Annotated in this window: 54 protein-coding genes (2 of these 54 cut by a window edge); 33 read left to right on the top strand and 21 right to left on the bottom strand. The window is 65.4% G+C overall.

Features of this window, described 5'->3' with window-relative positions:
• From MJ8_RS22380 to MJ8_RS22335, 10 genes are all read left to right on the top strand, one after another.
• Positions 1-858: the 3' portion of a 2-aminoethylphosphonate--pyruvate transaminase gene (locus MJ8_RS22380; protein WP_201410899.1), read on the top strand. The gene continues 345 nt to the left of window position 1, outside the view; the window shows 858 of its 1,203 coding nt (coding positions 346-1,203); its start codon lies off the left edge, out of view; the stop codon is at positions 856-858.
• 11 nt (positions 859-869) lie between these two features.
• Positions 870-2,126 (top strand): phosphonoacetate hydrolase, encoded by a 1,257-nt coding sequence (gene phnA / locus MJ8_RS22375; protein WP_201410898.1) that lies wholly within the window; start codon positions 870-872, stop codon positions 2,124-2,126.
• Between the two features lie 223 nt (positions 2,127-2,349).
• Positions 2,350-3,804, top strand: a complete 1,455-nt coding sequence (phnY, locus tag MJ8_RS22370; protein ID WP_201410897.1) for a phosphonoacetaldehyde dehydrogenase — start codon at positions 2,350-2,352, stop codon at positions 3,802-3,804.
• Between the two features lie 5 nt (positions 3,805-3,809).
• Positions 3,810-4,928 (top strand): TIGR03364 family FAD-dependent oxidoreductase, encoded by a 1,119-nt coding sequence (locus tag MJ8_RS22365; RefSeq protein ID WP_201410896.1) that lies wholly within the window; start codon positions 3,810-3,812, stop codon positions 4,926-4,928.
• Complete coding sequence (locus MJ8_RS22360; RefSeq protein ID WP_201410895.1) at positions 4,925-6,271, top strand: aspartate aminotransferase family protein; 1,347 nt, start codon at positions 4,925-4,927, stop codon at positions 6,269-6,271. The genes MJ8_RS22365 and MJ8_RS22360 overlap by 4 nt, the downstream gene beginning before the upstream one ends.
• A 5-nt stretch (positions 6,272-6,276) precedes the next feature.
• Entirely contained in the window at positions 6,277-7,287 is a 1,011-nt protein-coding gene (locus MJ8_RS22355) for a 2-hydroxyacid dehydrogenase (protein ID WP_201410894.1), read from the top strand.
• Between the two features lie 255 nt (positions 7,288-7,542).
• The gene (locus tag MJ8_RS22350) at positions 7,543-8,574 is read left to right on the top strand and encodes a 2-aminoethylphosphonate ABC transporter substrate-binding protein (RefSeq protein ID WP_201410893.1); all 1,032 of its coding nucleotides are present in this window, start codon (positions 7,543-7,545) and stop codon (positions 8,572-8,574) included.
• A gap of 31 nt (positions 8,575-8,605) precedes the next feature.
• Positions 8,606-9,754, top strand: coding sequence for an ABC transporter ATP-binding protein (locus tag MJ8_RS22345; RefSeq protein ID WP_201410892.1), 1,149 nt, complete (start codon positions 8,606-8,608; stop codon positions 9,752-9,754).
• Positions 9,747-10,604 carry a 2-aminoethylphosphonate ABC transporter permease subunit gene (locus MJ8_RS22340; RefSeq protein WP_201410891.1) on the top strand — a complete coding sequence of 286 codons (858 nt, stop codon included), beginning with the start codon at positions 9,747-9,749 and terminating at the stop codon, positions 10,602-10,604. The genes MJ8_RS22345 and MJ8_RS22340 overlap by 8 nt, the downstream gene beginning before the upstream one ends.
• Before the next feature lie 2 nt (positions 10,605-10,606).
• The gene (locus tag MJ8_RS22335) at positions 10,607-11,404 is read left to right on the top strand and encodes an ABC transporter permease subunit (RefSeq protein WP_201410890.1); all 798 of its coding nucleotides are present in this window, start codon (positions 10,607-10,609) and stop codon (positions 11,402-11,404) included.
• Positions 11,405-11,420: 16 nt separating this feature from the next.
• On the opposite strand, the gene MJ8_RS22330 is transcribed toward MJ8_RS22335, so the two are convergent.
• Together MJ8_RS22330 and MJ8_RS22325 are read right to left on the bottom strand one after the other, a co-directional pair.
• Positions 11,421-11,918, bottom strand: coding sequence for a peptide deformylase (locus MJ8_RS22330; RefSeq protein WP_201410889.1), 498 nt, complete (start codon positions 11,916-11,918; stop codon positions 11,421-11,423).
• A 3-nt stretch (positions 11,919-11,921) separates the two neighbouring features.
• The gene (locus MJ8_RS22325) at positions 11,922-13,127 is read right to left on the bottom strand and encodes an ROK family transcriptional regulator (protein ID WP_201410888.1); all 1,206 of its coding nucleotides are present in this window, start codon (positions 13,125-13,127) and stop codon (positions 11,922-11,924) included.
• A 222-nt stretch (positions 13,128-13,349) separates the two neighbouring features.
• On the opposite strand from MJ8_RS22325, the gene MJ8_RS22320 reads away from it, so the two are divergent.
• The 4 genes from MJ8_RS22320 to otsB all read left to right on the top strand — a co-directional run bounded on the left by MJ8_RS22320 (position 13,350) and on the right by otsB (position 19,441).
• A complete protein-coding gene (locus MJ8_RS22320; protein ID WP_201410887.1) occupies positions 13,350-14,408 on the top strand; it encodes a glycosyltransferase family 4 protein in 1,059 nt (352 codons plus the stop codon).
• 149 nt (positions 14,409-14,557) lie between these two features.
• Positions 14,558-16,720: an amylo-alpha-1,6-glucosidase gene (locus MJ8_RS22315; RefSeq protein ID WP_201410886.1), complete on the top strand. Its 2,163-nt coding sequence runs from the start codon at positions 14,558-14,560 to the stop codon at positions 16,718-16,720.
• Positions 16,721-16,868: 148 nt separating this feature from the next.
• The gene (locus MJ8_RS22310; RefSeq protein WP_201410885.1) at positions 16,869-18,662 is read left to right on the top strand and encodes an alpha,alpha-trehalose-phosphate synthase (UDP-forming); all 1,794 of its coding nucleotides are present in this window, start codon (positions 16,869-16,871) and stop codon (positions 18,660-18,662) included.
• Positions 18,659-19,441, top strand: a complete 783-nt coding sequence (otsB, locus tag MJ8_RS22305; protein WP_201410884.1) for a trehalose-phosphatase — start codon at positions 18,659-18,661, stop codon at positions 19,439-19,441. The genes MJ8_RS22310 and otsB overlap by 4 nt, the downstream gene beginning before the upstream one ends.
• Positions 19,442-19,520: 79 nt before the next feature.
• Here the strand turns inward: otsB and MJ8_RS22300 are convergent, their stop codons facing one another.
• From MJ8_RS22300 to MJ8_RS22265, 8 genes are all read right to left on the bottom strand, one after another.
• Positions 19,521-20,258 (bottom strand): ATP-binding cassette domain-containing protein, encoded by a 738-nt coding sequence (locus MJ8_RS22300; RefSeq protein WP_201410883.1) that lies wholly within the window; start codon positions 20,256-20,258, stop codon positions 19,521-19,523.
• 9 nt (positions 20,259-20,267) lie between these two features.
• On the bottom strand, positions 20,268-21,467 hold the full coding sequence (locus tag MJ8_RS22295; protein WP_201410882.1) for an alanine racemase: 1,200 nt from the start codon (positions 21,465-21,467) through the stop codon (positions 20,268-20,270).
• 13 nt (positions 21,468-21,480) lie between these two features.
• Positions 21,481-22,452 carry an ABC transporter permease gene (locus MJ8_RS22290; RefSeq protein ID WP_201410881.1) on the bottom strand — a complete coding sequence of 324 codons (972 nt, stop codon included), beginning with the start codon at positions 22,450-22,452 and terminating at the stop codon, positions 21,481-21,483.
• A gap of 43 nt (positions 22,453-22,495) precedes the next feature.
• Positions 22,496-23,557 (bottom strand): substrate-binding domain-containing protein, encoded by a 1,062-nt coding sequence (locus MJ8_RS22285; RefSeq protein WP_225247990.1) that lies wholly within the window; start codon positions 23,555-23,557, stop codon positions 22,496-22,498.
• 64 nt (positions 23,558-23,621) lie between these two features.
• Entirely contained in the window at positions 23,622-24,680 is a 1,059-nt protein-coding gene (locus MJ8_RS22280; RefSeq protein ID WP_201410880.1) for a substrate-binding domain-containing protein, read from the bottom strand.
• A gap of 35 nt (positions 24,681-24,715) precedes the next feature.
• Entirely contained in the window at positions 24,716-25,969 is a 1,254-nt protein-coding gene (locus MJ8_RS22275) for a M20 family metallopeptidase (protein ID WP_201410879.1), read from the bottom strand.
• Positions 25,966-27,180: an ROK family transcriptional regulator gene (locus MJ8_RS22270; protein ID WP_201410878.1), complete on the bottom strand. Its 1,215-nt coding sequence runs from the start codon at positions 27,178-27,180 to the stop codon at positions 25,966-25,968. Before MJ8_RS22270 ends, MJ8_RS22275 begins: the two co-directional genes overlap by 4 nt.
• A 178-nt stretch (positions 27,181-27,358) precedes the next feature.
• On the bottom strand, positions 27,359-28,390 hold the full coding sequence (locus MJ8_RS22265) for a hydroxyacid dehydrogenase (protein ID WP_201410877.1): 1,032 nt from the start codon (positions 28,388-28,390) through the stop codon (positions 27,359-27,361).
• Positions 28,391-28,537: 147 nt separating this feature from the next.
• Between MJ8_RS22265 and MJ8_RS22260 the strand changes: the two genes are divergently transcribed.
• The 5 genes from MJ8_RS22260 (at position 28,538) to MJ8_RS22240 (ending at position 33,402) form a co-directional block, all read left to right on the top strand.
• Positions 28,538-29,614, top strand: coding sequence for a LacI family DNA-binding transcriptional regulator (locus MJ8_RS22260; protein ID WP_201410876.1), 1,077 nt, complete (start codon positions 28,538-28,540; stop codon positions 29,612-29,614).
• Positions 29,615-29,674: 60 nt separating this feature from the next.
• The gene (locus MJ8_RS22255; RefSeq protein WP_225247989.1) at positions 29,675-30,661 is read left to right on the top strand and encodes a substrate-binding domain-containing protein; all 987 of its coding nucleotides are present in this window, start codon (positions 29,675-29,677) and stop codon (positions 30,659-30,661) included.
• 125 nt (positions 30,662-30,786) lie between these two features.
• Positions 30,787-31,773 carry an ABC transporter permease gene (locus MJ8_RS22250; RefSeq protein ID WP_201410875.1) on the top strand — a complete coding sequence of 329 codons (987 nt, stop codon included), beginning with the start codon at positions 30,787-30,789 and terminating at the stop codon, positions 31,771-31,773.
• Complete coding sequence (locus tag MJ8_RS22245) at positions 31,770-32,546, top strand: ATP-binding cassette domain-containing protein (protein ID WP_201410874.1); 777 nt, start codon at positions 31,770-31,772, stop codon at positions 32,544-32,546. The genes MJ8_RS22250 and MJ8_RS22245 overlap by 4 nt, the downstream gene beginning before the upstream one ends.
• Before the next feature lies 1 nt (position 32,547).
• The gene (locus tag MJ8_RS22240; RefSeq protein WP_201410873.1) at positions 32,548-33,402 is read left to right on the top strand and encodes a sugar phosphate isomerase/epimerase family protein; all 855 of its coding nucleotides are present in this window, start codon (positions 32,548-32,550) and stop codon (positions 33,400-33,402) included.
• Between the two features lie 167 nt (positions 33,403-33,569).
• Here MJ8_RS22240 and MJ8_RS22235 read toward each other — a convergent pair whose 3' ends face one another.
• The 8 genes from MJ8_RS22235 to pcaQ form a co-directional block, all read right to left on the bottom strand.
• Positions 33,570-35,015, bottom strand: a complete 1,446-nt coding sequence (locus MJ8_RS22235) for an aldehyde dehydrogenase (protein WP_201410872.1) — start codon at positions 35,013-35,015, stop codon at positions 33,570-33,572.
• A 36-nt stretch (positions 35,016-35,051) separates the two neighbouring features.
• Entirely contained in the window at positions 35,052-35,837 is a 786-nt protein-coding gene (locus MJ8_RS22230) for a coniferyl-alcohol dehydrogenase (protein WP_201415530.1), read from the bottom strand.
• 2 nt (positions 35,838-35,839) lie between these two features.
• A complete protein-coding gene (locus MJ8_RS22225; RefSeq protein ID WP_225247988.1) occupies positions 35,840-36,901 on the bottom strand; it encodes a branched-chain amino acid ABC transporter permease in 1,062 nt (353 codons plus the stop codon).
• Complete coding sequence (locus tag MJ8_RS22220) at positions 36,898-37,794, bottom strand: branched-chain amino acid ABC transporter permease (protein WP_201410871.1); 897 nt, start codon at positions 37,792-37,794, stop codon at positions 36,898-36,900. Before MJ8_RS22220 ends, MJ8_RS22225 begins: the two co-directional genes overlap by 4 nt.
• Complete coding sequence (locus tag MJ8_RS22215; RefSeq protein WP_201410870.1) at positions 37,791-38,519, bottom strand: ABC transporter ATP-binding protein; 729 nt, start codon at positions 38,517-38,519, stop codon at positions 37,791-37,793. Before MJ8_RS22215 ends, MJ8_RS22220 begins: the two co-directional genes overlap by 4 nt.
• A complete protein-coding gene (locus MJ8_RS22210) occupies positions 38,516-39,163 on the bottom strand; it encodes an ABC transporter ATP-binding protein (RefSeq protein WP_263649706.1) in 648 nt (215 codons plus the stop codon). The genes MJ8_RS22215 and MJ8_RS22210 overlap by 4 nt, the downstream gene beginning before the upstream one ends.
• 112 nt (positions 39,164-39,275) lie before the next feature.
• Positions 39,276-40,592 (bottom strand): ABC transporter substrate-binding protein, encoded by a 1,317-nt coding sequence (locus tag MJ8_RS22205; protein WP_201410869.1) that lies wholly within the window; start codon positions 40,590-40,592, stop codon positions 39,276-39,278.
• A gap of 181 nt (positions 40,593-40,773) precedes the next feature.
• A complete protein-coding gene (gene pcaQ, locus MJ8_RS22200) occupies positions 40,774-41,691 on the bottom strand; it encodes a pca operon transcription factor PcaQ (RefSeq protein ID WP_201410868.1) in 918 nt (305 codons plus the stop codon).
• Positions 41,692-41,783: 92 nt separating this feature from the next.
• Here pcaQ and pcaD point away from each other — a divergent pair, with 92 nt between their 5' ends.
• The 6 genes from pcaD to pobA are packed head-to-tail and all read left to right on the top strand — an operon-like array spanning position 41,784 to position 46,581.
• On the top strand, positions 41,784-42,596 hold the full coding sequence (gene pcaD, locus MJ8_RS22195; RefSeq protein WP_201410867.1) for a 3-oxoadipate enol-lactonase: 813 nt from the start codon (positions 41,784-41,786) through the stop codon (positions 42,594-42,596).
• Positions 42,589-42,987, top strand: a complete 399-nt coding sequence (gene pcaC / locus MJ8_RS22190; RefSeq protein WP_140838939.1) for a 4-carboxymuconolactone decarboxylase — start codon at positions 42,589-42,591, stop codon at positions 42,985-42,987. Before pcaD ends, pcaC begins: the two co-directional genes overlap by 8 nt.
• A complete protein-coding gene (pcaH, locus tag MJ8_RS22185) occupies positions 42,980-43,732 on the top strand; it encodes a protocatechuate 3,4-dioxygenase subunit beta (protein ID WP_201410866.1) in 753 nt (250 codons plus the stop codon). Before pcaC ends, pcaH begins: the two co-directional genes overlap by 8 nt.
• On the top strand, positions 43,732-44,346 hold the full coding sequence (gene pcaG, locus MJ8_RS22180; protein WP_201410865.1) for a protocatechuate 3,4-dioxygenase subunit alpha: 615 nt from the start codon (positions 43,732-43,734) through the stop codon (positions 44,344-44,346). The genes pcaH and pcaG overlap by 1 nt, the downstream gene beginning before the upstream one ends.
• Before the next feature lie 10 nt (positions 44,347-44,356).
• On the top strand, positions 44,357-45,409 hold the full coding sequence (locus MJ8_RS22175; RefSeq protein WP_201410864.1) for a 3-carboxy-cis,cis-muconate cycloisomerase: 1,053 nt from the start codon (positions 44,357-44,359) through the stop codon (positions 45,407-45,409).
• The gene (gene pobA / locus MJ8_RS22170; RefSeq protein ID WP_201410863.1) at positions 45,409-46,581 is read left to right on the top strand and encodes a 4-hydroxybenzoate 3-monooxygenase; all 1,173 of its coding nucleotides are present in this window, start codon (positions 45,409-45,411) and stop codon (positions 46,579-46,581) included. Before MJ8_RS22175 ends, pobA begins: the two co-directional genes overlap by 1 nt.
• Positions 46,582-46,590: 9 nt before the next feature.
• On the opposite strand, the gene pcaF is transcribed toward pobA, so the two are convergent.
• From pcaF to MJ8_RS22155, 3 genes are read right to left on the bottom strand one after another with little or no spacing between them, the layout of a single operon-like run.
• Positions 46,591-47,796: a 3-oxoadipyl-CoA thiolase gene (gene pcaF / locus MJ8_RS22165; protein WP_201410862.1), complete on the bottom strand. Its 1,206-nt coding sequence runs from the start codon at positions 47,794-47,796 to the stop codon at positions 46,591-46,593.
• The gene (locus MJ8_RS22160) at positions 47,797-48,600 is read right to left on the bottom strand and encodes a CoA-transferase subunit beta (protein WP_201410861.1); all 804 of its coding nucleotides are present in this window, start codon (positions 48,598-48,600) and stop codon (positions 47,797-47,799) included.
• The gene (locus tag MJ8_RS22155; RefSeq protein ID WP_201410860.1) at positions 48,597-49,454 is read right to left on the bottom strand and encodes a CoA transferase subunit A; all 858 of its coding nucleotides are present in this window, start codon (positions 49,452-49,454) and stop codon (positions 48,597-48,599) included. The genes MJ8_RS22160 and MJ8_RS22155 overlap by 4 nt, the downstream gene beginning before the upstream one ends.
• 102 nt (positions 49,455-49,556) lie before the next feature.
• On the opposite strand from MJ8_RS22155, the gene MJ8_RS22150 reads away from it, so the two are divergent.
• The 8 genes from MJ8_RS22150 to MJ8_RS22115 all read left to right on the top strand — a co-directional run.
• A complete protein-coding gene (locus MJ8_RS22150; RefSeq protein ID WP_201410859.1) occupies positions 49,557-50,327 on the top strand; it encodes an IclR family transcriptional regulator C-terminal domain-containing protein in 771 nt (256 codons plus the stop codon).
• Between the two features lie 167 nt (positions 50,328-50,494).
• A complete protein-coding gene (locus MJ8_RS22145; RefSeq protein WP_201410858.1) occupies positions 50,495-51,220 on the top strand; it encodes a GntR family transcriptional regulator in 726 nt (241 codons plus the stop codon).
• A 2-nt stretch (positions 51,221-51,222) separates the two neighbouring features.
• The gene (locus tag MJ8_RS22140; RefSeq protein WP_201410857.1) at positions 51,223-52,254 is read left to right on the top strand and encodes an ADP-ribosylglycohydrolase family protein; all 1,032 of its coding nucleotides are present in this window, start codon (positions 51,223-51,225) and stop codon (positions 52,252-52,254) included.
• Positions 52,251-53,225 carry a PfkB family carbohydrate kinase gene (locus MJ8_RS22135; RefSeq protein WP_201410856.1) on the top strand — a complete coding sequence of 325 codons (975 nt, stop codon included), beginning with the start codon at positions 52,251-52,253 and terminating at the stop codon, positions 53,223-53,225. The genes MJ8_RS22140 and MJ8_RS22135 overlap by 4 nt, the downstream gene beginning before the upstream one ends.
• 38 nt (positions 53,226-53,263) lie before the next feature.
• On the top strand, positions 53,264-54,343 hold the full coding sequence (locus MJ8_RS22130; protein WP_201410855.1) for an ABC transporter substrate-binding protein: 1,080 nt from the start codon (positions 53,264-53,266) through the stop codon (positions 54,341-54,343).
• A 28-nt stretch (positions 54,344-54,371) separates the two neighbouring features.
• Positions 54,372-55,241: an ABC transporter permease gene (locus MJ8_RS22125; protein ID WP_201410854.1), complete on the top strand. Its 870-nt coding sequence runs from the start codon at positions 54,372-54,374 to the stop codon at positions 55,239-55,241.
• Positions 55,241-56,029, top strand: a complete 789-nt coding sequence (locus MJ8_RS22120) for an ABC transporter permease (RefSeq protein WP_201410853.1) — start codon at positions 55,241-55,243, stop codon at positions 56,027-56,029. The genes MJ8_RS22125 and MJ8_RS22120 overlap by 1 nt, the downstream gene beginning before the upstream one ends.
• Positions 56,029-56,524 carry the start of an ABC transporter ATP-binding protein gene (locus MJ8_RS22115; RefSeq protein WP_201410852.1) on the top strand. 569 nt of this gene lie beyond the right edge of the window, so only the first 496 of its 1,065 coding nucleotides appear in the window; the start codon lies at positions 56,029-56,031; its stop codon lies beyond the right edge, outside the window. Before MJ8_RS22120 ends, MJ8_RS22115 begins: the two co-directional genes overlap by 1 nt.

Here is a 56,524-nt window from a genome sequence, read left to right as displayed (position 1 = left end):
GAATATATCGGTCGCGCCTACACGCTGATCGACAAGGGGGACTACCTGCCGCCGCGCGGCGAGGAGGTGGCGACGGCGCTGAGGGCCGACCCCGCGATCACGCATGTGATCGCCATCCACTGCGAGACCAGCTCTGGCATCCTCAATCCGGTCGCCGAGATATCGGAAGCCGTCTATGCCAATGGCCGCAAGCTTCTGGTCGATTCCATGAGCGCGTTCGGCGCCATCCCGCTCGACGTCAACGACATCCGCTATGAGGCGATGGTTTCGTCCGCCAACAAATGCATCGAGGGCGTGCCGGGCTTCGGCTTCGTCATCGCCCGCAAGAGCGAGCTCGAAGCCGCCAAGGGACGCAGCCACTCGCTGTCGCTCGACGTCCATGCGCAATGGACGAACATGAACAAGACCGGGCAATGGCGCTATACGCCGCCGACGCATGTCGTCGCGGCCTTCCTGGAGGCGTTACGTCTGCACGAGGCCGAGGGCGGCGTTGCCGGACGCGGCGCGCGCTACACGCGAAACCGCGACGTCATGGTGGCCGGCATGCGCGAGCTCGGTTTCGAGACGCTGCTCAAGGATCGCTGGCTGTCGCCGATCATCGTCACCTTCTTCAACCCGGCGCATGAGAATTTCGCCTTCGACCGCTTCTACGAACTGATGAAGGAAAAGGGCTTCATCATCTATCCGGGCAAGCTCACGGTGGTGGACTCCTTCCGCATCGGCTGCATCGGCCAGATGGACGAGCATGTCATGCGCCGCGTGGTCGAAGCGGCAGCGCAGTCGCTGAACGAAATGGGCGTCGACACCGCCGCCCCATCCCCCGCCGCTATCGCCGAGCGCGCCAAGCTCGCCGCCTGAGAGGTTTTCGAATGAACCAGATGTCTCCCGTCAACGTCGCGGCCAATGGCCGTTCCTATGCCTGGCCGCGCGTGCCGGCCATCGCCATCTGCCTCGACGGCTGCGAGCCGGCCTATCTCGATGAAGCGATCAAAGCCGGGCTGATGCCGGCACTGGAAAGGATCAAGAAGACGGGCACGGTGCGCTTCGCCCATTCGGTGATCCCGAGCTTCACCAACCCCAACAATCTGTCGATCGCCACCGGCCGGCCGCCGGCGGTGCATGGCATCTGCGGCAACTACCTCTACAACCCGGAGACGGGCGAGGAGGTGATGATGAACGATCCGAAGTTCCTGCGCGCGCCGACGGTGTTCCAAGCCTTTTACGACGCCGGCGCCAAGGTGGCGGTGGTGACGGCCAAGGACAAGCTCAGGGCGCTGCTCGGCAAGGGGCTGAAGTTCGACGACGGTCGGGCGATGTGCTTCTCGGCCGAGAGGTCCGACATCACGACAAAAGCCGAGCACGGCATCGACAATGCTTCGAAGCATTTCGGCCTGCCGGTGCCCGAGGTCTATTCGGCCGAGCTGTCGGAATTCGTCTTCGCCGCCGGCGTGCAACTCCTGAAGGAATTCCGGCCGGACGTGATGTATCTCACCACCACCGATTATGTGCAGCACAAATACGCCCCGGGCGTGCCCCAGGCCAACGCCTTCTACGAGATGTTCGACAAGTATCTGGCGCAGCTGGATGCGCTGGGTGCGGCGATCGTCGTCACCGCCGACCATGGCATGAAGCCGAAGCACCATGCCGACGGCTCGCCCAACGTGGTCTACGTCCAGGACCTGCTCGACGAATGGCTGGGCAAGGACGCCGCCCGTGTCATCCTGCCGATCACCGACCCCTATGTCGTGCATCACGGGGCGCTGGGTTCCTTCGCCACCGCTTACCTTCCCAAGGGCGTGGACCGCGAGGCGGTGATGGCAAAGCTGCGCAAGGTCGAGGACATCATCCTGGTGCTCGGTCGCGAGGAAGGCTGCGCGCGCTTCGAGCTGCCCGAGGACCGCATGGGCGACATCATCCTGATCTCCGGCGAGAACAAGACGATCGGCACCTCCGAGCACCGGCACAATCTGGCGGCGCTCGACGAGCCGCTGCGCTCGCATGGCGGGCTGACGGAGCAGGAAGTGCCGTTCATCGTCAACCGCGTGCTGCCGGATCTGCCGAACGAGCCGGTGCTGCGGAATTTCGATGCGTTCTACTACGCGACGATGGCGGCGGCGCAGGCTTAGGTTGGGCGCTGTCGACCCCCACTCCGCCGGACTTCCCCCGGCACCTCTCCCACGATCGACGGGAGAGGAAAGGCGCCCGGTCGATTACCCAGCGCTTTGGACTGCGAAGGAACAAGGGCCGACGCCGACTGATTTCCTCTCCCCCGTCGATCGGGGGAGAGGTGGCCCGAAGGGCCGGAGTGGGGGTCGACCCCGCGACATATCCACGACTGGAACCACCCACATGACCCAACTCGATCCCGCCATCAAAGTCCGCCACGAGCCGATGCGCATCGCCGGGGAAAAGGTCGATGCTGAGCGCAGGCTGGAAGTGCGCTTCCCCTGGAACGACACCGTCATCGGCACAGTGCCGGCGGGCGGTGCGGAGCATGCGCGGCGCGCCTTCGAGATCGCGGCCGCCTATCAGCCCAAGTTGACGCGCTACGAGCGGCAGAAGATCCTGCTCAAGACCGCCGAGCTGCTCAATGCGCGCAAGGACGAGCTGTCGGATCTCATCACGCTGGAGCTAGGCATCTCCAAGCAGGATTCGCTCTACGAGGTCGGACGCGCCTTCGACGTTTTTACCTTGAGCGGTCAGCTGGCCATCCAGGACGACGGGCAGATCTTTTCCTGCGATCTCACCCCACATGGCAAGCAGCGCAAGATCTTCACCATCCGCGAGCCGCTCAACGCGATCTCGGCCATCACACCCTTCAACCATCCGCTCAACATGGTGTCGCACAAGGTGGCGCCGGCGATCGCCACCAACAATTGCGTCGTGGTTAAGCCGACGGAGCTGACGCCGATCACGGCGCTGATGCTGGCCGATATCCTCTACGAGGCCGGCCTGCCGCCGGAAATGCTGTCGGTCGTCACCGGATGGCCTGCCGATATCGGCGACGAGATGATCACCAATCCCAATATCGACCTCATCACCTTCACCGGCGGCGTGCCGGTCGGCAAGATGATCGCGTCGAAGGCCGGCTACAAGCGCCAGGTGCTGGAGCTCGGCGGCAACGATCCGCTGATCATCCTCAACGATCTTTCGGATGGCGATCTTGCCAAGGCGGCCGATCTTGCGGTCGCCGGCGCGACAAAGAATTCCGGCCAGCGCTGCACGGCGGTGAAGCGCATCCTGGTGCAGGAGAAGGTCGCCGACCGCTTCGTGCCGATGGTGCTGGAGCGGGCCAAGGCCATCAAATTCGGCGACCCGCGCGAGCCGGCAACGCAACTGGGCACGGTGGTGCATGAGAAGGCCGCGGCGCTGTTCGAGAAGCGTGTCCACATGGCGGCTGAGCAGGGCGCCGAAGTGCTCTACGATCCAGGCCGCAGGGGCGCGTTGCTGCCGCCGATCGTGGTCGACCGCGTGCCGCACCAGTCCGAGCTGGTGATGGAGGAAACCTTTGGGCCGATCGTGCCGATCGTGCGCGCGCCGGACGATGACGAGGCGCTGATCAGGCTGTCGAATTCGACTGCCTTCGGCCTGTCGTCGGGCGTCTGCACCAATGATTTCCGCCGCATGCAGAAATACATCACCGGCCTCAAGGTCGGCACCGTCAACATCTGGGAAGTGCCGGGATACCGCATCGAGATGAGCCCCTTCGGCGGCATCAAAGACTCCGGCAACGGCTACAAGGAAGGCGTCATCGAGGCGATGAAGAGCTACACCAACATCAAGACCTTCTCCCTGCCCTGGTAAGCGCCGTGACGGAGAGTTTCGATCTCGCCGTTGTCGGCTCCGGTATCCTTGGGCTGGCGCATGCGCTGGCCGCCGCACGGCGCGGCCTGCGCGTCGTCGTCATCGATCGCGATCAGAAGGCGAACGGCGCCTCGATCCGCAATTTCGGCCTCGTCGTCGTTACCGGGCAGGAGCCAGGGCCGGGGCGCCGGCTGGCGGAGCGCAGCCGCGAGATCTGGATCGAGCTCGCGAACGAGGCCGGCATTGATATTCTGCATCGCGGCAAGTTGATTGCGGCACAGCGCCCGGAAGCGCTGGCGCTGCTGGAGACATTCAAGTCCGGCGAGCATGGCGGCGAATGCAAGCTTCTGACGGCGCGCGAGGCTGCCGCGCAGCAAGCCGGCCTCGCCGAGAAGGCGATCATCGGCGGGCTCTACAGTCCGTTCGAGTTGCGCGTGGAGTCGCGCGAGGTGCTGCCGCGGCTGGCATCGTTCCTGGCTGAGAAGCATGGCGTTGTGTTCCGCACCGGCGTCTCGGTGACGGAGATCGCTCCGCCCTTCGTCGAGACCAGCGCGGGACGTGTTCACGCCGCAAAGGTCGTCGTTTGTCCGGGGGACGATTTCAGCTCGCTTTATCCGGAACTGATCGGCAAGCATGGTGTGCAGCGCTGCAAGCTGCAGATGTTGCGCCTTGCCCATCCCGGTTTCCGGCTCCAGTCGGCGCTGATGTCCGATCTCAGCCTGCTGCGCTACGGCGGCTTCGCCAGTCTGCCCGAGGCAGGCGCGCTACGGCAGAGATTGACCCAGGACCGCGGTGCGGCCTTGGCCAACGGCGTTCACCTGATCGTCGTGCAGAGCGCCGACGGATCGCTGGTTGTAGGCGATTCCCATCACTACGGGCTAACGCTCGATCCTTTCGGATCGGAGGCAATCGACCAGCTGATCCTGGGCGAGTTCAAGACACTGTTCGGCGCGGTACCAGGCGTGCTCGCACGCTGGACCGGCAGCTACGCTTCGGCGAAGAATGCCGTGCTGCGCGACACCCCGCATGAGGACGTGCAACTGGTGATCGTCACCAGCGGCACCGGCGCCAGCACCGGCTTCGGGCTTGGCGAGGAGACCATAACGGAGTTGTTCGGCCAATGACGCTCGTCCATACCGAAGGCGAATCCAACAAGGCCGCAGCCCGCCAGGAATGGAGTGCCAGGCAAAACCATGCTCCTTCGCAGGCGCTGTTGCGGCGCGACGCCGACGCATTCCTGCACCAGAGCCTTTCCAGCCCTTGCGTCTCGGCCATCGCCAAGGCCGAAGGGATCTGGATCGAGGACACCGCCGGGCGCCGTTACATGGATTTCCATGGCAACAGCGTCCACCATATCGGCTACGGCCATCCACGGCTCAAAGAAGCTATCGCCAGGCAGATGGACGAGCTGCCATTCGCGCCGCGCCGCTTCACCTGCGAGCCGGCGGTGGAACTCGCCGAGACGCTCGGCGCGCTGGCGCCGGGCGACCTCGGCAAGGTGCTGTTCACGACCGGTGGCTCGGATGCCATAGAGGTGTCGCTGAAGCTGGCGCGCGCGGCGACCGGCCGGTTCAAGACCTTGTCGTTCTGGGATGCTTTCCACGGCGCGGGCTTCGGCGCGTCCAGCGTCGGCGGCGAGGCGACGTTCCGCTCCGGTATCGCCGGGCCGCTGCTGCCCGGCACCGAGCATGTCGCGCCCTGGGCGCCGCACAATTGCCCGTACGGCACCAATTCGCTGGAGGAGTCGGCACGCGCCTGCGCGAGCATGATTTCCTACGTGCTGGGGCGCGAAGGCGACTTCGCCGCCTTCATCGCCGAGCCGATGCGCGCGACGCCGCTGGTGCCGGCACCGGGCTTCTGGAAAGCGGTGCGCGAAGCCTGCGACCGGCACGGCACGCTGCTCATCTTCGATGAGATCCCGACCGGGCTCGGCAAGACCGGAAAGTTCTTCGCCTCCGAGCATGACGGGGTCACGCCCGACATCATCGTGCTCGGCAAGTCGCTCGGCGGCGGCATCCTGCCGATCGCTTCGGTGATCGCGCGCCGCGACCTCGACGTCGCCGGCGACTATGCGATCGGCCACTATACGCATGAGAAGAACCCGGTCACCGCGCGCGCCGCGCTCACCACCATCGCCATCATCCGCGAGGAAGGGCTGGTCGAACGCTCGGCCGAGCTTGGCGCCCATGCGCTCGCCCGCATGAACGACCTCATGCAGCGCTCGCCTTTCGTCGGCGATGTCAGGGGCAGGGGGCTGATGTTCGGCGTCGAGATGGTAGAGGACAAGGCGAGCCGCACGCCTGCGCGCGCGCTTGCCGAGAAAATCTATTATCGCTGCCTCGACCAGGGGCTGAGCTTCAAGATCAGCCAGGGCAATGTGCTGACGCTGTCGCCGCCGCTGGTGATTGCGCGCGCCGATCTCGACCGGGCGCTCGACATTGTCGAGGCCGCCGTGCTGGCAGCCTGAGCCCGATGAAGGCCGTCCGCACCGACAGCGAGCTCGAATGCCCCGGCATCGACGCGGGCTTGAGGGCGCGCGGCGTCGAGCTGGTGACGTTGCCGGACGGCACTCCGGAAGCCGAACTGATGGCGGCGGTCGCCGACGCCGACCTCATCCTGATGTGCTACACGCCGATCACCGCGCGGGTCATCGAGGCGGCGCGACAACTCAAGGGCATCGTCAAATACGGCGTCGGCATCGATGCCATCGACATAAAGGCGGCGATGCGGCGCGGCATTCCCGTCGTCAATGTTCCCGAATATGCGGAAGAGACTGTTGCGGAAGGGGCGTTCGCGCTGTTGATAGCGCTGGCGAAGCGGCTGCCGGCAATCACCGCGGCGGTTTCGCGCGACGGTTGGATTTGGCCCGAGCAGCGCTGGCTGGGACGCGATATCGCCGGCGCCACGCTTGGGTTGGTCGGCTGCGGCAAGATCGGCCGCAGCATGGCGCGCATGGCGGGGCAGGGGTTCCGGGCAAGGGTGCTCGGCTTCGATCCTGGCGTCGACGCGGCGACGATGCAGGCTGCCGGCATCGAGAAAGCCGACGATCTGCAAGCGATGCTGCGGGTTTGCGATTTCGTCTCGATCCACTGCGTTCTGAACGATGACACGCACGGTCTCATCGGCGCGCAAGAACTTGCTTGCATGAAGCCTTCGTCGATCCTCATCAACGTCTCGCGCGGAGCCATCGTCGAGGAAGCCGCGCTTGTCGAGGCGATCGTTGCCGGGCGCATCGCCGGTGCCGGGCTCGACGTCTACTCGCTGGAGCCGCTGACCAGATCCGGTCATCCGATGAGCGCGCTTTTCGATCGCGACAATGTGATCCTGTTTCCGCACCTCACCTTCTTCACATATGAGGCGATGCAGCGGCTCGAGGACGACACTTTGGCTCGCTGCTTCGAGGTGCTCGAGGGCAGGCCGGTGACGATCCGCTCGCGGGATCCGCGTTTGCGCGCGCAGACGGCGGGCGTCGAATTTCTCTGAAAAGTCCGTCGCTTGCGTGAAGAACCGTAACCAAGCGTGCCGGAGAAGACGCCTGCAGTGGCCATGCGACAGTTTCGTGACAAATATCAGCTCAGGCTTGTCTGTCATAAAATAAATAGATTTTACTTATCGATCGGTGACCTCCAAAGTTGACACAACGACGACATGCACCAGCGCTAAGCCGCCCGCAGCGGACCAGTCGGCGCGACCAAGAGTGCGTCGCAGGATGTGCCTTCCAAACACAGGGGAACTGACATGAAATCGCGCAATCTTACCTTGGCCATGACCTTCGCCGCGACGCTGCTCGGCTCATCGGCGCTTGTTGCTCCGGCCTTCGCCGACGGCGTCGTCACCATCTATTCGGCAGACGGCCTGCATGACGGCAACAACAGCTGGTACGAGACCGAGTTCGCGGCCTTCACCAAGGCCACCGGCATCACCGTGCAGTATATCGAGGGCGGCTCGGGCGGCGTCGTCGAACGCGTCGCCAAGGAGAAGTCGAACCCGCAGGCCGACGTGCTCGTCACGCTGCCGCCCTTCATCCAGCGCGCCGCCGCCGACGGCCTTTTGCAGGACTTCAAGCCCGAAGGCTCCGACCAGATCGACGGTGGCACCGACAAGTACCGGCCGCTGGTCAACAACTACATGAACTTCATTTACAACGCCTCCGTGCTTTCGGAAGCGCCGAAGAGCTATAACGACCTGCTCGATCCGAAGTTCAAGGGCAAGATCCAGTATTCGACGCCTGGCCAGGCCGGCGACGGCACCGCCGTCATGCTCGAGATCATCCACGCCTTCGGCGGCGAGGATGCCGGCTTCGAATTCATGAAGAAGCTGCAGGACAACAATGTCGGCCCATCCGCCTCGACCGGCAAGCTGACCGCGCTGGTCAACAAGGGCGAGTTGCATGTCGCCAATGGCGACCTGCAGATGAACCTGTCGCAGATGGCGGACAATCCGAACATCAAGGTGTTCTGGCCCGCCGGTCCGGACGGCACCCGCTCTACCTTCGCGCTGCCCTATGAGATCGGCCTGGTCACCGGCGCGCCCAATTCCGACAACGGCAAGAAGCTGATCGAGTTCCTGCTCTCCAAGGAAGCGCAGTCGACGGTAAGCTCCGTCGCGCTCGGCCTGCCGGCCCGCAAGGATGTGAAGCCGGACGACGCCAATTTCGCCAAGGCGCAGGAGGCGATGAAGGGCGTGACCATCTGGGCGCCGAACTGGGACGATGCGCTCGCCAAGCTGCCCGACTATGTCAAGAAGTGGAACGAAGCGACGGGAAGTTGATCTCCTGGTGAGCAAATCCGGAGGAGCAGCCATGTCGGTGCCCGCTTTCACGGGAAGCAATGTCATGGATGTCGACGCCGCGAAAATTCGCGGTGCCGGATCCAATGTCCACTTCGACAAGGTCAGCGTCGCCTATGGCGCGCATGTCGTGCTGCATCCGCTGACGCTCGACATCGCGCCTGGCGAGATCCTGGCGATGATCGGACCCTCCGGCTCGGGCAAGACCACGGCGCTCCGGGCCGTCGCCGGTTTCGTCCGGCCGGCAAGCGGCCGGATCCGCATCGGCGCCACCGACGTGACCGATCTTCCGCCCTACGAGCGCGGGCTCGGCATGGTGGTCCAGAACTATGCGCTCTTCCCCCATATGCGGGCCGAGGACAACGTCGCGTTCGGCCTCAGGGCGCAAGGGGCCGACAAGGCGCTGATTGCCGAGCGCGTCAAGGATTCGCTCGCAATCGTCGGCATGTCGGGCTTTGCCAAGCGCTATCCGCGCGAGCTTTCCGGCGGCCAGCAGCAGCGTGTGGCGATCGCGCGGGCGCTTGCGGTCAGGCCGCGCGTGCTTCTGCTCGACGAGCCGCTTTCGGCGCTCGACGCGCAGATCAGGCGCAACATGGTCGAGGAGATCGCAAAGCTGCATCGCGACCTGCCTGGACTGACGATCCTCTATGTCACGCACGACCAGACCGAAGCGCTGACGCTTGCCGACAAGATCGCCATCATGCGCGACGGACGGGTGTCCTCGCACGGGCCGACGGCCGAACTCTATCGCCGGCCGCCGAACCGCTTTACGGCGGAGTTCCTGGGTCGCGCGAACCTGTTGCCGGTCACCGTCGCGGAAGGCGCCGCCGGACCGAAGGGGTTCGCCAAGGCCAGGCTCGGCGATGCCGTGCTGGCAGGTGCGGGACGCGGCGAGAAGCCCGGCGACAAGACCTTGCTCTGCATCAGGCCGCAGCATCTCAGCCTCACCGGCGACGCGGAACACACCAACAAAATCGTCGGCACGCTGAAGGAAGTGCATTGGCAGGGCGAGCTCACCCATCTGGTGCTCGATGTCGAGGGAACGCCGGTGCGCGTCTCGGCGACCAGGCTGCCGGTGAGCCTGCCGGAGCGCGGCTCCGCCGTACCGCTCTTCTTCACGCCCGGCGATACCTCGCTCGTACCGGAAGACGTCCGTGGCTGACGCGGCCGTCCTTCCCGCACCGACAGTCAAGAAGGTGCCTGGCCGGTTCTGGATCGTGCCGCCGGCTGCGCTGCTGGCGCTCTTGTTCTTCTATCCGTTGGTGCTGATCGTCCGGCAGGCTTTTACCGACGACAGCGGCATGGCCAATGTCGCCGAGTTCGTGCGCGTGCTGCATGCACGCTTCTTCCTCAACGCCCTTCTCAACACGATCACCATCTCGGTCGCGGCGACGGCCGGGTGCCTGATCGTCGGGCTGGTGCTGGGGCTGATCCTCGCCTTCGTGCCGTTTCCCGGCAGCGGCGTGATCGCACGGCTTATCGACACTTTCATCGCCTTGCCCACCTTCCTGGTGACGCTCGCCTTCACCTTCCTCTACGGCTCGGCCGGCATGCTCAATGCCGGATTGATGGAAGTCTTTTCGCTGCAGGCACCGCCGGTCGATTTCCTCTACTCAACCTGGGGCGTGGTGCTGGCCGAGGTCACCGTCTACTCGCCCTTCGTGCTGCGGCCTCTGCTTGCCGCCTTTTCGCTCGTCGATCGCGGCCAGATCGAAGCGGCCAGCGTGCTCGGCGCGCGGCCGTTCAGGATCGTGTGCCAAATCATCCTGCCGGCCGCCGTGCCGGCGCTGATCGCCGGCGGCAGCTTGTGTCTGTTGTTGACGGTGAACGAGTTCGGCATCGTGCTGTTCATCGGCGCCAAGGGCGTCATCACGCTGCCGCTGCTGATCTACAGCAAGGCCATCCAGGAATCGGCCTATCAGGTCGCCTGCATCATTGCCGTCATCAACATCGCGCTGTCGCTGGGGCTGTTCGGCCTCTACCGGTTCGCCGCCGGCCGTCTCGGAGCATAGGGATGCTGGTCTGGTCGCGCCCCGGTCGCATGTTGATTTGGGCAGTCTTCGCGCTGCTGTTCGGCCTGCTGTTCCTCGCTCCTCTCGCGGTGATCCTGCTTTCCAGCCTGGCCGACCAGTGGAACGGCGTGCTGCCCAGCGGCCTGACAACAGAGCATTACAGCGATGTCGTGCAGGGCGCGGCTTGGCAGGCGGTGAAGGCAAGCCTCGTCACCGGCTTCCTGGCCAGCGCGCTGGCGCTGGTCAGCGGCACCTGGGCAGCACTTGCGCTGCGTATCCAGGACGCAACTTTGGCCAGGGTGCTCGGCGTGCTGTTCTTCATTCCAAGCGCCGTCCCTTCGGTATCCGTCGGACTCGGCCTGCTTGTGGCCTTCAGCCATCCTCCGCTGCTCCTCAACGGTACTATCGCCATCGTCATGGTCGCGCATTTCGTGCTGATCTCGGCCTTCACCTTCGGCAATGTCTCGGCCGGGCTGGCGAGGCTCTCACCCGATTTCGAGCAAGTGGCGTCGAGCCTCGGGGCGCGTCCCGCCTACCGGCTCTGGCACGTCACGCTGCCGCTGCTTACGCCCTATCTGGTCGCCGCCTTCGGCTTGAGCTTCGCGCTGTCGATGGGCGAGCTCGGCGCTACCGTGATGGTCTACCCGCCGGGCTGGGTGACGCTGCCGGTATCCATCTTCAGCCTCACCGACCGCGGCGATGTGTTTGCCGGCGCTGCACTGACCATGGTGCTCGTCGCCGTGACGCTCATCTTGCTGATCGGGCTCGAACGCGTCGCCGGCCGGCAGACCAGATCATAATCTCGCCAATCTAAAATTAGGACGCTCGGGTTAGCTTGGCGTAGCGTTTGGTCACGCGCTCGCGTTTCAGGCGCGATAGCCTCTGCGTCCAGAAGAGCCCGTCGAGTTGATCGATCTCATGCTGGTGGCAGACCGCCAGCAGGCCCTCCGCGTCCTCGAATTGCTCCTCCTCGAGATCCTGATAGCGAACCCGCACGCGGGCGTGGCGCTCGACATCTTCCGTCACGCCAGGCATCGAAACGCTGCCTTCCGTATGGCGGATCGTTTCGGTCGAGGCCTCGACAATCGACGGATTTACATAGATCGAAGGCTTTGCGGCGGGAGGTACCTGGATCACGACAAGGCGTTTCAGGATGCCGATATGCGGGGCGGTTATGCCGATCCCGGGTGCCGCGTGGATGGTGTCGATGAGATCGCCGGCCAGGTTGCGCAGATCGCTGTCGAAAAGCGCTACGGGATCCGCGACGGCGCGCAGTAGGGGATCGGGAAACTTTATGATCGGCCGGACCGCCATGTGTCAGGTGACCGGCTTCTGCAGCACGTCGAATTGCGGGTTGGTTTCCGAAAAGATCGGTAGCGCGGCCGCGCCGAGCACGGAGGTGTCCTTTCCCGCGGCGCCGACCATGACGCGCGGCGTGGTACGCACGCTGGTCGAGCTCACCGAGAGATGGAGCGGTTCCAGCCGGCTGGCCAAAGCTTCGATCACCGGCAGCGGCATGAAGCCGCCGAGCACGACGGTTTCGGGATCGAGCGCCATCTCCAGGATGTCGATCGCCTGCCGCAATGGCTCGACCGCCTCGGCGAGCCAGGCCTCGAAACGAAGGTCGCCCTTTGCCAGCAGGTCTTCCAGAAGCTCGGGAGAAGCATGGTCGGGATCCGCCAGGCCGAGCCTGTCATAGGCCGCGCGCAGCGAGACGTAGCGCTCCAGGCAGCCACGCTTTCCGCAGCCGCAGGCAAGTCCGCCCGGCTGCACGATTATGTGGCCGATCTCGCCGGCATTGTGACGGCTTCCCTTGTAGAGATGGCCGTCGAGGAACAGCCCGGCGCCGAGGCCCGTGCCGATGAAAAGGTAGACGAAGCTGCCGAGCTTGCGGGCAACGCCGTAAAGCCGCTCGCCTATGGCCGCCGCGGTGGCGTCATTCTCGACCGTGACGGCGATACCGGTCAGCCGTTCCAGTTCGTCGGCCACCGGAAAATCCTGCCAGCCGGGAAGGGCCGTCGGACCGACCGACGTCATGCCTTCGACGCCGAACGGCCCGGGCATCGCCATGCCGATGCCGAGCAGTCGTTTCCGATCGAGCCGGCAGGTTGCGATCAGGTCGCTTGAGATCGCGGCAAGCAGCGGCATGGCCTCTGTGGGAGTCGGCCGGTCGACATTTTTCTCGATGCGCGCGCGCATGGTGCCGGAGAGATCGGTGACGACGCCGACGGCAAGCTGATGGTCGAGCTGCAGGCCGATCGAATAGCCGCCGTCGGGGTTGATGGAGTAGGGGACGGCAGGTTGGCCGCGCGCGCCTTTCAGCGTTGCTTCAGGGCGCAGCAACCCGGCCGCTTCCAGTTCCTCGACGATGTTGGAGATGGTCTGCGACGACAGCGCCGTCAACCTGGCGATCGCCGCCCGCGACAGCGCGCCGTTGGTGCGGATCGTTTCGATCACCACACGCCGGTTGTGCGATTTGGCCTGCTCGAGATTTGTGCCGGAGATGGCTTTCTTGAGAGTCATGCGGTCGTTGCCAGTCACCGAAATTGTAGATTGCTACTTTAGAAAATCAAGTTGATTTAATTGGTTGGCGCTCGGCATCGGGCTCGGAGCGCTTCAGGGTTGAAAGCCTCTGGCCGACTTGTCACCCTTGTCGAACGGATATCAACAGCGCTTGTGCTCGATTGGGCAGGAACGATCTGGCTGCTGACGCATTTTGCCTCGCGTCAGCAGCCGAGGGAACCGATGCGCATAGCCCATGTCGCGCCGCTCTACGAATCCGTGCCACCGAAACTCTATGGCGGGACGGAGAGGATCGTTTTCTATATCACCGAAGCGCTGGTCGGGCTCGGACATGATGTGACTTTGTTCGCCAGCGGCGACAGCGAAACGTCAGCCAGGCTGGTGCCTGGACGCGACCAGGCAATACGCCTCGACCCGCGGCCGAAGAAATCGGAGATCGCAGCGCATCTGGCGATGCTTGCCGAGGTGCGCGAGCGCGCCCAAGAGTTCGACGTCATCCATTTCCATCTTAGCCACTTCCTGCATTTTCCGTTCTTCGAGGAGATGGCGGGGCGGACGGTGACGACCCCGCATGGCCGGCTCGACTATGTGGATCTGGCGCCGGCCTACAAACGCTTCCCGCGGTTCCCGATGATCTCGATCTCGCACAGCCAGAAGCGCGGCCTGCCGGATGCGAACTGGCTCGCAACGATCCATCACGGACTGCCGCTCGACGCCTACCAGCCGACTTATGAACCGCGAGCGGAAGAACCATATCTCGCCTTCCTCGGACGCCTGTCGCGCGACAAGCGGCCGGACCGCGCCATCGAGATCGCGCGCCGGTCCGGCTTGAAGCTGAAGCTGGCGGCCAAGATCGGCGATGACGACCGCGCCTATTTCCGCGACAACATCGAGGCGCTGATCGATGGCGACCGCGTCGACTATGTCGGCGAGATCACGGAAGACGAGAAGGCCGGGTTTCTCGGCAATGCGGCGGGCCTTTTGTTCCCCATCGACTGGCCGGAACCGTTCGGCCTCGTCGCGATCGAGGCGATGGCCTGCGGCACGCCGGTGATTGCCTGGAGCCAGGGCGCCCTGCCGGAGATCGTCGACAATGGCGTCACCGGCTTCGTCGTGGACAGCGTAGAGGATGCGGTCGCGTCGATGCCCGCCCTCCTCGATCTGGATCGGCGGCAGGTGAGGGCGGTCTTCGAGAAAAGGTTCTCGGCGACAAGAATGGCGCGCGATTATCTTGCTGCCTATATGCGTCTGACCGGCACGCCGGAGGCCAAGGCCTCCTGATCTTGATACCTGGAGCCGGGTGATTTCAGGCCTGCTCGACCCGAAATCTGAATCCGGCCCTAAATCAAAGAGATAGAGCATGATAACGTCCGAAGGCCGCTTCACACTCGGCATCATGCTCTAGGGCGGGGCAAACAAAGAGGTGACGAATGACGGAGCTCGACGAGCGCAAGCTCGATCCCGCCGTGGCCCTTTCATCGCTCGACGAAACGGCGCCGCGGGAACCGCACCGGCTTTTTGCCCTGAAGCAGGGCGATTGCTTCGCGGTGGCCGACGCCTATGGTGACATCAGAGGATCGGGCGACGGCTTCTTTCGCGACGACACGCGCGTGCTGTCCGAATTCCGGCTGACCATCGGCGGCAGGCAGATGTCGCTGCTCGGCGCCTCGCTCAGCCAGGACAATGTGCTGTTCACGTCCAACCTCACCAACCTGCCGATCCAGAGCGCGGCCGGCCGCGATATTCCCCAGGGGGCTATCCATATCGAACGCGTCAGGCTGTTGTGGCAGGACAGGCTGTTCGAGCGCATCACGCTTTCCAATTACAGCCGCGAGCATTCGACCATCACCGTCTCGCTGCATTTTGCAGCCGACTTCCGTGACATGTTCGAGGTGCGCGGCTCGACGCGGGCGAAGCGCGGCACGACGCATCTGGCAAAGACCGACAAGGAGTCCGTCATGCTCGGCTATGACGGTCTCGACGGGCTGCCGCGCCTGTCGGCAATCTCCTTTTCGCAAGCTCCCGACAAACTAAGCGACAACCGCGCCGACTTCCTGATCGCGGTGACCAAGCGCAGCAGCAAGGTACTGTATGTCGAAGTCGGCCCGGAAGCTTCGGAGGCTCCCAATCGCGACCGTTTCCGCGCCGCGGCGGCGCGGGCCCGCTTCGGCATGCGCGCCAAGCGCAGACATGGCGCCACGGTGCACAGCTCGGGCCGCGTCTTCAACGACTGGGTCGAGCGCGCCCGCGCCGATGTGGCGCTGCTTACCACGGAGCTCCCGACCGGGCCCTATCCTTATGCCGGCATCCCCTGGTTCTCGACGGCATTCGGCCGCGACGGCGTGATCTCGAGCCTGCAGATGCTCTGGCTCAATCCCGGCCTGGCGCGGGGCGTGCTGGCTTTTCTGGCCGAGCACCAGGCGACCGAAACGTCGCCTTTTTCGGATTCCCAGCCCGGCAAGATCATGCATGAGACGCGCAAGGGCGAGATGGCCGCGCTGCGCGAGCTTCCATTCGGCCGCTATTATGGCGGCGTCGACACCACGCCGCTCTATATCCATCTGGCTTCCGCCTATGCCGACCGCACCGGCGACATGGCCTTCATCGACAGGCTCTGGCCTTCGCTGAAGGCCGCCGCCGAATGGACTGAGGAGGCGAGCCGCGCGACCGGTTTCGTCACCTACCAGCGCGCCGCCGAGTCGGGCCTTGCCAATCAGGGCTGGAAGGACAGTTTCGATTCGGTGTTCCACGCCGACGGCCGCATCCCCAAGGGACCGATAGCGCTGGTCGAGGTGCAGGGCTATGTCTTCGCCGCTTTCCGCGGCATGGCGGCGCTCGCACGCCGCCGCGGTGAATTCGCCGACGCCGAGCACTGGGAGAACCGCGCCGAGGAAATGCGGGTCGCGGTGGAGCGGGATTTCTGGCAGGACGACATGAATTTCTATGCTCTGGCCATCGATGGCGAGGGCAAGCCGTGCAAGGTGCGCACATCGAATGCAGGACACCTGCTTTTCGTCGGGCTGCCGCAGCCAGAGCGCGCCAAGCTGGTTGCCGACCAGTTGCTGTCGGCGTCCTTCCATTCCGGCTGGGGGCTCAGGACGCTCGCCGACGATGCGGTGTTCTTCAATCCGATGTCCTACCACAACGGCTCGATCTGGCCGCATGACACGGCGCTCTGCGGCGTCGGCCTCGCACGCTACGGCGAACGCGACAGCGTGGTGCGGCTGATGAGCGGCATGTTCGAGTCGGCCGTGCATTTCAACATGCGTCTGCCCGAGCTGTTCTGCGGGTTCGCCCGGGCTCCGGGCGAAGCGCCGATCGCCTATCCCGTGGCGTGCCTCCCGCAGGCCTGGTCGGCCGGCTCCACCTTCATGCTGATGCAGGCCTGTCTCGGGCTCGAAATCGATGGCTGGGCGGGCGAATTGCATGTCTCGCGGCCAAGGCTCCCGATCGGCATCGACACGCTCACGCTCCGGCATCTGACGGTCGGCGACAAAGCGGTAGATCTCACCTTCCAGCGGGTCGGCGACCGCGTTGCAGCCTTCTTGCCCGACCGGCACGAGGGCCAGGTGCCGCTCATCGTGCGCACGTAAACAAAGCGCCGCAACCGCGTGTTCAACAATCGGAAAATGTCGGAACTGATCGCAGGCTTGCGCGTTCCAGACTTGACCCGGCTTGCCCGTCCGCGGCCGGCACCAACAAAAACAATGAATGGATGGCCGGAGGCAACCTGGCATTTCAATGACACAATATGGCGTCGACCTTTTACTGGTCCTTATTCTCGCAAGCCTCGGTTTGTCCGCACTAGCGATTTTCATTTCCATATCCCGATACCGCCGCAATCATCCGAGGGCATCGGCCATGCCGGGTTCCGGCGACGATTTTGCCACCGAAGCCGCGCGCAAGGTGCTGCGCGAGTTCGAGAAGAACGGGCAGTCCGTCGATGCGGCTCTCGTAAGCTGGTCGCCGGAAACCTTGCGCAAGATCCTAGCCGACGAACTGCCGGATGCGCAGGTGATCGTCGTCTCCAATCGCGAACCCTATATCCACAACGAGACGAAGGATGGCGGCGTCGAGCTTGTCGTGCCGGCGAGCGGGTTGGTTTCCGCGCTGGAGCCGATCACACGCGCCTGCGCCGGCACCTGGATCGCCTATGGCGGCGGCAGCGCCGATCGGACGGTCGTTGACGGAAACGACCGTGTGCAGGTGCCGCCTGGCCATCCCTCGTATACGTTGCGGCGAGTCTGGTTGAGCGACGACGAGTACCAAGGCTACTATCTGGGCTTTGCCAATGAGGGCCTGTGGCCGCTCTGCCATATCGCCTTCACGCGGCCGATCTTTCGCGAGTCGGACTGGGAGGCCTATGAAGCCGTCAACCGCAAATTCGCAGAGACGGTGGTTGCCGAGGCTCGCAACGAGCGGCCGATCGTGCTCGTGCAAGACTATCACTTCGCGCTTCTGCCGCGCATGATCCGCGAGCGTCTGCCCGAGGCAATCGTCATCACCTTCTGGCACATCCCCTGGCCGAACTCGGAAGTGTTCAGCATCTGTCCTTGGCGCGAACGCATCCTGGACGGCCTGCTTGGCAGTTCGATCGTGGGCTTCCACACCCAGTTCCACGCCAACAACTTCACCGAGAGCGTCGACCGCTTCATGGAAAGCCGTATCGAGCGTGCCGATGCCGCCATTTCCTACGGCGGCCAGGTGACGCTGGTGCATTCCTATCCGATATCGATCGAATGGCCGGTCGAGCTCCTGAACGCGCTGCCCAGCGTCGAGGAGTGCCGGCTGCGCGTGCGCAAGCGGTTCAGGATCCCAGCCGGCGCCAAGCTGTGCGTAGGCGTCGAGCGCCTCGACTACACCAAGGGCATCCTCGATCGCTTCCACGCGCTCGAGGAGCTGTTCATTCGGCATCCCGAAATGGTGGGCAAGGTCGTGTTCCTGCAGGTCGCGGCGCCGAGCCGGGGCACGCTGCCAGCCTACAGACAGCTGCATGAGGAATGTCTGCGCTGCGCCGAGAAGCTCAACCAGCGCTACGGCAGCGAAACCTACCGGCCGGTCGTCATGGTGGCCGAGCATCATTCGCAGGCGGCGGTCTATGAACTCTATCGCGCCGCCGACATCTGCCTGGTCACCAGCCTGCATGACGGCATGAACCTCGTCGCCAAGGAGTTCGTCGCGTCGCGCGACGACGAACAGGGCGTGCTTTTGCTCAGCACCTTCGCCGGCGCCTCGCGCGAGCTGCTGGAGGCGCTGATCGTCAATCCTTACGACGCGGCCATGATGAGCGAGGCGATGCTGCAGGCGCTTAACATGGGGCCGGATGAGCAGCGCGAGCGCATGCGGCGCATGCGCGAGATCGTGCGCGACAACAATGTGTATCGCTGGGCCGGCAGCATGCTGCTCGACGCGGCGCGGCTGAGGAAACGCGGCGACCTCGACAGGGTCACCGCTCTATACGACCGGCCGGCAGGCCCCACCGGCGACAATGTCGTCTCCATGTTCGAACGCAAGCAGGCAGTCGGGTTCCGATGAATATCCAGGCAGACCTTACCCCGGCGCTTCCCGAAGGCCGCTGGGCGCTTTTCCTCGACATCGACGGCACGTTGCTGGAGCACGCGGCGCATCCCGACGCCGTCTCGGTCAGCGAGGAGCTGCGCCTTCTCCTGGAGAGGATCGAGCAGCGACTCGACGGCGCGCTCGCCTTCATCACCGGGCGCTCGATAGCAGCCGTCGACCATCTGTTCGACCCGTTGAAACTGCGGATCGCCGGCCTCTACGGGCTGGAGCATAGACTTGTGCCGGACGGGCCGATTGAGGCCGCGGACGAGCCGGCGGATATGGCGGCACTTGCCGACGAGATCGAACTGGAGCTGGCAAGCAAGGCCGTCTATGTCGAGCGCAAGGGGCCGGTGCTCGCCATCCACACGAGAGCCGCGCCGCAGCTTCTGGCGCGGGCGACGGAGCTGGTAGAGGCGGCCCTCAGCCGGCTGCCGAAGGGCTACCGCGTGATCGCCGGCAATGCCGGAGTCGAACTGATGCCGCTCGAAGCCGCCAAGGGCGCCGCGATCCGGCGCTTCATGCAGCTCGATCCTTTCACCGGCAGGCGTCCGGTGTTCCTCGGCGACGACACGTCCGACGAGAACGGCTTCGAAACGGTCAATGCCGCCGGCGGGATCTCGATCCGCGTCAAGCCGCAGGGCGAGACGGCTGCCCGCTTCGCCATCGAGGATGTCGCCAGCGCGCTGGCCTGGCTGAAAGCCAATTTCGTCGAGCCCGCCGCGCCAACGGTCAGCCGCAACCTCGTCGCCTGAGCCAGGCGCCAACCTTTTGTTTCCACGCAATTCCGGACGGAAAACCGCTGCGCACTTTTCCTGGAATTGCTCTATCCGGCTACTGCTGCTGCAGTCCCGTGATCATCGCGATGATCTCGTTCTTGTCGGTCTTTCTGGTCTCGCGCACGCCGATCTGCTTGCCGCGCCTCAAGACGCAGATGCGGTCCGATAGCTTGAACACCTGGTCGAGGCTGTGGCTGATGATCAGGATGCCGACATTGCGCTGCTTGAGCGACTGAACGATCGCTTCCACCTTGGCCGTTTCGGCGACGCCGAGCGCGGCTGTCGGCTCGTCGAGCAGGATCAGCTTGCTCGCCCAGTGCGTCGCCCTGGCGATCGCGACGCCCTGGCGCTGACCGCCGGAGAGGTCGCGGATGGTGGCGTGCGCAGAAGGGATGCGCACGTCGAGCTCCTTCACCAGTTTCTCCGTCTCGGCGATCATGCGGCGGCGGTCGAGCAGGCCGAAGCGGTTCAGCGGCTCGCGGCCGAGGAACATGTTCATGTAGACGGTCTGCTGGTCGGCCAAAGCGAGATCCTGATAGACCACCTCGATGCCGTGCGCGCGCCCCATGGTGGCGTTCGACATCGTCACCGGCTTGCCCTCGATGGTGATCGTGCCGGAGGAGGGCGTGTGCACGCCGGAGATGATCTTGACCAGCGTCGACTTGCCGGCGCCGTTGTCTCCGACAAGCGCGACGATCTCGCCCGGAAAGACCTCCAGCGAGAAATTCTCTATCGCGGTGAGGCCGCCGAAGTTCTTGCGGATGTCCTGAAGCTGAAGGATGGGGGCGCTCATCTCTCACTCCTAAACCGGCCAGGCATAGGGCTCGCCGAAACCGTTCTCGATGGTTTCGACCACCGGCTTGCCCTTCGAGATACCGGAGACGCCGGCGACATAGGCGCGGGTGACGAAGGCCTGGCCGCGGAAGCCGAAGACGGCGCTGTCGCCAGGCCTCGGCGCGTTGGCGCCGGCAGCGTCGATCATGGCGTAGTAGTCGATCGCCGAGGGCGGCGGCACTTCGACGCTCCTGAGCGCCGACGCGGAGGTGGTCGGCTCGGCCGAGACGATCGCCTTGACGTCATAGTCCGGGAAGATCGGATCGATATAGAAGCCGCCGCCGAAGCAATAGGCCTTGCCGCCCGACAGATGCGACACTTCGGTGAGGTAGAGCACGGCAGGCAGCTCCGGCAGGTCTTCCATGACATGCAGCGCCGTGGTGCCGTGCAGACCGTTGCCGGGTTCGCATTGCGTGGCGCCGGCTTGCGCCAGCGCGGCCAGCATGACGCTCGACGTCGTGCCCGGCGCATTGATTTCGATCCCGCTGCGACCCGCCTTGGCGAGCGCCTCGGCCGCCTTGCTCAGCGTCGCCAGATTGGGTGTCGGCAGCACTTTTCGCGCGGCATGGTCGAAGAGCAGGGCAGGGAAGGTGGTGATGCCGGAGAAGCGGCCGCCCGGAACGGCATCGAGCCGGTCGGCGACGGCGACAATCTCGCCGGCGTCGAAGCCGCCTTCATGGCCGCGGTAGAAAATGTCGCCTTCGGCGGCGATGCGGGCAAGCAGGTCCTGGACATAGCCGGCCGCCTTGGCGCTCCTGCCGGCTTCCTCGGCCTTGATGTCGTTGAAGACGGTCCAGTAGTCCGGCTTGAAGGTCCTTGCCGCCGCATCCGCTTCGAATTTCGCGATCTGCTGCAGATGGCCGAGATGGCCGAGCTTCATGCCAGCCTTGTGCGTGGCGCGCGCGCAGGCCATGTCGACGGCGACCGCGCGTTCGATGCCGCCGCGCGTCACCGCCTTGCAGAAGGAACTCGAGCGGCCGACCTGCTTGGTCATGGCGAAGATCTTCAGGCCGAGCCGATCGGCTTCCTGCTTGAGGATCTTTGCATTGCGCTCGACCGTGTCGAGATCGAGCACATAGGCATTGGCCGGCAGCTTGCCCTGCTGGTGCAGGCCGATCGCCGCTTCGATGAAAGCGGGGTTGCGGCGGCGCAGAACGTCGAGAAACATGGAAGGGGCTCCTTCAGCGGGATTTGTCGCGCAGCGACACGGCGACCGCGGTGAGGATGATCAGGCCGCGCACGATCATCTGGTCGGATACCGAAAGGCCCATCAGGATCAGCCCGTTGTTCAGCATGCCCATCATCAGCGAGCCGACGAGGGCGCCGACGATCGAGCCCTTGCCGCCATTGAGCAGCGTGCCGCCGACGATGACGGCGGCGATGACCGTCATCAGATCCGTCTCGCCAAGCGTGTATTTCGCCGCTTGCAGGCGGCCTGCGTAGAGCAGTCCGGCAAGCCCCGCGAGCCCCCCGCTGATGGTGAGCACGGCGAGCCTGATCTTCGGCACGCTGATGCCTGAAACGCTTGCAGCGCGGGCATTGTCACCGGTCGCAAGCACATGCGCGCCGAAACGCGTCTCGCGGTAGACGAGATGGCCGGCGGCGATGGCGATCACCGTCCACCAGATCAGCGACGGCACGCCGAGCAGCGAACCGGAGCCGAAGAAACCGGTGAAGGCCTCGTTGGTGACCGAGATCGAGCGCAGATCGGTCATCGAGCGCGAGACGCCGGCGAACAGGCCCATGGTCGCCAGCGTCACCAGGAAGGACGGCAGCCTGACATAGGCAACCAGCGCGCCGTTGATGAGGCCGATCAGGATACCGGCGCCCAAGCCGGCGACGATACCCGCCGCCATCCCGTAGGAGGCGATGGTGACTGCGGCGGCGAGCGCCGATACGGCAACAATCGAGCCGATCGAAAGGTCGATCTCGCCGGCCGACATGACGAAGACGAGGCCTATCGCCATGATCGTCACCGGCGCCGTCTGCAGCACGATGTTGGAGAGGTTGCGGACGGTGAGGAAGCCGCTGTCCCTCAGCATGAAGGCGAAGAACAGGAAGATCGCCAGGAAGCCCAGATAGACGACATATTGTTGCAGATTGAAGCGGCTGGCGAAGCTGCCCACCTCGGTGCCGGTATTGGCGCTGGTCATGTTCGATCTCCGATGGTGCGTGCTTCGCAGCCTGTCACGCCGTTTACTTCATGGCGTCCGCGATGGTCGCGGGCACATCCTTGTTGAGCGACTTCTTCCAGCCGTCCTTCACCGTCTCCTTGGTGACGGCGATGGAATCGACCGCGTAGAAGGGCTCGGCCTTCAGGCCGACCAGGGAACCCGCCGAGGCGCGCGCCAGCGTCACGCCGATGGAATAGGCCTCGTCGGCGACGAGGGCGGCGATGTTGCCGCCCTTGACCATGTCGAGCGCGGCCGGTTCGTTGAGGTCGAGCGTGACGATCTTGGTGTGCGTGTTGCCGGCGGCGCGCAGCGCGGAGAGCACGCTGAGCGCCGGCTCGGCCCAGGTGACATAGATGCCGTCAAGGTCCGGGTGCTGGGTGATCATCGCCTGCGCGATATCCTCGCTGCGCGCCGGATCGGCCATGCCGGCCTCGGCGGCGATCTTCATGTCAGGGTAGTCCTGCTCGATGGTCTTCTTGAAGGCGCCGTCGCGCTGGTTGGTGACGTAGAAATCGGCGTCGTGGAAGATGTAGCCGACCTTGCCCTTCTTGCCGAGCGCCTCGGCCATGGCGATGCCGGCCTTGTTGCCCATCTGGAAAAGGTCGTCGGAGACGATCGTGACGTAGTCCGTGCCCTGCTTGTAGCCGGCCGGGCAATTGTCGACGAAGCCGAGCTTGACGCCGGCCTGGCGGGCCGGATCGTAGACGGAAGCCGCGGTCGCCGGGTCGACCGGCAGCGACAGGATGATCGACGGCTTCTTGGCCATCACCGTCTCGACATCGGCCTTCTGGCGAGCGGCGTCGAAACCGGCGTCGGTCTGTGCCACCACCTCGATGCCGAGACGCTTGAACTCGTCGCGCGCGCCTGCGTTGACGGCGTTGGTGTACTCGCTCATCTCATGCCAGACGAGGGCCGCGGTGAACTTGCCGTCCTTGATCTGCTGCTCCTGCGCCGCCGTCAGCGTCAGCGAGGCCGCCGGAACCGGCTTCTCGCCGTTCGGGCCGGTGGTAACGCCTTCGGCGGCGAAGGCGTGAGCGGCGAACAGGCTCGCCAATACGGTCATGATACCAAATGCTTTGCGCATGTCGGTTCCCCTTTTTGTTCAGGAAGAGAACCCCGGCCCGGCAAGCCGGGCCGGGGCGTCGGCTTCACTTTGCCGCGTCGAGCACCGACTGCGGCGCGTCGCGGTTGAGCGAATCCTTCCAGCCCTGGGAGACGTTCTCCTTGGTCACCGTCAGCGCCGGCGCGACGACGAAGGCCGGCGTCTGCTGGGCAAGCAGCGACTTCATGCCGGAGGCGGCCATGGCGCGGCCGAGCTCATAGGCCTTGTCGGCGACAAGTGCGGCGACATTGCCGCCCTTGACCATGTCGAGCGCGACAGGCTCGGCGAGGTCGAGCGTGACGATCTTGGTGTGGGTGTTGCCGGCGCCGCGCAGCGCGGAAAGCACGCCGTCGGCCGGCTCGGCCCAGGTCACGTAGATGCCGTCGAGATCGGGATGCTGCAGCAGCATGGCATTGGCCAGTTCTTCGGCGCGGGCGGGGTCGGAAATGCCCTGTTCGGCGACGATCTTGATATCGGGGTAGTCCTTCTCGATAGTCTTCTTGAAGGACTGGTCGCGCTGGTTGGTGACGTAATAGTTGGCGTCGTGGAAGATGTAGCCGACCTTGCCCTTGCCGCCGATGGCCTTGGCCATGGCGTCGGCCGCCTGCTTGCCCATCTGGTAGAGATCGTCGGTGACGATCGAGGCGTAGTCCGTGCCTTGCTTGTAATCCTTGGGCAGGTTGGACAGGAACACCAGCTTGACGCCGTCCTTGACCGCTTGGCGGAAGGCCTCAGCGGAGGTGACGGGGTCGAGCGGCAGGGCCAGGATGACGTTCGGCTTGGCGGCAAGCGCGGTCTCGATGTCGCTGCGCTGGCGGGCGGCGTCGAACTGCGCATCGGTCTTGACCGCGATCGAGATGCCGGCGCGGGCGAACTCGTCGGTGGCGCCGGCGGTCACCGCATTGGTGAAGTCGGAAGAGGTGTGCCACAACAGGGCCGCCTTATAGCCCTTGTCCTTCAGCGCCGCGATGTCGGCATCGCTCAGCGTCAGGCCGGAACTCGGGGTGGCGGTCTCGCCCTGCGGTCCGACCGTCTGTGCGTGAGCCGCGCCGGCGGCGAGCATCAATCCGCCGGCCAAGACGGCAATCCATTTCTTCATCAGCATGTTTTTAGTCTCCCATTTTCTGCTTCGTTGGTCGCTCAGTCGGCCACGCCGCAATAGCGGGCCATGAAGGCTGCGAAGCCGACGATGCCGGCGAGGTATTCCTCGACATCGACGTGCTCCTCGAAAGTGTGGCAGTTGCGGATATCGCCCGGCGCGCAATAGACGGCGGGAATGCCCAACCGATTGACGAAAAAAGACGATTCCGACCAGAAGGGCGCGCCCTCGATCACGCCGCGCCCGCCCATGGCGCCCGCCATCGATTGAGAAAGCAGGGCGACTTCGGCGCGCCTCTCATCGATCTCGGCGGCGGTGCCGCCCAGCCGGTGGTCGCGGCCGGCCGGATAGGCGAACTCCACGGTGATCTCGGGATCGGTGATGGCGCCGCGCACCGCGGCCTCGATCTCGGCGGCCGCTTTGTCGAGGTCCTCGCCCGGCAGGAGCTTGCGGATCAGCGACAGCGTGCATCGCTCGGGCACGGCGATATAGCCGCCGCCGGTGAGGCCGGTGATCAGCAGGAAGCCGCGCCCGGTGAGCTTGTGCTCGGCGCGGGCCGCCACCTCATCCGAATGGTTCCACAGCGCCGTCATGGCGGCATGGGCGGCGCGCAAGGCATCCTTGCCAAGCTCGGGCACGCCGAAATAGGCCGACTTGCCGGTGATCGTGATGTCGGTGATGAAGAAGCCGATCTGCGCGGCATAGACGGCAAGCCGCGTCGGCTCGACATAGACGGTGAAATCGGGCGCCGCGACCGCGCCTGCCTCGATGCGGCCGACGAAATGCTTGATGCCGGCGGAGACGCCGGTGCCGGGCTGGCCGCTCTCCTCGTCGCCGACGAAAGCGAAGGCCACATCGCCCTTGAGGCGGATGCCGGCCTTGTCGAGCAGCGAGAGCGCCGCCAGCGAAGCGGTGATACCGGCCTTCAGATCGCCGGAGCCGCGGCCCCAGACCGCCCCGTCGATGATGGGCGCGCCGAACGGGTCCTCCCGCTCGGTCCCGGCCCAATGCTCGCGCCAGCCATCGACATGAACGGTGTCGGTATGGCCGATGAAGAGCAGGCGCTTGCCGTTGCCGGCACCCTTGCGCTCGCCCCAGATGTTCGGCCTGCCGGGCAGGAAATCCGCGCGGCTCAGGCCGCTCAGTCCCAGCTCGCGCATCTTCTCTTCCAGGAAGCCGACGAAATTCGCCTCGTTGCCGGTGATGCTTTCGCGGCCAATCGCGCCCCTGAACAGCGCCAGCGCGTGGTCGGTATCGAGAGCTGCGCGCAGCCTGGTGACGATATCGCTGGTCACAGCACAACCTCCTTCAAGGCAGCCGCCTGGGCGGTGGGAAGCGAAATCCGGCCATCCGGCGCGTCGACGCCGAACAGCGTGTTGTGCAACTGGCCGAGACCGATGGCGGCCGCGCCGATGAGTGCCGCCCGCGCGCCCAGCTCGCCGGCCTCGACCGTGACCGGGTAGGGGAAGCACAGCGGTATCAGGGCCTTGACGCGCGACAGGATCTCCGGCCTGAGGCCGATCGAACCTCCCAGTATGATTTTTTCGGGATTGGCGACGGCGGCGATCGCCGCAATGCCTTGCGCCAGATAACGCGCCGTCTCGTCGAGCACGATAAGCGCTGCCTTGTCGCCTGCAGCCGCATTCTCGAAGATCGCGGGAACCGCGACCTGGATGCCGGTCAGGGATCTGTAGCGTTCGGTTATCGCATGGGTTGCCACCGCCCGCTCGAACGCGCCGGTGCGCAGCGATTCCGCCGCGAACGGATCGGCGCCGATCGGCATGAAGCCGATTTCGCCCGCGGCATGGGTGGCGCCGCGCACCAGATGGCCGCCCAGCATCAGGCCGCTGCCGACGCCGGTACCAAGCGCGATATAGGCGAGATTGTCGGTGCCCTGGCCCCGGCCAAGCCAGTTCTCGCCGAGCACTGCGAGATTGACGTCATTCTCGATCATCACCGCGACGCCGAGCGCCTTCTCGAACGCGTCGAGCACATTCATGGCGTCGAAACCGGCAATGTTGGGCGCGAGCAGGATGCGGCCGGTCGTGGGGTCCGGCGCCCCCGGCGCGCCGATGACGGCAAGGCGGATCTTCTTGCGCGGGATGCGCTCCCGGGCGGCGGCCTGGAAGGCGAGGGCCGCGATCTGGTCGATGACGAACTGGCCGCCGCGCGAATCGATCGCTGTCGCCGCCTCGGCGAAGATCCGGCAGGTGAGGTCGGTCAGCGCCACCCGTACCTTGGTGCCGCCGAGGTCGACGGCGATGATATAGGCGGCATCGTGCACGAGCTCATAGGTGACGGCCGTGCGCCCGACATGGCCGCTGGTGCGGCCGGTCTCCTGGACCCAGCCTTCCTGCTCGAGCCCGCGCACGATCTCCGAGATCGTCTGCTTCGACAGGCCCGTGAGCTTGGAGATCGAGGCCCGCGAGATCGGCCCGCCCTGGACGATCGCCTCCATGACGGATCGCTGCGAGAATTGGCGGGAAATACGCGGCAGGTCGCTCACATACGGCTCGATTAATTCGTTCTGTCACCGAACTTATTGAGCCAGATCGAAGCTGTCAATCCGTTATTGAACGTTGGTTTGATACGGCTTTCCAGTTGGCGTGCCTGGAAGAGCCAAGTCATGGCCAGGCACCCTGAGCGCCTCGCCTTCCGCGATTCACGCGAAGCGTTTCGTTGCCTTAATTCCTGTCGACCGGCTTGGAGCGCATCCGCGAGACCGTCTCGCGTTCGGCGCGCTTGGAGCGCAGCGGCGGCAGGCCTCGGTCGATGAGGTCCATATCCTCCAGCACCATGTCGCCCATTCGCTTGAAGGCGATGTCGAGCGCGCCGGCGCGGTGGGCCGAACGCAGGAAGCCGGGGAGGCGGCGGACGGGATGGTCCTTGGCCAGCGGTTCTTCCGGGAAGACGTCGCTGGCGGCGACGATGTGGCCGCTCCTCACCGCCTCCATCAGCGCCTGGAAATCGACGACGCCGGCGCGGCTGAGCAGGATGAAGGCGGCGCCCTTGCGCATCCTGGCAAAGGCGTCGGCACCGAGGAAGCCCTGGTTCTCGCTGGTGACGGAAGCGACGACGAAGACGAAATCGCTTTGCGACAGCACCTCGTCCAGCGAAGCAGGCTCGACGCCGTTGTCGATCAGGATCGACGGCGGCAGCCATGGATCATAGACCTTCGTGCGGGTGCGGAAGCCGGTCAGCAGGCGGTTGAGCGCACGGCCGAGATCGCCGAATCCGATGATGCCGACATCGGCGCCGGACAGGAGCCGCGCCGTCTGGTTGCCGTCGCCGCCCCACAATTCCTCGCCCTGCCGGAAAGCGAGGTCGGCGTCGACGATGTTGCGCGCGAGATTGAGCGCCATCGCGAGGCCGAGCTCGGCTACCGGTTCGGCAAAGACCAGGCCCGTGGTGACGACATGGATGCCGCGCGCGAACAGCGTCTCATAGGGCATGTTGTTGAGAAGGTTGGTCTCGACATTGAAGATGCAGCGCAGCGCCGTCATTTTCTGCAGCGTTTCCGGGGCGATGGGCGGCTGGCCAACGATGTAGCGCGCTTCGGCCAGCACATTCGGCGGCAACTTTGCGACGCCTTCCGGCGTTGTCTCGACGATGCGATATTTCTTACGAAACAGCGCCAGTTGCGGCGGCGTGAAAATCAGGTCGAGGGTGCGCGGTTCGGGTGCGCTGACCACCAGCGGCAACGCGTTGTCGGACATGTTTTCCTCCCGGGACACATTTGGATCGCGTCAATTACATCTTTCCAGTCTTACTACCGATGAAACGATTTACAAGAACGAAAAATCGATTTATCGCTTGGAGTAGCGAGGCAGAAAATCGGCTGCCTGTCCTCGGGGAGGAGGTCAATGGCGCAACGGGAAACCCAGCAGCGGCGTCCGTCGATCCACGACGTGGCGAGCCATGCTGGCGTGTCCGCGGCCACCGTCTCCAAGGTGCTGGCCGGCGTCACCACGGTGAAACCTGAAAACGCGCAGCGCGTCTTCGACGCGGTCGAGCGCCTGGGCTATCGTGTCGATCCTTTGGCTTCCGACATGCGCAGGGCCAAACGCCGTATCATCGGCGCCATCATGCCGGAATTCGAAAGCGAGTTCTTCGGGCAGATGGTCACCGAGCTGGAGGGCCTTGCCGAGCAGCGCGGCTACACGCTGGTCGCCGCATCGAGCCGTGAATCGGAGGCGCGCGAGAAAGAGATTCTTGCCCGCATGCATGACTGGCGCGTCGCCGGCGTGGTGCTGGCGCCGGTGCGCAACGAGCATGGGCCGGCCGCCGCCTTCATGAAAGCCAACGGCATGACCGGCGTGCTGATTGATCGCGTGCTCTCGGATGACGCGTTCGATACTGTTTCGGCCGACAGCGCCGCCGCCAGCGCCGAGGTTGCACGGATGCTGGTCGGCAAGGGCCACAAGCACATCCTGATCATCGGCCTCGCCGAAGGCGCGGCAACCGTGCGCGCTCGGCTGGAAGGTTTTCGCACCCAGGCGCTGGCGCTCGACCCGTCCACCCGTATCGACGTGATCACCTCGGAGGTCAGCGTCGAGCCGCTGCGATCGTCGCTGCGCGACTATTTCGGGCGAGGCGAGCGGCCGACCGCCGTCTATTCGCTGCTCTTGAAAGGCACACTTGTCGCGCTGTCGGAATTCCGCCGGCGCGACTGGCACTGCCCGAACGACATCTCGCTCGTCGGCTTCGACGATGCCGAATGGATGCAGGTGACATGGCCGGCGATTGCGGCCGTGGTGCAGCCGGTGCGGCAGATCGCCAGCGAGGCGATGAACCTTTTGTTTCGCAGGGTCGAGGGTGCCGTGGGACCACCCATGGCGCGGCTCGAACCCTGCCAGGTGTTGATGCGGGAATCCGTTGGCTCGCCAGGCAGCGGTCCGCATTCCGGGGGAGGAGACCGACAACAGCCCCCATTGTCGTGAACGGAAGCATGCGCCGGACCTGGCCGAGGCATCCGGCGCCCAGGATCAACGGAGGATCGAATGATATCGCGTTTCTTGAAGATAAATCGATTTACACTTGCCGTGGGCGTCGCGCTTGCGTTCTCCGCGGTCGGCGCCAAGGCGGAGGACGGGGAATATGGCGTGCTGATGAAGACGCTGGCCAACCCGTTCTGGGGTGCGATGGCGCAGGGCGTCGCGGACGGCGCCAAGGAAGCCGGTGTGAAATATTTCCAGCAGGCGGCCGAGAGCGACCAGGCGGCCGAGCCGCAGCTCAATCTGTGCAACACGATGCTCGAGCGCAAGCCGGTGGCGATGATCACCGCCGCCATCAACTCGACCAATCTCCTGCCTTGCCTGAAGTCGGCGCAGGACGCCGGCATCAAGATCGTCGACCTCGACAACAATCTCGATCAGGCGGTGCTCGACAAGGAAGGCGTCAAGGTGACCTTCCATATCGGCTCCGACAACATCGCCGCCGGCGCCCAGGGCGCGGAGTATCTGGCCAACAAGCTGGGCAAGGACGCCAAGGGTCCGGTGCTGGTCATCGAAGGCCTCTCCGGCAACATCACCGGCGAGAAGCGCGCCAAGGGCTTTGCCGACAAGCTGAAAGAACTGGCGCCGGGGCTCGAGATCGTCGCCTCGCTGCCGGGCGACTGGGATCGCGGCAAGGCCGCCTCGATCGCCACCGATACGCTGACGGCGCATCCCGATCTCGTCGCCATCTTCTGCGCCAATGACGGCATGGCGCTTGGCGCGGTGGAGTCGGTCTATGCGGCCGGCAAGGGCCCGCAGGTGACGATCATCGGCGTCGACGGCAATGTCGATGCTGTGAAGTCGATCAAGGAAGGCCGCCTCAATGCCTCGGTGGCGCAGCTTCCTTATCTCGTCGGCAAGCAGGCGGTCGAGAATGTCAAGAAGGCGCTCGCCGGCGAGAAGGTCGAGGAAAGCATCGCGGTGCCGACGCTGGTGCTGACCAAGGACGTGATCGACGCCGGCAAGGAGCCGATGCTGCAATATGTGAAGTGAGTAGGAAATAGGCGGTAGGCAGTAGGGAAGTAAGAGGTTCGTGCCGCTCGGGTCACTCTGGTATTCCCTACTGCCTAAGCCCTATTGCCTACTGCCTTACTGCCCTCTCTCGAAGGTGCAAAGACATGGCTTCTGAACAGCCCGGCTTCTGGGCTCGGGTGCAGCGCGCATCCGTCGAAAGGCTCCACATCAGGCTGGAGTCGCTGGTGGTGCTTCTGGCGCTGAGCACGGCGATGGCGCTCCTGTCGCCCTACTTCCTGTCGCTCAGCAATTTCCTCAACATCCTGCTCGCGACGTCGACGATCGGCGTGCTGGCGATCGCCGCCACCTTCGTCATCGGCTCGGGCGGGCTCGACCTGTCGCTCGGCTCGGTGATGGGCCTCGCCGGCGTCGCAGGCGCCTTTGTCGCCGTCAATCTCGGCTGGCCCTCGGTGCTGACGGTGATCGCCTGCATCCTGGCCGGCGGGATCGCCGGCTACATCAACGGGCAGTTGGTCACCCGCGCCTTCGTGCCGGCCTTCATCGTCACGCTCGGCATGCTGGGCCTGGCGCGCGGGCTGGCGCTGGTCATCTCGCAGGGCAGGGCGATCTACGGCCTGCCGCCGGAGACCGTCTATATCGGGCAGGGCAGGCCCTTCGGCATTCCAATGCCGGTCATCATCTTCGTGGTCACCGCGATCGTCGCGCATGCGGTGCTTGCCTATACGCGCTTCGGCCGCCACACGCTGGCGCTGGGGGATAGCGAAGGTGCTGCCCGCGCGGCGGGGATCCGGGTCGAGCATCACCGCCGCATCATCTATACGCTCTCCGGCGCGCTGGCCGGGCTCGCGGGCCTGCTCTTCACCGCTCGCGTCAACGCGGGCGACCCGACCGCCGGCATCAACTACGAGCTCACCGCCATCACGGCGGCGATCATCGGCGGGACCAACCTGTTCGGCGGCCGCGCCTCGATCCTCGGCACGATGATCGGCGCGCTGATCATGGGCGTGCTGCAGAACGGGCTGACGCTGCTTGCCGTGCAATCCTACTACCAGCAGATGGCGATCGGCGCGGTGCTGATCCTCGCCGTCTTCATCGACCAGTACCAGGTGCGGAAGGAGTCGCGCGTATGACCCTGCTTTCGCTTCGCGGCATCCGCAAGAGTTTCGGCGCGGTCGACGTCTTGCACGGCGTCGATCTTTCGGTCGCTTCCGGCGAGGTGGTCGGCCTGGTCGGCGACAATGGCGCCGGCAAGTCGACGCTGATGAAGACCATCACCGGCATCTACCGCGCCGACTCGGGCTCGATCGAGTTCGACGGCAAGGACATTCTTGCCCTTGACCCCGGCCAGCGCCGCCGCCTCGGCATCGAGATGATCTACCAGGATCTTTCGCTGGCCAAGCAGCAGGATGTGGCCTCCAACATCTTCCTGGGGCGCGAACCGACGAAGCGCCTGTTTGGCCTGTTTCCCGGCTTCGTCGACAAAAGCGAGATGGATCGGCAGGCGTCGAAGATGATCGAGCGGCTCGGCGCGCATCTCCCGTCGATAAACCGGTCGGTCGGTTCGTTTTCCGGCGGCCAGCAGCAGACGGTGGCGATCGCGCGCGCTCTCACCTTCAACCCGAAGCTCGTCATCATGGACGAGCCGACGGCGGCCCTTGCCGTGCGCGAGGTGCAGAGCGTGCTCGACCTCATCCGGCGGCTGAAGTCGGAAGGCATCGCCGTCATCCTGATCTCGCACCGGCTGAACGACGTGCTGTCGGTCACCGACCGCATCGTCGTGCTGCGGCACGGCAGGGCCGACGCCGATCTCGTCACCGCCAGGACCAATATGAACGAAGTCGTCAGCCGCATCGTCGGCGGCGGCGACATTGCCGCCGCGGCGGCGCATGAGCAACGAGGCTGATATGAATACCTTCGGATTGCACACTTTCGCCATAGCTCCGGTCTGGGACCTCGCCCGCATCGAGCCGCAGATGGACCGGCTGAAGGAGCTCGGCATCGGCCTGATGGAGATCCCGCTGCTGCGCCCCGAAGAGATCGACACCAAGCGCACACGCGGCTTCGCCAACCACTATGGCGTCGAGCTTGTCCCGTCGCTCGGCCTGCCGCGCGCGCTCGACGTCGTCGAGCGGCCCGACGAGGCGCTCGACTTCCTGCAGCCGGCCTTCAAGGTCTGCAATGAGGTCGGCGCCGAGGCTTTGGGCGGTGTCACCTATGGCACGATCGGCAAAACCACCGGACGTGCGCCGACGCAGCGCGAGATCGACGGCATGTGCCGCTTTCTCGAACGCGCGGCGAAATCGGCGAAGTCGCGCAGCCTGAAGCTCGGCATCGAGCCCTGCAACCGCTACGAGACACATCTCATCAACCGCGGCGTCGACGCGGCGCGCATCATCGAGCGGGTGGGCGCCGAGAACATCTTCATCCATCTCGACACCTACCACATGCATATCGAGGAAGAGAGTTTTGCCGCCGGCTTCGAGGCGGCGGCGCCCTATCTAGGCTATGTGCACGTGTCGGAAGCCAATCGCGGCGTGCCAGGGCGCGGCATGCTGAACTGGGCAGCCTGCATGAAGGCGATCGCCGATATCGGCTATCAGGGCGCGATCACGCTCGAAAGCATGAACCATGTCGATGTCGACATCGCCGGCGGGCTCGCCGTGTGGCGGCCTGTGGCCGAGGATCCGCGCGACGTCATCGAGGTCGGATTGCCGTTCCTGCGCGAGGAGGCGAGGAAGGCCGGGCTGACGCTGGGGTGAGGGCATTTCTTGCTTCCCCCTTGTGGGGAAGGTGGCCTCGCGAAGCGACGTCGGATGAGGGGTGCTCCAGGGAACGCCAGCGTCTCACTCCGCTGGAACACCCCTCATGCGTCTCGGCGCTGCGCCGATCCACCTTCTCCCACAGGGGAGAAGGAAGAAGCGGCCAATCAAAACGGGTAGTGCTGGCCCGGGTCCTCGATCGTCACCCAGCGCAGGTCGGTGAATTCGGCGATCGAGGCCTTGCCGCCGAAGCGGCCATAGCCCGAACCCTTGACGCCGCCGAACGGCATCTGCGCCTCGTCGTGGACGGTCGGACCGTTGATGTGGCAGATGCCGGCCTGGATGCGCGCGGCGACGGCCATGGCACGGCGGATGTCGCGGCTGAAGACGGCGGACGACAGGCCGTATTCGGTGTCGTTGGCGACGCACACCGCCTCGTCCTCGCCTTTCACGCGGATGACCGGCTTCACCGGGCCGAAGGATTCTTCCGAATAGACGCGCATGGCGGGCGTCACGTGGTCGAGGAGCGTCGCTTCCACCACCGTTCCTGTCCGCTTGCCGCCGGCCGCGAGCGTTGCACCCTTCGCGGTCGCGTCGGCAATCAGCTCCTCCATCTTGTCCGCCGCCTGGCTGCTGATCAGCGAGCCCAGAACGACATGGCCGCGCGGATCTCCGGCCGGCAGTTTTGAGGCGCGCGCGGCGAGCTTGGCGACGAACTCGTCGGCGATTGTCTCCTCGACGATCAGGCGCTCGGTCGACATGCAGATCTGGCCCTGATGCATGAAGGCACCGAAAACAGCGGCATTCACGGCCGCGTCGATGTCGGCATCGTCCAGCACGACCAGTGGCGCCTTGCCGCCGAGCTCGAGCAGCGCGGGCTTGAGGTGCCGTCCGGAGAGCTCGGCGATGATGCGGCCGACCTTGGTCGAGCCGGTGAAATTGACGCGCTTCACCGCCGGATGCGCGATCAGCGCCTCGACGATTGCCGCCGCGTCCTTCGGATCGTTGGTGACGACATTGACGACGCCCTTGGGCAGGCCGGCCTCGACCAGCACCTGACCGATCAGGCGATGCGTGCCGGGGCATAGTTCGGAGGCCTTCAGCACCACCGTGTTGCCGCAGGCGAGCGGCATTGCGAGTGCGCGGGTGCCGAGGATGACTGGCGCGTTCCACGGCGCGATGCCGAGGCACACACCAGCCGGCTGACGGATCGCCATGGCGAGCGTACCCGGCTTGTCGGAGGGGATGACCTCGCCGGAAATCTGCGTGGTCATCGCCGCCGCCTCGCGCAGCATGTTGGACGCCAGCATGACGTTGAAGCCGGCCCAGGGTCCGGTGGCGCCGGTCTCTTCCATCATCAGCTTGGTGAACTCGCCAACCTTCGAAGCCATCACATCGGCCGCCTTCGAGAGCAGCGCCCGGCGTTCGCCAGGCCCGGTCTTTGACCAGGCATCGAAAGCAGCGGCCGCCGCATCGGCGGCTGCGCTGGCGTCGACGATGCTTGCGGCAGCGGCGCGCGTCGCGAGCTTGCCGGTGAAGGGGTCCAGGCGCTCGTAGGAGGCTTTGCCGGTCGCCGCCCGCTCGTCGCCGTCGATCAGAAGTCCGATGTCCATGGGTTTCTCCCTCGCTCCCGCTGGAGCGTTGCAAAATTAGAAGCCAAGCACTTCCGCGTTGATCGACGCTTCGAGGCCGCCGTCGACCGGCACGTTGGCGCCGTTGATCCAGCGCGCGCCGTCCGAGCACAGGAACAGCACGACCGGTGCGATGTCGCCCGATGTGCCGGCGCGGCCGACGCGCGCGATATCGCTGTCGACCTTGGCGTCGCCGAGGACCGAACGGAACTGTTTCAGGATCGGCGTCTCGACCGGGCCGGGGCTCACCGCGTTGATGCGGATACCGCGGCTCTTGAACGGCTCCTGATGCGCCGCGCGGAAGGTCCACAGGAGCAAAAGCTCCTTCGAGACCGGATAGCCTTCCTCGTTCTTGATCGCGTGGTCAGCAATCACCCTGGCGACATCGGGAAAGCCTTCGACGCCGACCATAGAGGCGGCGCGGTTGAGATTGGCGCGCCAGCCGAAGCCCGCGATGGAGGCGACATTGACGATGGCGCCGCCTTCGCGAAGCCTTGGCGCCATCGCCTCCGAGAGCGCGCGCAGGCCGTAGAAATTGACGGCGAGCGTCGGCGCCGCGCCCATATTGCCGGAAAGGCCGGCGACGTTGCAGAGCGCGTCGATGCGCTGCGGCAAGCGCGCGACGAGGTCGTCGACGCCGGCTTTGGACGAGATGTCGGCCTTGACGAAGGCGCCCTGATGTCCGGCTGGCTCGCGCATGTCGACGCCGATGACGTCGCCGCCGAGTTGGCCCGCGAGTTCCGCCGTGCGGGCGCCGATGCCCGAGGCGACGCCGGTGATGAGGATCGTCTTGCCGAACAGCATGCTCATGCCTTCTCCCTGTGCGGAGCAGTGGGTGCTGGTGAAATGGTCTCGCCGGTCGGATCCGCCACCCCGGCGGGAAGCCTGACTCGGTAGCCTACGGACAACAGGCGCCAACCAAAACGCTCTTCGAGCGTGCCCCAGAGGCCGCGCGGCAAGAGCAGCGAGAAGACCAGCGCCGTGGCGCCGAGCCCAATCAGGTACCAGACGCCGGTGCCGCCGAACCAGGTCTCGATGAGGAAGAAGAGCAGCGCGCCGAGGATGGCGCCCTCGAAGGTGCCGATGCCGCCGACCAGCACCATGAAAATCATGTAAGCGGTCCACTGCACGTTGAAATAGGTCTTCGGCTGGAAGGTGATCGCGGTCGCCAGCCACAGCGCGCCGGCGACGCCGATGCCGAAGGCGGCGAGCATGAAGAGCAGCCGCTTGGTGCCGGTGACGCGCACGCCGACGGAGGCTGCCGCATCCTCATTGTCACGGATGGCGCGAATGGCGGCGCCGGTGCTGCCGCGCAGCAGACCGAACAGGATCGCGAGCAGGGCGGTCATCGACGCCAACGCCAGCCAATAAATGGTCAGCCGGCGTGTCGATGCATCGTAGACGTTGAGCGAGATCAGCGACGTGCCGGTCTCGCCCTGGATCAGACGGTCGAGATTGACGAGCAGGTGGGTGAGCGCCGCGATCACCCACATGCCGATGGCGAACTCGCCGTTCCTCAAGCGCAGCATGAACAACGAAATCGGCCAGGACACGGCGCCGACGATGACCGCCGAAACGAAGAGCGAGACGAATGGATTGAGCCCGGCATTGGCGAGGCGGATCGCGAAGTAGGCGCCAAGGCCGAAGAACACCTGCTGGCCGACCGAGACCAGACCGCCGAAACCGGCCAGCGCATTCCACATGGCGGCGAGGATCACATAGATGAACAGCGCCGTCATGCGATCGACCGCGCCGGCCGATAGGAATTGCGGCGCGATGGAGAGCAGCAGAATGATGCTCAAAACGCCGATGCCGGCGGTGCGCGAAGCGGCCGTGCCGCGCTCGATGACCGGGGAGGCGGTGCTCATGAGGCTTTCCGCGTGGAGAGGCGCAGCAAGCCGTGCAGGCCGAGGCCGGAAGTGTAGAGCCGGATGAACAGCACGATCAGGAAAGCGACGTGGCCGCCGATGAGGAAACCTTGCGGATGGATCCTGGCGCCGAGCGTCTGGGCGAGCGCCAGCACAATGCCGCCGATCAGCGTTCCCCAGAGCGAGCCGGCACCGCCGATGACGGCCGCCTCGAAGGCGAACAGAAGTTGCGTTGCGCCGGCATAGGGATCGAAGGTGGCGCGCATGCCGAGGAAAGCGCCGGCGAGACCGACCGTGACCATGGCGATTGCTGCGGCTATTGCCATGGAGCGGCGCGCGTCGACACCGACAATGCCGGCGGTATCAGGGTCTTCCGAGGTCGCGCGGATCGAGCGGCCTAACCCGGTGCGGGTGAGGAACAGCTGCAGTCCACCAAGCAGGACGACGGCGGTGATGAAGATGATCACCGCTAGCTTGCCGACATAGAGGCTGCCCGGCCATTCCCAGGAAGCATAGGACAGGCTGCCGATGAAGGGCGCCAGCGAGCGCGTGTCGGCGCCGAACTGTTCGAACAGCACATTGTCGATGACGATGGCGAGGCCGAAGGTTGTGAGGATCGGCAGCAGCGCGCCGCCGCGCGCGCTGCGCTCAAGCAGGAAGCGCTGCAAGGCCCAGCCAATCGCGGCCATCAGCGGCAGCACGACGAGCAGGCCCAGAAATGGCGAGATGTGGAAGCGCGAGGCGAGCAGCCACAGCGCGAAGGCCGATAGCACGGCGAGGCTGCCATGCGCCAGGTTGATGATGCGCATCACCGAGAACATGAAGGAGAGGCCGCAGGCGATCAGCGCGTAATAGCCGCCGAGCAGGACGCCCTGGACGATCTGGTTCATCATGCCGGCACGCCTCCGGCGCCTTTCCGGTGCAGACCGAAATAGGCCTTGGTCACCTCGTCGCGCGACACGCTCTTGCTGTCGCCGGCAAGGACGATCCGGCCCTCCAGCATGCAGATCACCTTGTTGGAGACGGAGAGCGCGCGGTTGAGGTCCTGCTCGACCAGGATGATCGTCGTGCCGGAGCCGAGCAGCCCCTGCAGAGAGGCATAGACGCGGTCGACGACCAGCGGCGACAGGCCGAGCGAGACCTCGTCGAGCAAGAGCAGGTCGGGATTGCTCATCAGCGCACGGCCGATTGCGGTCGCCTGCTGCTCGCCGCCGGAAAGATGCCCGGCCTTGGCATGGCGGCGCGGCTTCAAGTTGGGGAAGGTGTCGAGCACGCGTTCGACGCTCCAGTCGCCGGGGCGGCTGGCAGTGCGGCCAAGCAGAAGGTTTTCCTCGACCGTCATCTGCACGAACAGCCGCCGGCCTTCGGGAACCAGGGCGATGCCCTTGCGGACGCGTTCATGCGAAGGCACGCCGGAGAGATCGTTGCCGTCGAAGACCACACGGCCCGAGGCCGCCTGGTGCGCGCCGGCGATTGCGCGCAGCAGCGTCGTCTTGCCCGCGCCGTTGGCGCCGACCAGCGCCAGCGTCTCGCCACGCTTGAGGCTGAAGCTGATGCCGCGCACCGCCTGCAGCAGGCCATGGCGGACAACGAGATTCTCGACCGACAGCAGGCTCATTTCGGGCCTCCGCCGAGATACGCGCTGATCACCTGCGGGTCGGCCATCACCGCCTGCGGCTCGCCGTCGGCGATGATCTTGCCGGCATCCATGCAGATCAGCCGTTCGGCCACTTGCAAGAGCACGTGGACGATGTGCTCGATCCAGACGATGCCTATCCTGCGGCGGCGCAATTCGCGGATGGTCTCGACGAGCTCGCCCGCCTCGCCGTCGGTCAGGCCGCCGCCGATCTCGTCGAGCAGAAGCAGCGTCGGCTTCGCGGCGAGCGCGCGGGCGAGCTCCAGCCGCTTGCGGTCGAGCAGGCCGAGCGTCTCGGCGCGGCGGTTAGCGACACTGAACATGCCGCAGAGCTTCAGCGAGCCGAGCGCTTCCTCATAAGCCTCGTCGCGGCCGAGTCCGGCGCCGTGCGAGGCGGCGACGAAGACATTCTCGAAGGCGGTCATGCCGCCGAAGGGTTTCGGCACCTGATGGGTGCGCACCAGGCCCAGCCGGCAGCGCTGCGTGGCCGGCAGCGCCGTGACGTCATCGCCCTTGAAGGCGATGGTTCCGGCGCTCGGCGGATAAGCGCCGGAGAGCACGCTGAGCAGCGTCGTCTTGCCGGCGCCGTTCGGGCCGACGATGCCGACCGCTTCCTCGGCGCCCATGGCGAAGTCGATGTCGTCGAGCACCACAAGCGCGCCGAAGCGCTTGTGGATGCCGGCGGCGCTGAGGACGGCACCGTTGGGCGTGGCGTTCACGATGCGGTCCTCGACTTAATCAGCCGTTGTAGGGCTGGAGCTTGGCCCCGACCGGCACATTTGGGTCCGTGGCGTTCTCGGTCACGACATAGTCGAGCGGGAATTTCGAGCCTTCCTTGGCGGCGACCCATTGCGTGCCGATGATCGGACCGGGGGACACGTTCGCGACCGGGCCGCTGGTGAAGTCGACCTTGCCGATCATGGTCTCGGTCTTAAGCACGCTCAGTGCCTTGGCGACCGCTGCCTTGTCCTTGGCGTTGGAACTCGCCTTCAGGGCTTCGAAGCCGGCGTCGAGCAGCGACATCGAGGCGCCGAGCTGCTGTGTCCACTGCTTGCCGCTCGCCGCCTCGTAACCATCGGCAAGCTCGGTGCCGGAGACGCCGGTCAGCGGCGACGTGTAGGGGAAGGCCTTGTGCCAATAGGCGGCGCTCGAGATCTTCATGCCGAGATCGCCGAGCGCCTCGATGTCGGAGGGGAACAGGCCGGTCTTGGCGACCTGGGCGATCTTGATCTGCCTTGTCAGCCCCTGCTGCGCGGCCTGGCGCCAGAAGGCGGCGAAGTCCGGCGGGATCGGGAAGGAGTTGAAGATCTCGACGCCTTCCTGCTTGAACAGCGCGATCTGCGAGGAATAGTCGGTGGTGCCGGTCTCATAGGCGCCGGGATCGACGATCGTAAAACCCTGCTTGGCCAGAAGCGGCGCCAGGTTGGCGCGAATGGCATTGCCGTCGGCGTCGTTCGGATACATGACGCCGACCTTCTTGTTGGTCTCGATCAGGTTCCACTGCGAAATATAGGTCTTGAAGAATTCGCCGACGCCGAAGCCGAAATGATAGGTCCATTTGAAAGGCGAGGGCGCGCCCGGCTTGGCGCCGCGGCCGAAATACCACGCTTCCCATGGCATGACGGTGGAGAGGCACGGCACGCCGGCCGCCTCGCAGGCATCGGCGACCGGGTTGATCACCTCGGGCGTGGAAACGGCCAGCATCAGGTCGATAGCCTGGTTGTTGATCAGGTCTTTTGCCAACTGGCCGGCGCGCGACGGATCCGACTGGGTGTCCTGGTCGAGGATCTCGACGCTGTATTTCTTGCCGCCGAGCTCGATGCCTTTGGCCAGGGCCTTGCGGGCGAGGTCAAGCACATAGCCGTCGGTTTCGCCAAAGCCGGCGAGCGGGCCGGTGCGCGGGCTGACGAAGCCGACCTTGAGCGTGTCGGCGGCCTGCGCGAAAGCCTTGCCGCGGCCGAACGCAAGGGCTGCGCCGCCGGCCACCGATGTGGCGATGAACTGGCGTCGTGAAATGCCCGATATGGCGGGCTTGCTGCCGATATTATGAGACATCTGCTCCTCCCTCAGTCGCCGTTCGACACGACGGCAAACGGGTCTTCCGCTTGCGGCCGGACGGCACGGCTTTCGATCCTCCGGAGATCACATTGCACTAGCGGTTTGGTTCGGTAAAATGATATTTTACGGTGTTTTATTAACCGCTGGGTTAGCGAAATTCGGACTGCTAGCTCGATCGTCAGGCGTGGTGCCGCGCGGCTTCGCGGATCGTCTGCAACAGGATGGTGAAGGCGGGCGAGGGCGCGGTGTCGGTGCGCATGGTCAAGCCCACCGGCCCTTTGGTCTCCTCCGTATCCACCGGCAGTGCGACGAAAGCGCCGCTGGCGATCTCATTGGCAACGACGCCGGCCGAGATGATCCATACCGCATTGCTCTGGCGCATGAAGGAACGGCCGAAGGAATCGGAAACGGTTTCGATCTCCGTGGCGGGCGCGGTCATGCCGTTGGTGATGAAGAGCCGGTCGACGAAGGGGCGTATGACGGATTCCCGCGTCGGCATCAGGACGGGGAAGTCGTCGAGCCGCGCGAAGATGTCTGCCCCGGGTTCCGACAGGGGATGCCCGGCCCGCACCACGAACAGCACCTGCTCGGAATAGAGATGTTCGAAGAAGAAGCCGGTCATGTGCTCCGGCGCCGCGAGCCGGCCGACGACGAGGTCGAGCGCGCCGACGCGCAACTGTTCGAGCAGCACGGCGTTCTCGCCGGTGACGATCTTGAGCGCGGCGCCGGTGTTTTCCTCGAGGAACAGGTTCATGGCGAGCGGCATCACGCGCGCCGACACAGTCGGCAGCGCGCCGATGCGGATCGGGTCGCGATGGAGAGCGCCGTCCTGGCGCACGGAATCGACGCCGCGCTTCAGCGCCGAGATCGCCGAGCCGGCATGACCGAGGAAGATCTCGCCGAGACGCGTGACCCGGATGCCGCGCCCGTCACGCTCGACCACGGCGACGCCGAGCGCTTCTTCCAGCTCACGCAAGGTCTTGGTCACGGCCGGCGCGCTGACATGCAGGAAGTCGGCCGCGCGCGCCACGCTGCCTTGCCGAGCGACTTCGAGAAAGGCCTGCAGATGGCGGAAGCGGATCCGGCTTTCGACCATGGTTCGATAACCTCAGAGTTAATGAAACGCCGCAAAATATCATTTTACCGAACCAAACCGCTGGTGCAATGTGGCTTTGGAGGATCGAGATCGTGCCATTCGTCAGCATAGGCGGCGTGACGCTGCATCACCGCTACATCGAGGCGACGGGCACGTCGCGTCCGATCATCTTCATCAATTCGCTGGGCACCGATTTCCGGATCTGGGACGACGTCGTCGCGCGGCTTGCCGGCGAAGTGCCGATGCTCGTCTACGACAAGCGCGGGCATGGGTTGTCGGATATCGGCGGCGGCGTGCGCTCGATCGACGACCATGCCGACGACCTGATGGGCCTCATCGATCATTTCGGCTTCGGGAAGGTCGTGCTGTGCGGCCTGTCGGTCGGCGGCCTGATCGCGCAGCGCCTCTATACCCGCCATCCCAAACGCGTGGAGGCGCTGATCCTCAGCGACACAGCGCACAAAATAGGCACCGCCGAAAGCTGGAACGCGCGCATCGCGACCGTGGAGCGCGACGGCATCGAGGTGATCGCCGACGGAATCATGAAAGTCTGGTTCACGCCGGGTTTCCACGCCGCACGCGCGGCCGATCTGGCCGGCTGCCGCAACATGCTGACCAGGCAGGCGCTGCCCGGTTACATCGGCACATGCATGGCTGTGCGCGACGCCGACCTCACCGATGCGGCGCGGCGCATCGCGGTGCCGACGCTTTGTGTCGTCGGCGACCAGGACGGCTCGACTCCGCCGGATCTGGTCCGCTCGCTGGCCGAGCTGATCCCCGGCGCGCGCTTCGAGGTGATCCGCGATGCCGCGCACATCCCTTGCATCGAGCAGCCCGACGCGCTCGTCACCTTGATCCGGGATTTCGCCGCCTCGTTGCCTGAGGAAACGTCTGCCCATGGATGATGTCACGAAGAACCGCTACCGGACGGGTCTCGAGGTCCGCCGCTCCGTGCTTGGCGATCCCCACGTCGACCGTGCCGAGGATGCCGCGACCGATTTCGACCGGCCGTTCCAGCAGTTGATCACCGAGGCCGCCTGGGGAACGGTATGGGCGCGGCCGGGCTGGTCGAAGCGTGAGCGTTCGATCGTGACGCTGGCCCTGCTTGCCGCGCTCGGCCATGACGACGAGGTGGCCATGCATGTGCGCGCCACCGCCAATACAGGCGCCACGCGGGACGACATCTGCGAGGCCTTCCTGCACGTCGCGGTCTATGCCGGCGTGCCGGCAGCCAACCGCGCCTTCAAGATTGCCAAGGAGGTGTTCGCGCAGATGGACGGAGCCGCCCATGGCTGAGCGAGGCTCGAACCATTCACCGGAGACCGGCGCCTTCTTCCAGCGCGACCGCCAGTGGCATCCGGCCGCCTTCACGCCGAACTACAAGAGCTCGGTGCTGCGCTCGCCGCAACGGGCATTGGTGGCATTCGACAACACGCTGTCAGAACTGACCGGACCGGTCTTCGGGCACGCGATGCTCGGCGAGCTCGACAACGACCTGATCCATAATTTCGCCAGGCCTGGCGAAAGCGCCCTCGGCGAGCGCATCATCGTCCATGGACGCGTGCTCGACGAGCGGGGCAAGGGCGTGCCTGGCGTGCTGCTCGAATTCTGGCAGGCCAATGCCGGCGGCCGCTACCGTCACAAGAAGGACGCCTATCTCGCCCCCCTCGATCCGAATTTCGGCGGCTGCGGCCGCACGATCACCGGCGAAGACGGCAGCTACGCCTTTCGCACGGTCAGGCCCGGGCCCTATCCGTGGCCGAACGGGCCGAACGACTGGCGGCCGGCGCATATCCATTTTTCCGTGTTCGGCCACGGCTTCGCGCAGCGACTGATCACACAGATGTATTTCGAGGGCGATCCGCTGATCTGGCGTTGTCCGATCGTCGGCGGCATTTCCAACAGGGAAGCGGTCGAGGCGCTGATCGCCGCGCTCGACATGCAGTCGACCATCCCGATGGATGCGCTCGCCTACAAGTTCGACATCGTGCTGCGCGGGCGCCGCTCGACGTTGTTCGAGAACAGGCCGGAGGGCAATTGATGGCGCAGTCGCTCGACCGGTTGAAGGAAAGCCCTTCGCAGACCGCGGGCCCTTACGTGCATATCGGGCTGACGCCCAATTTCTGCGGTATCGGCGGCGTCTATACGAACGACCTTGGCTCGACGATGCTCAATGGCGAGACCAAGGGCGAGCGCATCGAGCTGCGCATCCGCGTGCTCGACGGCACCGGCATGCCGCTCAAGGATGCGCTGATCGAGATCTGGCAGGCGGACGCCGACGGGCTCTACAATTCGCCGTCGGAATTGCGCGGCGCCGCCGATCCGAATTTCCCTGGATGGGGCCGGCAGCCGACCGACATGGAAACGGGCGTCTGCCTGTTCCGGACGATCAAGCCGGGCCGCGTGCCGTTTCGCGACGGCCGGCTGATGGCGCCGCACATCACGCTGTGGATCGTGGCGCGCGGCATCAATATCGGCCTCAGCACCAGGCTCTACTTCTCCGACGAGGAGAAGGCCAATGCCGAGGACCCGATCCTTGCCCGCATCGAACATCGCGTTCGGGTGCCGACGCTGATCGCCGAGCGCCAGGGCGATGCTTACGTCTTCGACATCCATTTGCAGGGCGAGAAGGAGACGGTCTTCTTCGACAGTTGACCGTGGCGCCATGACCGTTTCGCCCTTCGATCATCCTCTGCTTTCCGGCCTGCTCGGCGACGAGGAGGCGGCCAGGCATTTTTCCGTCGAAGCCGATATCGACGCGGTGCTCGATTTCGAGCGGGCGCTGGCCGAGGCGGAAGCGGAGTTGGGTGTCATCCCGCGTGATGCCGGGACGGCGATCGTGGCAGCGCTGGCCGCGTTCCGGCCGGACACGGCGAGGCTGCGCGCCGGTGTGGCCAAGGACGGGGTCGTCGTGCCGGAACTGGTGCGGCAGATTCGGGCGATCGTCGGTGCGCCGCACGACGCATATGTGCATTTCGGCGCCACCAGCCAGGATGTCATTGACACCTCGCTGGTGCTCAGGCTGCGCCGGGCGGTCGAGCATATCGGCCTGCTGCTGAGCGAGAATATCGTACGCCTTGTCAGCCTTGAACAGGAGTTCGGAGGCAGGGCGCTGACGGCGATGACGCGCATGCAGCCGGCCATATCGATCGCAGCGGCCGACCGGATCGCTTCCTGGCGGATGCCGCTCGAGCGCAACCAGCAACGCTTGAAGGAACAGGCCGGCCGGCTGGTCGTGGTACAGTTCGGAGGCGCGGCCGGCACGCTCGACAAGCTCGGCGACAAGGCCGCCGCTGTCCGCGCCGCGCTTGCCGCGAAGCTTGGTCTTGCCGATGCGCCGCAATGGCATAGTCAGCGCGACGCTCTGGCCGAATTCGCCGGCTGGCTGTCGCTGGTGACGGGCAGCCTCGCCAAGTTCGGGCAGGATGTCGCGCTGATGTCGCTGACGGGCTCCGACATCAAATTGTCCGGTGGCGGCGGTTCGTCGGCCATGCCGCACAAGCAGAATCCGGTGAAGGCCGAAACGCTGGTGGCGCTGGCCAGGTTCAATGCCGTTCAGCTCTCCGGCATGCACCAGGCGCTGGTGCATGAGCAGGAACGTTCGGGCGCCGCGTGGACACTGGAATGGCTCGTCCTGCCGCAAATGGTCGTGGCGACCGCGGCCGCGCTCAGGCTTGCCGCCGAGCTGGCCGCGCAGATCGAGAGCCTCGGTCATTGATGCGCACGCAGGTCGCCATCATCGGGTCCGGACCGTCCGGGCTGCTGCTCGGACAGTTGCTCGCCAGGATCGGGGTCGAGACGATCATCCTCGAGCGGTCGAGCCGCGAACATGTGCTCGGCCGCGTTCGCGCCGGCGTGCTCGAACAGGGCACGGTCGACCTGCTCGGCGAAGCGGGCGCGGCGGAGAGGCTCCATGCCCAGGGCCTGCCGCATGAAGGCATTTCGCTCGCCTTCGACGGCTGCGCGCATCGCATCGACATGACCGCGCTCACCGGCGGCAAGCATGTCACCGTCTATGGCCAGACCGAGGTCACGCTCGATTTGATGCAGAAGCGCGAGGCGGCGGGACTCCCGACCGTCTTCGAAACGTCGAACGTCGCGCTGCATGATTTCGACGGCGCGTCGCCCTTCGTCGCCTATGAGAAGGACGGCGTCACGCACCGCATCGACTGCGACTTCATTGCCGGCTGCGACGGCTATCACGGCGTCAGCCGCAGGTCGGTGCCGGAAAACGCCTTGAAGACGTTCGAGCGACACTATCCGTTCGGCTGGCTGGGCGTGCTGGCCGAGGTGCCGCCGGCCGACCATGAACTGGTCTATGCCAATCACGAGCGAGGCTTCGCGCTCTGCTCGATGCGCTCGCCGCAGCGCAGCCGCTACTATGTGCAGGTTCCCGCCGACGAGCGCGTCGAGGCCTGGTCGGACGACCGCTTCTGGGACGAGTTGCGCCGCCGCCTGCCGGTGCAGATAGCAGCTGCCGTGACGACCGGGCCGTCCTTCGAGAAGTCGATCGCGCCGCTGCGCTCCTTCGTCGCCGAGCCGATGCGCTTCGGAAGGATGTTCCTGGTCGGCGACGCCGCCCACATCGTGCCGCCGACCGGCGCGAAGGGCCTCAACCTTGCAGCCAGCGACGTGCGCTATCTCTTTGCCGGTCTTCGCGAATTCTATGGCGACAAATCCGAAGCCGGGCTCGACGCTTATTCAGCCAAGGCGCTGGCGCGGGTCTGGAAAGCCGTGCGCTTCTCCTGGTGGATGACGACGATCCTGCACCGCTTTCCCGAGACCGGCGAATTCGGCCAGCGCATCCAGGAAGCCGAACTCGATTACCTCGTGCATTCCAAGGCCGCATCGACCGCTCTCGCCGAAAATTACGTCGGTCTTCCTTATTGATCCGACCGGTCAGACCCGCTCCAGCGCAATCGCGATGCCCTGGCCGACGCCTATGCACATGGTGGCCAAAGCCAGCTTGCCGCCGCGTTCGCTGAGCTCAAGCGCCGCCGTGCCGGTGATGCGCGCGCCCGACATGCCGAGCGGGTGGCCCAGCGCGATCGCGCCGCCATTGGGGTTCACATGCTCCGCCTTCTCGGAAATTCCGAGTTGGCGGAGCACGGCAATGCCCTGGGAGGCGAAGGCTTCGTTCAATTCGATGACGTCGAACTGTTCGGGCGTCAGGCCAAGGCGGGCGCAAAGCTTCTTCGTGGCGGGCGCCGGACCGATGCCCATGATGCGCGGCGCGACGCCGGCGACCGCACCGCCGAGGATGCGGGCGATCGGCGTCAGGCCATGTTTCCTGGCTGCCGCTTCCGAAGCGACGATGAGGGCGGCCGCGCCATCATTGACGCCGGAAGCGTTGCCGGCGGTGACGGTGCCGCCCTGGCGGAACGGCGTCGGCAATTTGGCCAGCGCTTCGATGGTGGTGCCGGCGCGGGGATGTTCGTCCTTCGACACGACGATCGCGTCGCCCTTTCTCTGCGGGATGGTCACCGGCGTGATTTCCTTCGCCAGCCGGCCATTGGCCTGCGCGGCCACCGCCTTGTCCTGGCTGCGCACGGCGAAGGCGTCCTGATCAGCTCTGCTGACGGAAAAGTCCTCGGCGACGTTCTCGCCGGTCTCCGGCATGGAATCGACGCCATACTGTTTCTTCATCAGCGGGTTGACGAAGCGCCAGCCGATGGTGGTGTCGTAGATCTCGGCATTGCGCGAGAAGGCGGTGTCGGCCTTCGGCATGACGAAGGGCGCCCGGCTCATCGATTCCACACCGCCGGCGACCATCAGCTCCGCCTCGCCGGCCTTGATGGCGCGGGCGGCGATGGTGACGGCATCCATGCCGGAACCGCACAGACGGTTGACGGTCGAACCGGGAATGTCCTGCGGCAGGCCGGCCAGCAGCAGCGCCATGCGCGCGACGTTGCGGTTGTCCTCGCCGGCCTGGTTGGCGCAGCCATAGACGAGGTCGTCGACAGCCGCCCAGTCGACGCCCAAGTTGCGCTCGACCAGCGCCCGCAACGGGATGGCGCCGAGATCGTCGGCGCGGACGGAGGACAGCGCGCCGCCGAAGCGGCCGATCGGCGTGCGAATGTAGTCGCAGATGAAGGCTTCGGTCATCTAGGCAGCTTTCCCTTTCGCGGTTCCTTGATGCGCCGCCTTGGTGCGGGCCTGCAGGTCGCGCAATGTCTTCAGCTCGAGTTCCGTCGGCGCCGGCGTCTGGTCAAGGGCCTCCGCGAATTTTACGACCCAGCCACAGGTCTCCTGCACCTGCGTGCGCGTGACGCCTGGATGCAGCGACACCACGGTGAATTCCTTGGTCACGGGGTCCGGCTTCCAGATGGCGAGGTCGGTGATCAAAAGCGTCGGCCCGGCGGTGTCGATGCCAAGCCGCTGGCGATGATCGCCGCCGTCGCCATGGCCGAAGGAGGTGAAGAAGTCGATCTTCTCGACCATGCCGCGCTTCGACTGGGCCATGGTGATGTAGACCTGTTTCGACGAGGTGGCGATCTCCGGCGCGCCGCCGCCGCCGGGCAGGCGGGTCTTGGGATGTGCATAGTCGCCGATGACGGTGGTGTTGATGTTGCCGAACTTGTCGAGCTGAGCGGCGCCCAGGAAGCCGATCGAGATGCGCCCGCCCTGCAGCCAGTAGCGAAACATCTCCGGCACCGCGACGGTGGTGACCGCCGTCTCGCACAATTCGCCGTCGCCGATCGACAGCGGCAAGACATCGGGCGCGGTGCCGATGGTGCCGCTCTCGTAGATCAGCGTGATGTCGGGCGCATGCGTCAGCCGCGCGACGTTGCAGGCGGCCGACGGCGCGCCGATGCCGACGAAGCAGACATCGTCGCTTTTCAAGGCGCGGCTGGCGGCAATCGTCATCATCTCGTTCGGGCTGAAGCCCATATTTTTCGCGTCGCTCATGCGGCTTTCCTCAGATGCTCGACGCGGCTGGCAAAGTCGTCGGCGCTGCTCTCGATGACGTTCTTCTGGATCCACGCCTGGAAACGGTCGCGGTCGGCGGCGATCTCGTCCCATTCGAGATAGGCAGCGTTGTCGCGCTCGTAGTAGCCATGCGTGTAGGAGGGATGCGAACCGCCCGGCACGATGGAGATCGCCGCGATCGTCCAGCTTGGCAGCACGGTGAGGTTGGGATGGAGGTCGTCGAAATTGTCGACCACTTCCTCGACCGTCACGACCGCGCGCTTCGCAGCCAGCACCGCTTCCTTCTGGATGCCGATGATGCCCTCGACCAGCACATTGCCTTTGCGGTCCGCCTTCTGCGCATGGATGAAGGTGACGTCCGGCCTTATCGCCGGGACGGCGGCCAGCACCTCGCCGGTGAACGGGCAGGTGACCGATCTGATGTTGGGGTTGACCGAGGCGAGACCGGCGCCGCGATAGCCGCGGAACACCGCGCAAGGCAGGCCGGCCGCGCCCGCCTCATAAGCGTTGGCCATGCCGGCATGGCTGTGCTCCTCGACCTCGACGGCGCGCGGAAACCCGTTCTCGATGGCGTCGCGGGCGCGCCTGAGCAGGCCGACGCCAGGATTGCCGACATAGGAGAAGACGACCTTTCTCGCCATGCCCATGCCGATCATCTGGTCGTAGATCAGGTCGGGCGTCATGCGGATCAGCGTCAGGTCGCGAAAGCCCTGGCGGATCGCCTCATGCGCGGCGGCGGTGGGAATCAGATGGGTGAAGCCCTCGAAGGCGACCGTGTCGCCGTCATGCAGGTTTTCCGCGACCGCCTCTGTCAGCGGCAGGAACTTGACCATCTCCAGGCTCCGTGAAAAGTTCGTATTGCGAACATCTGTTTTATATGAGATACTTTTAACTCCAACCTTTGCATCGAGTCAACGCCGGCCTGGGAGGCGCCCGTGGAAGAAGAATCCATTTCGCGCGACCACGTCGGCTCGCTGGAACGCGGCCTTACGGTGATGGAGATCCTCGCGCGCCATCCGGCCGGCATGACGCTGACCGAAATGGCCGAAGAGGCCGACCTCACCCGCGCGGGCGCCCGCCGCTTTCTGCTGACATTGGTCGCCACGGGCTATGCGACGCAGTCCGGCCGGCTGTTCTCGCTGTCGCCGCGCCTTTTGACCGTCGCGCGGACCTGGCTCGGCGGCGCCTCGCTCTGGACCTTCGCCGCACCCATCATGCGCGAGGTGGCCGGCAAATTCGATGAAGCCTGCAACGCGGCGGTGCTGTCGGGCGAGGATGTCGTCTATGTTGCGCGCATCCCCGGGCGGCGCATCCTGAATGTGGCGCTCGATGTCGGCACCAGGCTGCCGGCCTATTGCACGTCGATGGGGCGGGTGCTGCTTTCCGGCCTTGCGGCGGACGAGTTGCAGACCTTCCTGGCGCAAGCGACGATCGAGCGGCGAACGCCCAAGACGATCACCGGCCGCGCCGCGCTCGGCAAGGCCATCGAGAAGGCACGGGCCGATGGCTTCGCCATCGTCGACGAGGAGCTGGAGCTCGGCCTGCGATCGATCGCGGTGCCGATCGTCGATCGCTCCGGCGGCACCGTCGCCGCCATCAATGTCTCGACGCAGTCGGTGCGTTTCTCGGTCGAAGCGATGGAGCGCGACATCCTGCCGGTGCTGCGGCAGGCCAAGCAGCGCGTCGAGGAGTTCTTCTTCGTCTGATCTGCGGCTGTCGTCGGCGCTGCCAATTGTCCGAGGCAGGCGCTGCCCCTCATCCGGCTGCCGCCACCTTCTCCTGTATAGAGACGGGGAGACGGCGCTAACGTTGACGCTGCAACTCAAATCCGATATTGAACAGGACTATACAGGTTCATTGAACAGGTATCGATATGGCCCGTCGCGCGATGCAGCTCTCACCCGGCACGGGCAAGCCCGAGCAGATCGCGACGGTTCTGGAGCATGAGATACGCTCCGGCGTGCTCGGCTTCGGCGACCGCCTGCAGAGTGAGAACGAGCTCGTCCAGCGCTTCTCCGTCAGCCGCAACACGGTCCGCAAGGGGCTGGAGGAACTCTCCAGCCGGGGCCTGATCACCACAAAGGTCGGCATCGGCTCCTTCGTCACCTTCGACGGCATGCCGGTGGACGATGCGATCGGCTGGTCGCGCGCGCTTGCCAATGCCGGCGCCAATGCCGAGACCCGCACCTTGCGGCTCGAGATCATCGAGGACGCGGAACTGGCGGCAAGGCTCGCCGTCGAGAGCCCGTCCTTCATCGCCGTCGACCGTGCCCGCACCAATGCCGATGACGGCCACGCCATCTCGATCGAGCGCAGCCGCCTGCCGCTGTCGCCAGAATTGGAAGACATCCCCTTGCGCGGCCTGCGCGAAGGCACGCTGCACCAGACGCTGCGCGGGGCAGGGCTCGTGCCCGATCACGGCGAGGAATGGGTCGACATCGAGATGTTGAGCGCGGCAGACGCCGCGATCCTCGCCTGCGCGCCGGGCACGCCTTTCCTGCGCACGCGCCGCCTGACGCGCGCCGCCGACGGACGCGCCATCGAATTCGTCACCAGCCTCCTCAACCCGGCGCATTTCGCGCTGCATCTGGAGTTCTGAGCATGGTGGCCGACGGGACCGACAGGGCAATGGGCGCGCTGATCGGCGGGGCGCTGGGCGATGCGCTGGGCATGCCGACGCAGCTTCTGTCGCCGGTCCGCATCGCCGAGCTCTACCGCCATGTCGAGGAGTTCGTTCCACCTGCCGCCGATCACCCGGTGTCAAAAGGGCTGCCCGCCGGCGCGATCACCGACGATACCGAACAGGCGCTGCTGCTTGGCCGCATCCTGGCCGAGTCCGGCGAGCGCTTCGACCATGCGCGCTGGGTCAACGCGCTGCTCGACTGGGAGCGCGATGTCAAGGCGCGCGGCAGCTACGACCTGCTTGGACCGTCGACCAAGCGCGCCATCGACGCCATCAACAGCGGCGTTCCGGCCGAGGAGGCCGGGCGCGGCGGCGATACCAATGGCGCGGCGATGCGCATCGCGCCGGTCGGCATCATGATGCCGCCGGAGCCGCTCGATGGCCTGGTCGCCAAAGTCGCGGAAACCTGCCGGGCCACCCACAACACCTCGATCGCAATAGCCTCCGCCAGTGCCGTTGCCGCCGCGGTCAGCCTTGGCATTTCGGGCGGCGATTGGCGTGCCGCTTCCGGCCATGCGGTCGCGGCGGCAAGGCTTGGCGCTACGCTCGGCCATTGGGTCACCGGCGGCGACATCGCTGCGCGCATTCTTTGGGCGCAGGAGCTTGTCCGCGGCAAGGCGGAGAAGGAAGCCGTCAAGCTGATCGTCGACCTGATCGGCACCGGCGTGGCCAGCCAGGAATCGGTGCCGGCCGCGTTCGCGGTGCTGGAGGTCGCCCAAGGTGATGCATGGCGGGCTGCCGTCATCGCGGCCAATCTCGGCGGCGATACCGACACGATCGGCGCTATCGCCGCCGGCATGGCCGGCGCCTGCGCCGGTCTGTCGAAGCTACCGCAGGATCGCGTTGCGGAACTGAAGGGCATCGACATCGCGGAGGTCCGCGTGCTGACGGCCGATCTGGTCGCGGCGCGCCGCTCCAAGACTGGTTCTGGCAAGGAGGACGCCGCATGAGCGGGCGGCTCGTCCATGTCGGCAGCGCCGTGGTCGACTATGTCTACCGCATCGACGCCGTGCCGGCGGCCGGCACGGAAAAGACTGCGTCAGCCTACGCGCGGGTTGCCGGCGGCGGTTTCAACATGATGGCCGCGGCAAGCCGCACCGGCATGAAGGTTGTGTTCGGTGGCCAGCTCGGCACCGGGCCGGACGGAGACTTCCTGCGCGCCGCTTTCGCGGCCGAAGGCATCGAGACGCTGACGCCGCCGTCGCCCTTGATGGACAGCGGCAATTGCGTCGCCATGATCAGCGGCGACGCGGAGCGCACCTTCGTCTCCTGGCCGGGCGCCGAGAGCCGGCTCACGCCGGACATGATGAAGCCGGTGCAAGTCGTTCCCGGCGATTGGGTTTTCACCTCGGGGTACACGCTGAGCTATCCCGGCAGCCGCGATGCGCTTGCCGACTGGATCGAGGCGCTGCCCGCCGGCGTCCCTTTCGTCTTCGATCCGACGCCGGTGATCGCCGACATTCCGCGGCCGATCCTGGACAGGGTGCTGGCCCGCACGACGTGGCTGAGCTGCAACACCAATGAGGCCGCCGAAATAGCAGGCGCCGGCGATGCCCAGACCGTCGCCATCCGGTTGCTCGCCGAGCATTGCCCCGGCGCTGAAGGCGTAGTCATCCGCGCCGGTGCGCATGGCTGCCTCGTCCGCATGGCCGATGGCGGCACCCGCGCGGTGCCTGGTTTCGAAGTGGAGGCCGTCGATACGAACGGAGCCGGCGACACGCATATCGGCGCCTTCGTCAGTGGTCTTTCGCACGGCATGTCGCCTTGCGAGGCGGCCCGCTATGCCAATGCGGCCGCAGCGCTTTCGGTTACCCGCCACGGCGGGTCTTCGGCGCCGACCGACACGGAAATCCAAAAGTTCCTGGCTGAGCGCGGCGAAGCGACGACCGTGCCTGGCCGGGCGCAAGCGACTGCAACTTAACAAGCCCGCCAACCGGGCAAACAATGAGAGGAAAGAACATGCGTATGCCCCGACTGACCGCTTTTCTGACGGCCACCGCCGTCTTGGTCTCCGCCTTCACGGTTTGTGCATTCCCTTGGGTCGCGCAAGCCGCCGAGGAAGTGCATGTGCTCAACTGGAAGGGCTACGGCGCCGACGAGCCGTGGGCGGTGGCCAATTTCGAGAAGGCGACCGGCTTCAAGGTGGTCAATGACTTCTTCAACTCCGAACAGGAGATGCTGACCAAGATCCGCACCAATCCCGGCCTCTACGACGTCGTCATGATCAACGCCGCCTTCAACGACCAGGCGATGGCCGGCAAGCTGATCCAGCCGATCGACGTCTCGAAGCTTTCCAACTATGCCGACATCGCCAAGGACAAGGCGGGCTCGCCGATGCTCAACCATGACGGCAAGGTCTATGGCGTGCCGTGGGTGTGGGGCCTGACGGCTCTGGCCATCAACGAAAAGTCCTTCGACAAGCCGCCGACGAGCATCGCCGAGATGTGGGATCCGGCGCATAAGGGCCGCGTCATCATCCGCGACGACGCCGTCGAGGCGGTGCAGTTCGGCGCGATCGCTTCAGGGCAGAACATCAACGACATCAAGGATATGGATGCGGTCAAGGCGAAGCTCACCTCGCTGATGCCGCAGATCAAGACCTTCTGGAGCTCGGAGAACGACTGGAACCAGATGGTCGCCTCCAACCAGATCGACATCGGCACCTATTGGAGCGGCTCGGCCGACCGCGCCAAGACGCATTTCAAGCTGCCGGTCTCGCTGGTCATCCCGCAGGAAGGCGCCGTCGCCTGGCTCGACGCCTTCTCGATCCCCGTCGGCTCCAAGAACGTCGCCGGCGCCGAGGCCTTCATCAACTACATGATCGACCCGAAATTCTATGTCGAATGGGTCACCAAGGTCGGCGCACCGGTCTCGGCCAACACGAAGGCGGTCGAGGCGCTGCCCGAGGATGCTTTCAACCGCAAGGTCATGGGCAGCCCGGATGTCGCCAAGCGTATCCAGTTCCAGGCGCCGATCACCGACGAGCAGCGCGAAAAGTATCTGGCGCTGTGGCAGGAGCTGAAGGTCAACGTGAAGTAATCGGCGTCTTTCGGGGAGGAGAGGCAGAATGGCCGACCAGCTTGCGATCGGTTCGCGCCGCGGGCTGAAGCCGGCCCTGCCGCTTCTCCTCCCCGCCTATCTGTGGCTGACGGTGGCGATCTTCCTGCCGCTGTCGGCCATGGTCTTTTTCTCGTTCATGACCGACCTGCCGCTGGCCGGAAAGGAATGGGCCTTCACGGTCGGCAATTACGCGGCCTTCTTTTCGCAAAGCCTCTATTCGCGGCTTCTGCTTTCATCGCTGCGTCTCGGCCTCGAGGTGACGCTGTGGTGCGTCGTCATCGGCTATCCGGCGGCCTACGTGCTGGCCAAGGTGCTCAAGGGGCGCAGCCGCGAGGCGATCTTCCTGCTCGTCATCCTGCCTTTCTGGTCGAACGGACTGGTGCGCATCTTCTCCTGGGCGATGGTGCTGCGCGAAGGCGGCATCCTCGACACGGCGCTCAACGCCGTGCTGCCGTTCAAGATCAACATCGACCTGATGTACTCCTATCCCGCCGTCATCATCGGCCTGGTTCACTCCTACGTGCCCTACATGGTGTTAACCTGCTACCTTACGCTGCAGGCGATCGACGACTCGCTGATCGAGGCTGGACGCTCGCTCGGCGCGTCGCGGCGGCAGGTGCTGTGGCGGGTGATCATCCCGCTGTCGATGCCGGGGCTGATCGCGGGTGCCGCGCTGATCTTCGTGCCGGTGGTCGGCTCCTTCATGGAGCCACGCATCCTCGGCGGCCGCACCGGCACCTTCTACGGCACCGTCATCGAGGACCAGTTCGTCGCGGTCTTCAATTGGCCGCTGGGCGCGGCGCTGTCCTTCATCCTGCTCGCCGTGGTGCTGATCATCCTGGCGCTGGCCGCACCCGTCCTGCGGAGAGCTGCGTAATGGCGACGACGCGCATCCTCGAAGGGCTCGGGCGCTTCTACATCGTGCTCTTGCTCGGCTTCCTCTATCTGCCGATCATCATCATGGCGGCGATGTCGTTCAACGCCTCGCCCTTCTACCAATTGCCGTTCGAATGGACGACGGACTGGTACGCCTCGCTCTGGCAGAACGACCAGCTGATCGCGGCGACCTGGAACAGCATCGAGATCGCCATCATCACCACGTTGATCTCGACGGGCCTGGGCTCGATGGCTTCGCTCGCGCTCTACCGCTACGAGTTCCGCGGCAAGAAATTCCTCCAGGCGCTGCTCTTCCCGCCTATCGCCATCCCGTGGCTGATCACCGGCACGGCGATGCTGATCTTCTTCTTCGGCGTCGGCATCGGCCGCGGGCTGGTGGCAATCCTGCTTGGCCATGTCGCGCTGGCGCTGCCTTACGTGATCGTCGTCGTCTCCGCGCGGCTGCAGACCTTCGCGCCGGAACTGGAGGAGGCGGCGCGCTCGCTCGGCGCCAACCAGTGGCAGGTGACCATGCGCGTGACACTGCCCTGGATCATGCCCGGCGTGATCGCCGGCGGACTGTTCGCCTTCGCCGTCTCGTTCGACCAGTTCGTGGTTTCGTATTTCCTGTCGACGCCCGGCCAGACGACGCTGCCGGTCGAAATCTATGCCGCGATCCGCAAAGGTTTCACGCCCGAGATCAACGCGGTCTCGACGATCATCATCGTGGTGTCGATGGCGCTGATGCTGCTCACGGCGCGCTTCTTCAAATTCGGCGGAGAGAAATAATGGCTGGCGTCCAGGTCGCGAACGTCTCCCGCAGCTTCGGCGCGCACAAGGCGCTGGACGATGTCTCGATCGATTTCGCCGATGGCGGCTTCTACGCGCTGCTCGGACCTTCGGGCAGCGGGAAGACCACGCTGCTGAGACAAATCGCGGGCTTCGATTTTCCGGATGCCGGCCGCATCGCCATCGGCGGTGAGAGCGTCGAGCGCGTGCCGGTCGAGAAGCGGCGCATCGGCATGGTGTTCCAGAACTACGCGCTTTTTCCCAATATGAGCGTCGCCGACAATATCGCTTTCGGGCTCTCGGTGCGCGGCGAGCCGAAGGCGACGATCGCCACGGAAGTGCAGCGTGCGCTCGATCTCGTGCAGCTGGGCAAGCTCGGCGGCCGCAAGCCGCACCAGCTCTCCGGCGGCCAGCGCCAGCGCGTGGCGCTGGCGCGCGCCATCGTCACCAAGCCGCGCGTGCTCCTGCTCGACGAGCCGCTCGGCGCGCTCGACA

The sequence above is a fragment of the Mesorhizobium sp. J8 genome (genome assembly GCF_016591715.1).
GTDB lineage: Bacteria > Pseudomonadota > Alphaproteobacteria > Rhizobiales > Rhizobiaceae > Mesorhizobium.
The sequence above is the reverse complement of the archived record's forward strand: the minus strand, read 5'-3'. Positions and strand labels throughout refer to the sequence as shown.

Coding starts and splice junctions, on each gene's coding strand:
- MJ8_RS22125 (WP_201410854.1), top strand. CDS start 54,372: ATGGCCGACCAGCTTGCGATCGGTTCGCGCCGCGGGCTGAAGCCGGCC.
- MJ8_RS22250 (WP_201410875.1), top strand. CDS start 30,787: ATGGCTTCTGAACAGCCCGGCTTCTGGGCTCGGGTGCAGCGCGCATCC.
- pobA (WP_201410863.1), top strand. CDS start 45,409: ATGCGCACGCAGGTCGCCATCATCGGGTCCGGACCGTCCGGGCTGCTG.
- MJ8_RS22175 (WP_201410864.1), top strand. CDS start 44,357: ATGACCGTTTCGCCCTTCGATCATCCTCTGCTTTCCGGCCTGCTCGGC.
- MJ8_RS22290 (WP_201410881.1), bottom strand. CDS start 22,452: ATGACCAGCGCCAATACCGGCACCGAGGTGGGCAGCTTCGCCAGCCGC.
- pcaQ (WP_201410868.1), bottom strand. CDS start 41,691: ATGGTCGAAAGCCGGATCCGCTTCCGCCATCTGCAGGCCTTTCTCGAA.
- MJ8_RS22160 (WP_201410861.1), bottom strand. CDS start 48,600: ATGAGCGACGCGAAAAATATGGGCTTCAGCCCGAACGAGATGATGACG.
- MJ8_RS22260 (WP_201410876.1), top strand. CDS start 28,538: ATGGCGCAACGGGAAACCCAGCAGCGGCGTCCGTCGATCCACGACGTG.
- MJ8_RS22300 (WP_201410883.1), bottom strand. CDS start 20,258: ATGAGCGCCCCCATCCTTCAGCTTCAGGACATCCGCAAGAACTTCGGC.
- MJ8_RS22220 (WP_201410871.1), bottom strand. CDS start 37,794: ATGATGAACCAGATCGTCCAGGGCGTCCTGCTCGGCGGCTATTACGCG.
- MJ8_RS22355 (WP_201410894.1), top strand. CDS start 6,277: ATGAAGGCCGTCCGCACCGACAGCGAGCTCGAATGCCCCGGCATCGAC.
- MJ8_RS22240 (WP_201410873.1), top strand. CDS start 32,548: ATGAATACCTTCGGATTGCACACTTTCGCCATAGCTCCGGTCTGGGAC.
- MJ8_RS22225 (WP_225247988.1), bottom strand. CDS start 36,901: ATGAGCACCGCCTCCCCGGTCATCGAGCGCGGCACGGCCGCTTCGCGC.
- pcaH (WP_201410866.1), top strand. CDS start 42,980: ATGGCTGAGCGAGGCTCGAACCATTCACCGGAGACCGGCGCCTTCTTC.
- MJ8_RS22245 (WP_201410874.1), top strand. CDS start 31,770: ATGACCCTGCTTTCGCTTCGCGGCATCCGCAAGAGTTTCGGCGCGGTC.
- MJ8_RS22295 (WP_201410882.1), bottom strand. CDS start 21,467: ATGTTTCTCGACGTTCTGCGCCGCCGCAACCCCGCTTTCATCGAAGCG.
- MJ8_RS22320 (WP_201410887.1), top strand. CDS start 13,350: ATGCGCATAGCCCATGTCGCGCCGCTCTACGAATCCGTGCCACCGAAA.
- MJ8_RS22310 (WP_201410885.1), top strand. CDS start 16,869: ATGACACAATATGGCGTCGACCTTTTACTGGTCCTTATTCTCGCAAGC.
- MJ8_RS22265 (WP_201410877.1), bottom strand. CDS start 28,390: ATGTCCGACAACGCGTTGCCGCTGGTGGTCAGCGCACCCGAACCGCGC.
- pcaF (WP_201410862.1), bottom strand. CDS start 47,796: ATGACCGAAGCCTTCATCTGCGACTACATTCGCACGCCGATCGGCCGC.
- MJ8_RS22280 (WP_201410880.1), bottom strand. CDS start 24,680: ATGCTGATGAAGAAATGGATTGCCGTCTTGGCCGGCGGATTGATGCTC.
- MJ8_RS22230 (WP_201415530.1), bottom strand. CDS start 35,837: ATGCTGTTCGGCAAGACGATCCTCATCACCGGCGTCGCCTCGGGCATC.
- MJ8_RS22215 (WP_201410870.1), bottom strand. CDS start 38,519: ATGAGCCTGCTGTCGGTCGAGAATCTCGTTGTCCGCCATGGCCTGCTG.
- phnA (WP_201410898.1), top strand. CDS start 870: ATGAACCAGATGTCTCCCGTCAACGTCGCGGCCAATGGCCGTTCCTAT.
- MJ8_RS22360 (WP_201410895.1), top strand. CDS start 4,925: ATGACGCTCGTCCATACCGAAGGCGAATCCAACAAGGCCGCAGCCCGC.
- MJ8_RS22135 (WP_201410856.1), top strand. CDS start 52,251: ATGAGCGGGCGGCTCGTCCATGTCGGCAGCGCCGTGGTCGACTATGTC.
- phnY (WP_201410897.1), top strand. CDS start 2,350: ATGACCCAACTCGATCCCGCCATCAAAGTCCGCCACGAGCCGATGCGC.
- MJ8_RS22235 (WP_201410872.1), bottom strand. CDS start 35,015: ATGGACATCGGACTTCTGATCGACGGCGACGAGCGGGCGGCGACCGGC.
- MJ8_RS22255 (WP_225247989.1), top strand. CDS start 29,675: ATGATATCGCGTTTCTTGAAGATAAATCGATTTACACTTGCCGTGGGC.
- MJ8_RS22285 (WP_225247990.1), bottom strand. CDS start 23,557: ATGCGCAAAGCATTTGGTATCATGACCGTATTGGCGAGCCTGTTCGCC.
- MJ8_RS22145 (WP_201410858.1), top strand. CDS start 50,495: ATGGCCCGTCGCGCGATGCAGCTCTCACCCGGCACGGGCAAGCCCGAG.
- MJ8_RS22120 (WP_201410853.1), top strand. CDS start 55,241: ATGGCGACGACGCGCATCCTCGAAGGGCTCGGGCGCTTCTACATCGTG.
- MJ8_RS22345 (WP_201410892.1), top strand. CDS start 8,606: ATGTCGGTGCCCGCTTTCACGGGAAGCAATGTCATGGATGTCGACGCC.
- MJ8_RS22210 (WP_263649706.1), bottom strand. CDS start 39,163: ATGGGCGCCGAGGAAGCGGTCGGCATCGTCGGCCCGAACGGCGCCGGC.
- pcaG (WP_201410865.1), top strand. CDS start 43,732: ATGGCGCAGTCGCTCGACCGGTTGAAGGAAAGCCCTTCGCAGACCGCG.
- MJ8_RS22205 (WP_201410869.1), bottom strand. CDS start 40,592: ATGTCTCATAATATCGGCAGCAAGCCCGCCATATCGGGCATTTCACGA.
- pcaC (WP_140838939.1), top strand. CDS start 42,589: ATGGATGATGTCACGAAGAACCGCTACCGGACGGGTCTCGAGGTCCGC.
- MJ8_RS22130 (WP_201410855.1), top strand. CDS start 53,264: ATGCGTATGCCCCGACTGACCGCTTTTCTGACGGCCACCGCCGTCTTG.
- MJ8_RS22335 (WP_201410890.1), top strand. CDS start 10,607: ATGCTGGTCTGGTCGCGCCCCGGTCGCATGTTGATTTGGGCAGTCTTC.
- otsB (WP_201410884.1), top strand. CDS start 18,659: ATGAATATCCAGGCAGACCTTACCCCGGCGCTTCCCGAAGGCCGCTGG.
- MJ8_RS22315 (WP_201410886.1), top strand. CDS start 14,558: ATGACGGAGCTCGACGAGCGCAAGCTCGATCCCGCCGTGGCCCTTTCA.
- MJ8_RS22140 (WP_201410857.1), top strand. CDS start 51,223: ATGGTGGCCGACGGGACCGACAGGGCAATGGGCGCGCTGATCGGCGGG.
- MJ8_RS22330 (WP_201410889.1), bottom strand. CDS start 11,918: ATGGCGGTCCGGCCGATCATAAAGTTTCCCGATCCCCTACTGCGCGCC.
- MJ8_RS22325 (WP_201410888.1), bottom strand. CDS start 13,127: ATGACTCTCAAGAAAGCCATCTCCGGCACAAATCTCGAGCAGGCCAAA.
- MJ8_RS22155 (WP_201410860.1), bottom strand. CDS start 49,454: ATGGTCAAGTTCCTGCCGCTGACAGAGGCGGTCGCGGAAAACCTGCAT.
- MJ8_RS22350 (WP_201410893.1), top strand. CDS start 7,543: ATGAAATCGCGCAATCTTACCTTGGCCATGACCTTCGCCGCGACGCTG.